Here is a 54987-nt window from a genome sequence, read left to right as displayed (position 1 = left end):
GCCCGGAAAACGAGCGCGGCTTCATCAACACCGACCGCCTGTTCGCCTGAGGATCGCTGCCATGTCACTTGCAATCGCTACCGCTGCCGTTATCACAAACAGGCTGCCCGAAACCGCGGTCTACCGCGCCACCATCCCGGCCGGCGAACCGTGGCTAATGGAGGTCAAGGCTGGCCAGACCTTGCGCATCCTCGACCTGGAAGGCAATCAGGCCGTCGACACGTTGTTCTACAGCGTTGCCAATCCCAAGGAACGTTACGACGTGCAGCGCACGTTGCGCCGGCAGAACAGCGTCTACCTGAGCACCGGCAGCGTGCTGTATTCCAACCTCGGCAAGCCGATGCTGACCATCGTCGCCGACACCTGCGGGCGTCACGACACTCTCGGCGGCGCCTGTGCGCAAGAGAGCAACACCGTGCGTTACGCGCTGGAAAAACGCTACATGCACAGCTGCCGCGACAACTACCTGCGCGCTTGCGTCCATGACGGACGACTGGGCAAGGGCGACATCGGGCCGAACATCAACTTCTTCATGAATGTGCCAGTGACTGCCGACGGCGGGCTGACTTTTGAAGACGGGATTTCGGCACCGGGCAAATACGTCGACCTGCGGGCCGAGATGGACGTGATCGTGCTGATCTCCAACTGCCCGCAACTGAACAACCCGTGCAACGCCTACAACCCGACCCCTGCGGAGCTATTGGTATGGAACTGAAATTAGCGCGGTTGCGACGGTGGTTGTTTGCCCTGTGCCAGGCCCGTTCCGGGCAGTGCCTCAAAACTCCGGAACACCACTAAACCCTGTGGCGAGGGAGCTTGCTCCCGCTGGGTCGCGAAGCGGCCCCCGCAATTGCGGCGGCTGATTTTCGACTGCTCCGCAGTCGAGCGGGAGCAAGCTCCCTCGCCACAAAAAAGCAGATTGTTATTTCGCCCGGGACGGCCCGGGTGCATTTCGAAAAACTGCGGGACGGCCCGCATCCCAGGTCGAGGCTGATGCGCTATCGCCTCCGGGGGTTATGCCATGTTCGAAAAGGTCCTGATTGCCAACCGTGGCGCCATTGCCTGCCGCATCCTGCGCACCCTGCGTGACGTACAGGTCAAAGGCGTTGCCGTTTACTCCGAAGCCGATGCCGCCAGTTTGCACATCCTGCAAGCCGATGAAGCCCACAGCCTCGGTGAAGGCGCAGCCGCCGGCACCTATCTGGCGGTCGACAAAATCCTCGCCATCGCCAAAGCCACTGGCGCCACGGCGATCCACCCCGGCTACGGTTTCCTCTCGGAAAACGCCGCGTTCGCCGAGGCCTGCGAAGCCGCCGACATCGCCTTCATCGGCCCGACGCCAGAGCAACTGCGCGTGTTCGGCCTCAAGCACACCGCGCGCGCCCTGGCCAAGCAACACGGCGTGCCGATGCTCGAAGGCACCGAGCTGCTCGACAGCCTCGACGCGGCGTTGATTGCCGGCGAACAGGTCGGCTATCCGGTCATGCTCAAAAGCACCGCTGGCGGTGGTGGCATCGGCATGCGCGTGTGCCGCAGCGCGGCCGAGTTGAGTGAATCTTTCGAAGCGGTCAAACGCCTCGGCCAGAACAACTTCAGCGACGCGGGGGTGTTCATCGAGAAGTACATCCAGCGCGCCCGTCATCTGGAAGTTCAGGTGTTTGGCGACGGCCGTGGCGACGTGATTGCCCTCGGCGTGCGCGACTGCTCGGTGCAGCGCCGCAACCAGAAAGTCCTCGAAGAAACCCCGGCACCGAACCTGCCCGAAGGCATGGCTGAAGCACTCTGCGCAGCGGCGATCAAACTGGCAAAAGCCGTGAATTACCGCAGCGCCGGTACGGTGGAATTCGTCTTCGACAGTGAGGCTCAGCGCTTCTACTTTCTCGAAGTGAACACCCGTTTGCAGGTGGAGCACGGCGTCACCGAGCAAGTGTGGGGCGTCGATCTGGTGCGCTGGATGGTGGAACTGGCGGCCGGTGATTTGCCGCCATTGAATGTGTTGAGCCAAGGCTTGAAAGCCGACGGCCATGCGATTCAGGCCAGGCTGTATGCCGAAGATCCGGGTCGTGATTTCCAGCCAAGCCCAGGCTTGCTGACCGCCGTGAACTTCCCTGTCGCCGATGGCAAAAACCTACGCATTGACACGTGGGTCGAGGCCGGTTGCGAGATCCCGCCGTACTTCGACCCGATGATCGCCAAGGTCATCAGCTGGGCGCCGACCCGTGAAGAGGCCGCTGCCGATCTGCATCAGGCGCTGGGTGACAGTCTGCTGTATGGCGTGGAAACCAACCGCGATTATCTGCGGCAAATTCTGCTCGATGCGCCGTTTGCCAGCGGCCAGCCGTGGACCCGTTGCCTGGAGGGCCTGGTGTATCAGGCCAACACATTTGAGGTGCTCAGCGCCGGCACCCAGACCAGCATTCAGGACTATCCCGGCCGGCTCGGTTACTGGGCGGTGGGCGTGCCGCCGTCGGGTCCGATGGACAGTCGCGCGTTGCGTTTGGGTAATCTTCTGCTGGGTAATGATGAAGGTGCCGCTGCGCTGGAAATCACCATGAGCGGGCCGTTGCTGCGCTTCAATTGTGATGCGGTGGTGGCGGTCACTGGCGCGGTGATTCCGCTGACGCTGAACGGTGAAACCGTAGCGATGAACACGGCGCTGCTGATTCCGGCCGGCGCCACGTTAAGCCTCGGCACGATTGCAGGGGCCGGCGCTCGCAGCTACCTGTGCCTGCGTGGCGGCTTGCAGGTGCCGGATTATCTGGGGAGCAAAAGTACCTTCACCCTTGGACAGTTTGGTGGGCATGGCGGTCGTGCGTTGCGTGCCGGGGACGTGTTGCATGTGCCTGCGTTGATAGACCGTGGCGTCGGTCAACAACTGGACCACGTCACCGAGTTACCCGCAGTGCGGAAGGTCCGGGTGATCTATGGTCCCCACGGTGCACCGGAATATTTCACTGAAAACTACATCGGCACCTTCTTTGCGACCCAGTGGGAAGTGCATTTCAACTCCAGCCGTACCGGCGTGCGATTGATCGGACCGAAGCCGGAATGGGTGCGGGCTGATGGGGGTGAAGCGGGGCTGCACCCGTCGAATATTCATGACAATCCATACGCCATTGGAGCGGTGGATTTCACCGGCGACATGCCAGTGATTCTGGGGCCGGATGGCCCGAGCCTGGGCGGGTTTGTTTGCCCGGTTACGGTGATCGAGGCAGATCTTTGGCAGCTTGGGCAGCTCAAGGCCGGGGATAAAGTCCAGTTCCTTCCAGTCGATCTCGAAACTGCCCGAAATCTCGCCTTGAAATGGAATTCCCCTTGTAGGAGCCGGCTTGCTGGCGATGGGGCCCTAACAGACACCGCGTCAACTTCATCGCTAGCAAGCCAGCTCCTACAGGGGATCGCGTCGCCTGTGGTATTGGATTTGGGTCAGGGGGATACGCGGCTGGTCGCGAGGTTGTCGGGGGACACTCATCTGCTGTTGGAAATCGGCGCACCGGAACTGGATCTGGTCCTGCGCTTCCGCGCCCACGCCCTGATGCAAGCCCTGGAAAGCAAAACCCTCCACGGCGTTATCGACCTCACCCCAGGCATCCGCTCGCTGCAAGTGCACTACCAGCCCGAGCAACTGCCCTTGACCGATCTGCTCGGCATCGTCGCCGGTGAATGGGACGCCGTGTGCGCCGCCAAAGACTTGCAAGTGCCCTCGCGCATCGTGCATTTGCCGCTGTCCTGGGACGACCCGGCCTGTCAGTTGGCAATCGAGAAATACATGACCACCGTGCGCAAGGACGCACCGTGGTGCCCGAGCAATCTGGAGTTCATCCGCCGCATCAACGACCTGCCGAACCTCGACGAAGTGCAGCGCACGGTGTTCGACGCCAGTTATCTGGTGATGGGCCTGGGTGATGTCTACCTCGGTGCACCGGTCGCCACCCCGCTCGATCCGCGTCATCGTCTGGTCACCACCAAGTACAACCCGGCCCGCACCTGGACCGCGGAAAACTCGGTGGGCATTGGTGGCGCCTACATGTGCGTGTACGGCATGGAAGGCCCCGGCGGTTATCAGTTTGTCGGTCGCACGCTGCAGATGTGGAATCGCTACCGCGAAGTCGCCGCATTCGATGGCAAACCATGGCTGCTACGCTTTTTCGACCAGATCCGTTTCTACCCCGTGAGCGCCGATGAACTGCTGCGCATTCGCCGGGACTTCCCGCTCGGGCGCTTTGATTTGAACATCGAGCACAGCCAGTTGAATCTGGCGGACTACCAGGCCTTCCTCACGAAAGAAGCCGAGACCATCGCTGCGTTTCGCGATCAGCAACAAGGCGCGTTCAACGCCGAGCGCGAACGCTGGATCGCCAGCGGCCAGGCGCATTTCGACAGCGAAGAACCGGCCCCGGAAGCGGCCGAAGACGCACCGCTGGCCAACGGTGAAATGAGCGTCGACAGCCACATCGCCGGCAACCTCTGGCAGGTTCAGGTGCAGACCGGCAGCCGCGTCGCCGCCGGTGATGTGCTGGTGATTCTGGAGTCGATGAAGATGGAAATTCCGCTGCTCGCGCCCATGGCCGGCGTGGTGCGCGAGATCCGCGTGCAACCGGGTTCGGCGGTGCGCGCCGGACAGCGCGTCGTGGTGCTGGAACTCGACTGAACCCATTTAGAAAAGGAATGACGCCATGAATATCAATCTGCAGCTCGACGCCCTGCGCAGCGCTTATCGCCTCGGTAACATCACGCCCCGTCAATTGCTGCTGGGTCTGCGCGACAAAGCCGCGGCGCTGAACCCGGATTATCACCTGTTCATCCACTTGCTCAGTGTTGAAGAACTGGAACCCTACCTCGCCGCGCTCGACGGCCGCGACCTCGACCTCGACAGCCTGCCGCTGTTTGGTGTGCCGTTTGCGATCAAGGACAACATCGACCTGGCGGGTATTCCCACCACCGCAGCGTGCCCGGCGTTTGCTTATGTGCCGGAACGGTCGGCGACCATCGTCGAGCAGTTGCTGGCGCTGGGCGCGATTCCCCTGGGCAAGACCAATCTCGACCAGTTCGCCACCGGCCTCAATGGCAGTCGCTCGCCTTATGGCGCATGCCCGAACAGCGTATTGCCGGAGTATCCGTCGGGCGGTTCCAGCGCCGGATCTTCGCTGGCGGTATCGCTGGGCGTGGCGAGTTTTTCGTTGGGCACCGACACGGCGGGATCGGGACGTGTGCCGGCGGCGCTGAACAATCTGGTCGGGTTGAAAGCCACCAAAGGGTTGATCTCCACGGCGGGTGTGGTGCCAGCCTGTCGCACGCTCGATTGCGTGACCACATTCACCGCGACGGCCCGGGAGGCCAGTCAGTTGCTGGCGCTCACCGCGCACCTCGACCCGCGAGATGAATACAGCCGCCGCAACCCGATGTGGAATGACGGCTCGGCCTTCGGCACGCCGCGTCCTTTCCGTTTCGGCGTACCGCGTGCACAGGACCTGGAATTTTTCGGCTGCCCTGAAGGCCCGTTGTTGTTCGGTGATGCCATCGACCAGCTCAAGGCGTTGGGGGGTGAAGCGGTGGAACTGGATTTGTCGCCGTTCCTTGAAGCGGCGCGGCTGCTGTATGAAGGGCCGTGGGTGGCGGAGCGCTACAGCGTGGCGGGCGAGTTGATGGAGCAGAATCCTGAAGCCGTATTGCCGGTGATTCGCGCGGTGCTGGCCAAGGCGCCGGCGGTGAATGGCGTACAGACGTTCCGTGCCCAGTACCGGCTGCAAGCCCTGAAGGCGCTGTGCGACCAAGCACTGGAAAATCTTGATTGCGTCGTCACGCCCACCATTGGACGCCCTGTTACGTTGGCAGAACTGGACGCCGAGCCGGTCCTGCGCAATTCGGAGCTGGGTTACTACACCAACTTCATGAACTTGCTCGATTACGCCGCCGTCTCCGTGCCCAGCGGTTTTATGGGGAACGGTTTGCCTTGGGGTGTGACCGTGTTCGGCCGGGCGTTTACCGATCAGTATTTGTTGGGTGTGGCGGATGCCCTGCAGCGCCGTTCGACTGAGCCTGCACCGACGACTGTCGCCCGCAATGATCGCGCTCGACTGGTGGTGTGCGGCGCGCATCTGGATGGGCTGGCGCTGAACTGGCAACTGAAGAAGCGCGGGGCTCGCTTGGTCGAGACGACGTTTAGCTCGCCTGACTATCAGCTGTATGCGTTGGCCGGTGGGCCGCCGTTTCGTCCGGGGATGGTGCGGGTGAAGGACGGTGGTGTGGCGATTGCCGTGGAGGTTTGGGAGTTGCCGAGCAGTGAGTTGGGCTCGTTTTTGACCGGGATTCCGGCGCCGCTGGGATTGGGCAAGGTGCAACTGGCGGACGGGCGTTGGGAGAGTGGGTTTATTTGTGAGGGGTATGGATTGGAGGGGGCGGCCAATATCAGTCATCTCGGCGGGTGGCGTGCTTATCTGCGATCCCGCACATAGTGCGAAATAATGACCCGGAACCTGTGGGAGCAAGCTCGCTCCCACAAGGTCCGGGTGGAACTGCAGCTGACAGTGAGCATCGGCCTTACCACGTTGCAGGTCGATGAAACCTTGCACACCCTGCTGTCTCGGGCCGATCATGCGATGTACCGGGCCAAGCAAGCCGGCCGTAACTGAACCTATGTGGAAATGCCTCACTCCCGTTATGAATAATCCTGCATGAACACGCCTGACCGATGCCCCGCCTGCGGCGCCTCCAACGCCTGCACCCTGGCCAACCCGCGAACCGTCGATCAGGCGTGCTGGTGCTTTGGTGTCAGTATCGACCCGGCGGTGCTCGAAGCGCTGCCGACCGAACTGCGCGACAAATCCTGCTTGTGCCCGCGCTGTGCCGAGGTCGAGGCGCAGTTGTAAGCAAGTAATCGGCCGATCACGTAAGATACGCGGCCCTTTTCCAACTGAACCCCAGCCATGCGCGTTGACCGTTTCCTCAGCAACCTGCCGCGCTTCAACCGTAAGCAGGTGCGTCTGTTGCTGGTGGAAAAGCGCGTTCGGGTTGACGGAAAAACCGTCACCGACCCGCATGCCGAGGTACTCGAGTTCAGCCGCGTCGAGGTCGATGAAGAAGTGCTGCAAGTCGGCAAACCCGCACGCTACTTCATGCTGCACAAACCGCCCGGCTGCGTCAGCGCGACCCGCGACCCGGAGCACCCGACCGTACTCGACCTGATCCATGAGCCGGACCGCGATGACCTGCACATCGCCGGTCGTCTGGATTTCAACACCACCGGCCTGATGCTGATCACCAACGACGGCAGCTGGTCGCGGCGCCTGACCCAACCGCAGACCAAACTGCCCAAGGTCTATTACGTCGAGACCGAGCAGGAGATTGGCCCGGAATACGCATTGAAATTCACTGAAGGGTTGTACTTCGCTTTCGAAGACCTCACCACGCAACCGGCCGAGCTGATCGTGCTCGGGCCGAAGTCGGCGCGTCTGAGCATCATCGAGGGCCGTTATCACCAGGTGAAGCGGATGTTCGGCCACTTCGACAACAAGGTGCTGCGCCTGCACCGCGAACGCATGGGCCCGCTGGTGCTCGACAGTGCGCTGAAACCGGGCGAGTACCGGGCATTACGCACCGAAGAGATCCATTTGATCTAAGCAGCCTACCGCTGAGCAGAAGTTGTCGAACAATTTACGAAAGGCACTTGCGCGATCACGTGACCCCTGCTTGAATCAGGACGTCGGCCGAAATGTGACCGACTAGTCACAACATACTTCTAAGAAACTTTTTGCCGGTTAGAGAACCCTCAGGTTCCGCCTCAGACCGGCAGACTGCCCGCCAATAACAATACCCGTCGACCTGCTGTACGGATCGACATGGGCCTCCAAATTTCAGGCGTATGCCTACCTGTCACAAAGTTCGTGCAATCTCATTTGCGCGCATACCCGCTTGCTTGGAGTCTGATGACATGAGGCCAGAAATCGCTGTGCTGGATATACAGGGTCAGTATCGGGTTTACACGGAGTTCTATCGCGCAGACGCCGCAGAGAAGACCATCATCCTGGTCAACGGCTCGATGGCCACGACTGCGTCGTTTGCACAAACTGTGAAAAACCTTCATCCACAATTCAATGTGGTCTGCTACGACCAGCCCTACGCGGGCAAGTCAAAAGCCCACAACCTGCATGAGAAATTGCTGACCAAGGAAGTCGAAGGGCAGATCCTCCTGGAGCTGATCGACCACTTTGGCGCAGAACACGTGCTGTCATTTTCCTGGGGTGGCGCCGCAACCCTGGTCGCCTTGGCCCAACAGCCACGGCGCATCGAAAAAGCTGTGATCAGTTCGTTCTCTCCGGAGATCAACGCGCACATGCTCGACTACCTCGAGCGCGGTGTTGACTACCTCGGCAGCCGTGACGGCGACCGGGTCGGCAACCTGGTCAACAGCACCATCGGCAAACACCTGCCGACGCTGTTCAAGCGCTTCAACTATCGCCACGTCAGCAGCCTGGCCGAGCATGAATACGGGCAGATGCACTTTCATATCAGCGATCTGCTTAACAGCGACCGCCAGTGCTTTCTCAAAGCCGCAGAGAAAATCAACGTACCGGTGCTGTTCATGAACGGCGAATGGGACGAATACACCGCCGCCGATGGCGCCCGGTTGTTCGCCAACCACGTGCAAAACGCCACCTTCAGCACCTTGCAGGCCACCGGCCACTTTCTCGACATGGAGCACAAAGCTGCCTGCCGAGACAGCCGCGACGCACTGCTTGGCTTCCTGAAACCGGCGCAACACGCCAGCCGACCGCGCTACCACTACGTCCAGGACCAACATGCATTGGCTATCTGAAACAGCGTCATCGCGAGCAAGCTTCGCCCTACAGTATTGAACGCATTCCTGTAGGCGCGAGGTTTGCCCGCGAACGACCGTTACGCGGTCTGATGTCTTGCTTCACCTGCGCTAAAGCTATCCAGCGCAAAGAAAAACTTCATTTCCACGCGCACATCTGGTACAAAGTCAGCCGCTCTGAGCGGGTGTCGTATAATGGCATTACTCCAGCTTCCCAAGCTGATAACGAGGGTTCGATTCCCTTCACCCGCTCCAATCGAATTTTTTCTCACGTTGTTTTTTGACGGGGGATGCAGGTAAAGAAAAAACCGGCCTTGATGGCCGGTTTTTTTGTGTCTGGGGTTTGTGTTTTCAAGGCGAAAATTAACGTTTTCGCGCAAAACCGGTGTTTTGTTAGCGTTTTTCTTAACTCATTAACAGATTTCATCATTGAAAGCCGGTTTCAAGCCTCTTGCGAACCATTGCGGCATTGCACAGTAACGTTGCATCTCTCCTGAGCGAAGACTACCATCTCCCAAAACGGGAGGATGTGTGGTGCGTGTGATTGCAAAAGGGACCTTGCGGGGATTCTGGGAAAGCAGTCCGGCTTACACTGACGCCGAAACACCGCTTGTTGAATGGTATCGACATATGGAAAAAGCCATTTATCGCACGCCACAAGAGGTCAAGGCGGAGCTGAGAACGGCGAGCATCCTCAAGGGCGGCAGGGTTGTATTCAACATCGGCGGCAACAAATATCGAGTGATTCTGGCAATCGACTATCTGCGACAGCTTGGTTTCATACGATTCGTCGGCACCCACGCCCAATATGATCAGATCAACGCGGAGACCGTGTAATGGACATTAAACCGATTCGCAGCCAGGAAGATCTGACCGCTGCATTTGCTCGTATAGAGCAACTGTGGGGGGCAGACATTGGTTCGCCTGAAGGTGATGAGCTGGAAATTCTGGCGCTGCTCATCGAAAAATACGAAGACGAGCACTATCCAATGCCGCCCTCCGATCCGATTGAGGCCATTAAATTTCGTATGGATCAACAAGGCCTGACCCCTCGCGACCTGGAACCCTTCATTGGGACGAGCGGGCGCGTATCCGAAGTGCTGAATCGCAAGCGCAAACTGAGCTTGTCGATGATCAAACGTCTGCACGACGGATTGAGGATTCCTTATGAGAGCTTGCTTGCGGGTGTTGCCTGACGGGTGGCCTCATCGCCAGTTCCGTTGGATTTGGGCTACATCTCAGGATGGTTCTGACGGGAAAGTTTGGAAGACAAAAAAACCGGTCCTTAGAGGCCGTTTTTTTTGTGGGTAAGATTTAGTGAAACGCTGGTTCTTCATCCAGAACGGTCAGTCAACGCCTGCCAATTAGCAGTCGACAAACCATTCACTAGTGGCACGAAAGTGGCCAATTATCGAAAAGGCAAGGTCCTACACTACGGTGGGAATTGTCCGTAGACTTGCGCATTGCTGTGCATTTGAATCGAGGCCTATAGTCGAGCCGGCGCCAAAATGGCGCTTCGGGTTTGGCGACTCGATCCAATGAACAAAAGCTTCCGATCAGTTTTCGGATCGCTTTAAAGCACTTAGCTGCCTGCTTTTGGTAGCTGTGCGCGGGAGACTTTCGGGTCTGCCGGGTTGTCCATTGTCCGGTTCGCCAACCTGCGTACAGCTGCCACCCTTTTCGTTTGGCGACGATTGAGTGGTAGACCTCTTAACCCAATGGAGCTTTACTCATGAACGAATACATGGCTTTAACCAGCAACGCCGACGACCTTCCCTCGCTCTACGTCAACACCACCCAACCGCTACACTCGCTGCTCAGCACTGCCAGTTACAGAATCCGAGCCGTGACGCAGCTTCTTGAAAACCTCGCAATGCGAGGAGACATCACGTCTGACTCGGTGATCCTCAGCGACTTTGCATTGCTGTGCTGTGTGCCCTTGCGCGACGGTTGCGATGTGCTGGATGTCATTGCTCGACGCATGGATGCGGAACCATCCTGACGTAAAACCGGGCGCCTTTCGGGGTGCCCTTTGCGTGTCATGGCCGGCCAACATTGGTCAGAAAGAGATCGCATGAGCGATGTGTCACTGTGGCGAGGGAGCTCGCTCCCGCTGGGTCGCGAAGCGGCCCCAAAAAGGACTGCGGCGCAGTCCGACGGGAGCAAGCTCCCTCGCCACAGGTTCGGTGTCACGCTTAACTGCCCGGCATTATTCTGGATGACGGTTTGCAACTGAATCGAGCTTACAAATCCCCAACGTACAACTCATTCCCCCTCCTGACCCGATAACATCTCCCCTATCTTCAATCGCCCTCTCCCCTGCGCGGCCATCGACGAACACGCGCCATCACTCTCCGAGGGACCCCAATCGGCCGCACATCAAGTGCCGCCCATGAACGATCTCAACAGAGCTTTCCAAACATGACTCAAAACATCTACGACGACCCGGAATTTTTTCAAGGCTACAGCCAAATGGCCCGTTCCATCGGCGGCCTCGACGCCGCTCCCGAATGGTCTGCGCTAAAAGCAATGCTGCCACCCATGAAAGGCCTGAAAGTCGTAGATCTCGGCTGCGGTTATGGCTGGTTCTGCCGCTGGGCCAGTGATCAAAGTGCCGATAGCGTGCTCGGCCTGGATGTCTCGGAAAAAATGCTGGAGCAGGCACGCACCACGACGTCGGCAACCAATATCCAATACGCCCGTGCCGATCTGGAACAACTCGATCTGCCCGCAGCCAGTTTTGATCTGGCATACAGCTCTCTGGCGCTGCACTACATCAAGGATCTTCCAGGTCTGTTCGCAGAAATTCACGCAGCCCTTAAACCCGGTTCACGCTTCGTATTTTCCATCGAACACCCAATCTTCATGGCCCCGCGTAATCCGGGCTGGCTGATTGATAGCGAAGGGAACAAGCGCTGGCCGGTGGACAGTTATCAACGGGAAGGCAAACGCGTAACCAACTGGCTGGCCGAAGGCGTGATCAAGCAGCACCGCACTATCGGCACGTTGCTCAATTCGCTGATTGGCGCAGGTTTCAGCATCCAGCAGGTCAACGAATGGGGCCCGACCGATGCACAGGTAGCGGCGCAACCGGCCCTGGCCGAAGAGCGGGAGCGGCCGATGATGATGCTGGTCGGCGTTCAGCGCTGAGCACCAGGCCGGGTATTCGTAATTTTCGCGTATGGATTCCCGGAAGCCAGTAAAAAAGCAGTAGCGCTGCGTCGGACCTGACCACAGAACCTTTATTGTGTCAGCTCACACATCGCCAAGAGATCAACATGGACCATTCAGAGTTGGGGATCATGATCATTACGATGATCGGGTTGTTCGGCTTTGCTTCGTTTATTTTTGAATATTTGAGTGCTCGGCGAAGGGACAGATAACGTTCGGCGTGATCCGTCCCTTATACGCACTAGCGAGTCGCGACGATGAACAACCGCGGGAATGGCAATAGCACCGAACCATCGCTCAGTGCCGGATAGGCCTGCTCGATCGCAGCTTGGTACTGCTTCAGGTATTGCGCTTTTTCCGCCTCATCCAGCGGTTCGAGAAACGGCCGCAAGCCGCTGCCCTTGAACCACTCAACCACGCCCGAGGCGCCGCCCGCGAGCGGGTGATGGTAGGTGGTGCGCCACACGTCGACTCGCGCACAGTGCGGTCGCAGCATCGAGTAGTACTCGCTGGCGCTCGCCATTTCCGTGCGTTGCCCGGCGGCGTCCGCCAACTTGCTGGCCCACGGCCCATCGGCAGCGACTTCGCGCATCAGGCGATGGGAAGACTCGTTGAGATTGTCAGGCATCTGAATAGCCAGGCTGCCGCCCTGGGTCAGTCGGGCGGCCAGCGAAGGCAGTAACGTCGCGTGATCGGGCACCCACTGCAACACCGCGTTGGCGAAAATCACATCGAAGGGGCCCGTTTCGTTCCAGGTATCGATGTCAGCCGTGTCGAATTGCAACTGCGGCAAACGCTTGCGGGCGGCCTCGATCATATCGGTCGAACTGTCCAGGCCACGCACCATGGCATCGGCGAAGCGCTCCACCAGCAACTCGGTCGAATTGCCGGGACCGCAACCGATGTCGATGGCCGAGCGCGCGTCCACCGGCGGGATCGCCGCGAGCAATTCACGGGCCGGGCGTGTGCGTTCATCTTCAAAAGCGACGTATTGTTTGGCGGACCAACTCATTGCGTTCTCCTGTCGGTGCGTTGTTGTGGCCAGCGGCGCACAAGCGGTTCGCTACGATACCCCGACCGGTGCGCCCTGCTCTATCCGACCTATGGCGAAAGGTGTCAGTTGACCCGCCTCATCGAGTGAATCAGCAAAACTTGCCCCCCTTTCCAGCCATGCTCCTGCCTGGCCACTTGTAACAGGTCATATCTGTCTATTGCCTGAAACTGGCATCACTTGGCCTCGGAGCAGCAAAGCGGTTTTGAAGGAGCTGTTTTTTATCGCTAAATCATCGGAGGTCATAACTATATCGACCGCTCGTCGAACATGCAGCCAATCAATTTTGACAGCCTTCGTTTCGCATCTATAGTCCTAATCGCGGCCGTCGGAAGGAACCCGACTTATCAGTTTGCACGCAGGGAGCAAGGCCAACTTTTCTCCCGTGATCGGTGGGTTCCGCCCGTAGTGTTTTCGCAACGGCCGCAAGGCAAACAAACGTTGTCATGCCTGGAAAGTAGCCTGGCATTCACTATGAAAATGGAGCTTTACTATGTCTCGAGTCACGGATGTACTTGTTTCCATCGACACCGAAACCATTCTGAAAAACTACCCGAACATCAGTAAAAACCCTGCTGCGCCGACGATGATCGACGTCAATCATGTGTACATGGTGACCAATCAGAACAACGTGGTAAGTGGCCAGGCCGGTGGCGAGCTCAACTTGAAAGCCCAGGTAGGCGATTTGATCCGCTGGCGTGAAGCCAGCCTGTCGCTGGGCTTCGAGCAAGCAGTGATTTTCTACAAGTTCGTCGGTAACGCAGGCAACGAGTTGATCTCTACGCCCACGCCACGCAAGGCTACCGCCTCCTTTGCAGTCCCGAACACCAGCAATCCGTCGGTGCCCAGCTGCCAGAAGGTCGATAACCATTACTGGTCTTCGGAAACCCTTGCCTGCGGCAGTGTGACCTATCACTTCCAGTTTCTGATCGTGAATCGCGACTGCCAGATCATCGGCTGCTGCACATGGGATCCGTTCATTACCATCCGTAACTGATGCTGGGCCGGGCCCCTTGGCAACGAGGGGCCTATCGAGCTCGTTGCCGCCTCGGCTGGAACAGGATGTCTCGCTTGAACCGAAGCGGTTACCGTTTTGCGTCAACATCATGAAAGGAATCCATGATGACTTCCGAACCGATCAAATCTCCTTCATCCAGTGTCGCGACTGCCAACAATGTTTTGCTGATTGTTGATGCCGAATCGCTGCTTTCGAATTATCCAACACCCAGTCTGGAAGCCGAAAACCCGACGACGATCACCAATGGTTTCATCTACGTCGTCAATTCAACGGACGTTGATAAAACAGGTAAAAATGACAGCAAACTAACATTGACAGTCAGCAATGGAAAAACCTTCCACATTCGCGCCAGAACCGTAAGTCTGATCGCCGAACGCAGCGTGGTTTTCTACGACATGGCCGTGGGCGATACCCAGGTGCTGTCGCTGCCGAAACTGCTGGTTAACGGCGACGTTACCGTGCCGGCTCCAGACCCGGATAACCCGACCCAACCTGGCAGCCACAAGGCCGATGATCACTACTGGGAATGCTCGCAACTGACCCCAGGCGTGGCAGCCTGCGAACTGGGCTTCATGCTGGTTGACCAGCGTTGCGAGGTGATGGGGTATTTCAGCTGGAAGGTCGAAGTGAAGCTTTCCGCTTGAACAGTTCCCACAAAAAACCGGCCTCAAGGGCCGGTTTTTCTTGCCTGCACTGCGCTAGTCGTAATATCCAACAGTCTTCTTCAAATGATCCGAGTACTCGTAGATATCGTCTATCGAGTTTATGGCGTGCCGGGTTTCGTTTTTCTCCTCATCAAAAATACCGATGTATTTTTGGGAACGATTAAAGTGCAGACGGCAGATCGGTTTGCGGTTGTTGTCGTCGAGCAGAATGCCGAAGTAACTTTGGGTATCGCGCTGAACAATCCGCTTTGCATCGACAACAGACCGAACCACGGCACGGACGATGTGATATCCCTCCAGTTCCTCCAAGGTTGTCAAAACCTTGTCCTCAGATTCGTCTCGCATATCCGGCTGCTCAGCTCCGCCGGAGGAAACCGGCAAAGAAGCCAAGGCTGGTTGAATAGCTCCACTCATGGCCGACTTGAGTCTGTCGTTGATTTGGTCGTTGAGAAACTGCACCACTGCCTTTCTCGTTAGCTCATGAAACTGCTCACGGACCTTCTGAGTAATCACTCCGTCGTATACACGCGAAGCGAACACTTTCACAAAGTCGTCATCGGGCTTGCTGACCTGTGAAGCAATGACCTTCTTGATCTGGCTGACGTACTTCAACTCACCTGCGGCGCTGATGATCGAATCCACATCGAAGGCTGACTTGGTGAGCTTGACCAACTCAGGAACGGAGTACTCGTCGATATCCAACAGGTCGAGTTCAAGAAACGGCTTCTCATCCATCTTGTTGGGCGCGTCCAGGTCGGTAAAAAACTTGTAGACCTGACCGTTGGTAAGAATGGAAATTCGGGCGCTGGTGACATGGAAGTAACGAAACAGTTGAGAGGCGTGATTGATGTGCAATGGCTCGCCAATTTTTTTGCACTCGATGAGGATCTGAACCTCGCCCCCCTTCATGATTGCGTAATCAATTTTTTCTCCCTTCTTTGTTCCAATATCGCAAACAAATTCGGGAGTCACTTCAGTCGGATCGAAGACATCGTAGCCCAGCACCGTGCTGATAAAGGGCATGACAAACGCGTTCTTGGTCGCTTCTTCCGTCTTGATTGCAGCGCCTTGCAAACGAACTTTGGCGGCTAGACATGTGAGCTTTTCGAAGAATTCCATGAGTGGCCTCTTAGCTGATTTCGATCCGTGTGTTTGCATGCTGGCAAATTGACTGCCCTTGATACTAGTCACAAACCGGCACAAAGAAAGATTCCGACCATGAATTGTGAAACACAGAGGATTCTTTCACCCAGGCCCGAGCCAACCTGCGTTTCCAATGAACACAGGAAAAGTCAGCAGAATTTTCATCCCGCCCGCGCTGTCACAAATTCAGGCGCATCCCTATAAGGAACACGGCAATGAAATTCGCAAAAATCTCGCAGAAACTCGCCCTCTGGGCCGGCAGTCCCAAGACGTTTATGGGGGCTCTGATTCTGATCGCTGTATGGGGAATGAGCGGGCCGATTTTTGATTACAACGACACCTGGCAACTGATCATCAACACCTCAACCACCATCATCACATTCCTGATGGTGTTCCTGATCCAGAACACGCAGAACCGCGACACCGACATCCTGCACTTGAAAATCGATGAGTTGCTGCGGGTGAACAAAGAGGCGCAGAACGCCATGCTCGGGCTGGAATCTTTGGACCTCAAGCAACTGGAGGCGCTGCGTAAACACTATCGCGCCATGGGCGAGAACGAGGTGCATGGCCTGGAGGGGCTGACCGCTTCGAACAAGCGTAAACAGGATTTGAATGAGTGCTGAGCACAAACAAAACGGCGCGTGATGTGAATCACGCGCCGTTTGCTTTGAACGTCGTAAAACGCGGTGTTATCGACCGGCTTGAAGCGCCCTGGCCATTTGCAGATGGTTTTGCAATTTAGGCAGTGTTTCTTCAGCGAAGGCTTTGATTTCCGGCACGTCGGTGGTCTGTGCGGTTTGCTGAAGTTGCTCGATGGCTTCCTGGGTGGTTTTCACCTGACTGGCGGCGTAAGCCTGGTCGAAGGTGGCGTCGTCCTTCACTTGCGGCATCAAGGCTTTGGCCTTGTCGACCACTTCTTCCCGTGGGGCAACCGGTAAATCCAGTTGTTTGGCGATCTTCGCCAGATGCTGGTTGGCGGTCGTCCGGTCGTTGATGACCACGATGGTGTAATCCTTGACCTCTTTGGATTCGGTTTTCTGGTGCGCCAGGCGACTGGCTTCAATGTCGGCCATGCCTTTGGCCGACGCATCGTTGATGAATTCGGCGGGCGATTGGGCGAAGGCACTGTTGGCAAACAGGCCCAGCAACGTGACAAAACTGGCAGTGCGTAATCGGGTGGCCATCCGGCTCATGGTCGCGCCCTCCTTCTGAAAAAATTCAAGCGGGAGCTTTCGCCCCCGCCTCTCGATCAAAACTACCTTGCGACTACTTCGACTTCTGACCACCTTTGCGGCCCGTATCGGGTTTCACAGGTTCTTTATCGACAGTCGTAGTGGTAGTTTTCCCACCTTTGCGACCGGCTTCAGACGCCTTGGTTCGATCGTTGGCGAAGTTTCCCGAGTTCGAGTTTCTTGAATTAGGCATGATTCTCTACCTCTTGGTAATGATCGCGGCGAGCAGGAGCCCGCATAGAATCTGAATTTCGATCACCACAAAGGTTTAGAAAAGTTGAAATCGCCGCGACGAACGGTGGGAAGTTTTTCAGGCCCCGAGGTGCTGGTGATGTTGGCGCTTGGCGGCGTACATGGCCTCATCGGCATGCCGGAACAGCTGCTTTTCCTCCGTGCCGTGCTCGGGGTAATGCGCGACGCCGATACTTGGCTGAATGTTGACGCTGTGCCCGTCCAGGCGCAGGGGTTGAGCCAGGACCTGACGGATTTTTCCCGCCACGCGCTCAGCGTCTTCCGACGCGTGGATGCTGTGCAACAGCACCACAAACTCATCCCCACCGATGCGCGCCACCGTGTCGGTCTCGCGCACGCAACCCTTGAGCCGATTGGCGACCGCTTGCAACAGCATGTCGCCGACCGCATGGCCGTGGGTGTCGTTGACTTCCTTGAAGCGGTCAAGGTCGACGTACAGCAGCGCCATTCGTCCGGAGTCTGCGCGGGCCAGCGCCAGCGAGTCTTTGAGCCGGTCGCGCAGCAACTCTCGGTTGGGCAGTTGAGTCAGTTGGTCGTATTGGGCCATGCGTTGCAATCGGGCATGCAATTGCTTGCGCTCGATCGCTGTCGCGACCTGGGCGCAGACGTATTGCAGCAATTCCTTGTCTTGCTCGGTGTAGCGCTCGCCACCCGGTACGCTTTTGACGATCAGCGCGCCGATGGTGCCGTTTTGCGAGTTCAACGGCACACCCAGCCAGCAAGGCGAATCCGGCCCGGCGACCAGCACCTCAAATCCCTCTGGCGGAGTGTCCTGGTCCGGGGTCAGCAAAATTGGCTGGCCGCTGCGAATCACTTCGGCGCAGAGGCGACCGGTCATGGTTCCGGGCTGTTCGGGTTGCAGTTCGTGGTCGTCGACGTGATAGGGGAAATTCAGTTGTGCGCAGTGTTCGTCATACAGCGCCACGGAGAAATTCAGCGCCGGCAGCCATTCGCCGATGATCAAATGAATACGCTTGAACAACGCCAGCAAATCTTCCGCTGCATGGGCCGCTTCGGAGATCGCATACAACGCCGCTTGCCGAGACTCGGCCTGCTTGCGCTCGGTGATGTCCCGGGCCACGGCGATGCGCAGCTGATCGACTTCAGACCAGCGCGCCGACCACAGGATATGCACCACCGCGCCGTCCTTGCGCAGGTAGCGGTTTTCGAAGTTGAGCTTGGGCTCGCCGCCCATGATCTCGCGTGCGGCGTCGAGGGTGCGCTGCCGATCGGCGGGATGCACCATGTCGATCATCGGCTGGCCGATCAGTTCGTCCGGGGTGTAGCCGAAAATACGCTCACAGGCCGCGCTGACAAATACGAAGCGACCTTGTTTATCCACCGCACAGACGGCGTCCAGCAAGAGATCAATGTAGCTCGCCAACGGCGCGGAGTTTCTGGTTGCCATGGCGATGAGGGTGTCCGGACAATGCAGCAAAAAAAACCCTCCCTGACCGATCAGTACAACTGACGCATCCGTGCGCTCAAGCCTTGTTCGTCACCAGCCCCGGCAGTGCATGAGCGAGGGCGTTAATGGCAAAACCGATAAACATCACTCCGCACAACCGGGTGATCGCCAGTTCATGGCGTTGATACAAGGTGCGAACCTGCCGCGCACCGACAATGCCAATGAGGATAGCGTAGGCCATGAGGCCACCGATAAAGCTCAGGACAATCAACCACGGCAGCATTGACCAGTGCAGCAATTCCGCGCGACTCGACAGCAGCGCCGTGAACGTCGCCACCGCCACGGGGTAAGCCTTTGGATTGGTCAGGCCGAACAGAATGCCATGCCAAAAGGGCTGGCGCGCCGGGCCTTGAGGCGCATCGGCGCTGCTGCGCTTCGCCCGTATGGCGCGCAAACCAAGCCAAAACAGGTACAGCCCGCTGAGCACGCCCAACACATCGAACGCCGTGCTACCGATTTCCCGTGCGCCGACAATCGCGATCAGCGCCGTGCTGCACCAGACCACGTCCCCCAGCAAGTGCCCACAGAGAAACCCCGCCCCGGCCCGTCGTCCACGCGCCGCACCGATGCCAAACACCGCCAACACACCCGGCCCCGGCGTGATGCCGTAGATAAAACCCGAGGCGAGAACGGCCATTAGCAGCGATGGGGTCATGGGACATCCTTTTAACTGTTTGGTGAATGGGCGCAAGTCTATATCAGGTCTCGAGAATATCGACTGACTGATCGTCGAAGAACTTCATTCCCGCATACGGGCGTTCACGGCAGGCTGCCAGTCGGGACGCCAGGTCCCCGACGTGGGCTTCAAGCTTGTGGCCGTCCGGGTCGAGAAAATAGAACGACGCGCCTTCGCTGCGGTTATCGCGCCATTCCTGCACGTTGGCGGATCGCAGGTGATCGACGAACACGGGGAAATTGGTTGCGCTTATGGTGAAGGCGTAATGGGTGTAATCGGCGGCGGGGTCAGACTTGCGCAGTGGATCGAGGGAAAGGCACAGCCACAGACCGGGCAGCGAGAGGTAAGCGCCGGTGTCCCAAGTGGCATCGACGCGAAGTTGCAGCAGATCTTGATAGAACGCCAAGCTGCGGTTCAGGTCGGAGACGGCGAGGGTCAGGTGGTTGAGGCCGGTGAGCATGGGCGATTAGCCTTTGAGTGCTTCTGGCACGACGTACTGTTTACCGTCGTAGTTCAGGGTAACTCGGGTTGTTTTCAACTTGCTGGACGTATCTTTGCACTCTTCGCCTACCAAGAAGTTTGTGGTCACCGTCACGGTGGAACTGACAACAAGATCTGCAAATCCGTTATGAGTTGTTTTGCCCATATCGACGGTTCTTTGTGTTCGTTCGCCCTCTCCTGCGCAGTTGCCGTCCCACTCGCCCCTGCTCGTAGAAATGACCAGCCCTTCCAATACCGGACGCAATGTATCGCCCTCCTTGAGATACAAGGCCAGCTCCGTCTTGTGGTAAGGATTGACGCTTGAGCTGTGTTCAAAACTCGAACGAATACCAAAAGCGCGACTGTCCGGCGTCAACTTGTAGCGTGCCGTATCAATGGACAACCCTGCATACGCCACGGCGTCCGAATAATAGGCGTCTTTTTTATGGTAAGTGGCCAGGCGTTTCGAGCTGGACGAGTGAATGAGCGACAGTTCCAGATCGACGTTTCCGCCATCGTTGTTGGCGTCGGCGGAATCCGGCTTGAATGTCGATGAGGCCACAATGGTCTGGTCGTCATACGCCGGCCAGACTTTGCAAATGGTGAACGTTCGCTCGCCGAAGGGCGCTTCTTCGCAGCCCGCTTGTACCTGGCTGACAGCCGTAATCAGGCCGAGTAACGCGAGTGGATTCAGTAGTTTCTTTACGGTTAGCATGTTCTTCCCTGATCGGTTCGCAGTAGTTACAAGCCCTTGAACCCTTGCGGCAGGACGTAGTTTTTACCGTCATATCGAAGTGTTGTCAGCACCGGTTTGGCTGTAATGGATTTGGATTCACATGCCTCCCCTTCGCCTTTCCCGACTTCGCTGGTGGACACTGTCTTGACGATCAAGTCGGCGTATCCATGTGAACTGGTTTTGCCGATTTCTAGCGTACGGGTGGTTTGATAAATCTCACCGGCGCAATTGCCATCCCATTCACCGCCATACTCATAGGTGATGAGCTTATCCAGGACGGGGCGCAACTTGTTGCCCTCCCTTACGTAGAGCGAGAGCAACTTTTCGCTCACAGGATTGAGCCGAGACGAGCCGTTGAACGTGACGCGCACGCCAAACGCTCTTATGTCAGGCGTGAGCTTGTAACGTGCGGTATCGATCTGCAGATTTTCAAAGGCTATGGCATCCGACTCAAAAGCCGATGCCTTGTGATATGTCGCCAGCGGCTTCGAATCGCCAGCCGACACAACAGCAAGATCGAGATCATATTTACCCTGAGGGCCATAATCACTTGCCGAATACCCCGATTCGAACTGCGACAACGCTGTAATCGTCAGCCCCGGATAGGCCGGCCAGTCTTTGCAAACCGAATAGCCGAAATCGCCTGCCAGAAACGGTGATTCACATTCAGCGAACGCCTGCGTCGTCATCACCAATCCGCACAGCGCCGCACAACTCATCCACCCAGACTTCAATGTCATTCCTTGTTCCTTGCGCGTTTCAAAAAAATAGATGATTTCAGGCGCGCACTATCCCCTCCCCAATCCGCCCATTCAACCAGTTCAACGCCTGATCCCCGCCCCGCCGCTTGTGCCAGACCAACACAAACGTAAACGACGGAATATGAAATGGCGGCGCAACCACAATCAACGAGCGCTCATCAATCTCGCGCAGCCCACGTAAAGCAACGGTAAGAATCAAATCCGTGCCGCTGATGAATTCCGGGGCAACGCTCCAGTGCGGCAGGCTGATCGCAACGCGACGGCGTTCACGCAGTGCAGTCAGGGCTCGCTCGATTTCCGGGGTGCCGCTGCCGCGCATTTCCAGCAGAACGTGTGGCCGCGCGAGGTAGGTCGGCAGGTCGAGTACGCCATTGGCAGGCAAGCTGTTGCGGTCCACGAGGCAGGCGTAGTGTTCTTCGAACAGCGGGGTGCTGCGCAGTTCGTTGGGCAGCTCCGGAAAGACCCCGGCCGCAACGTCGATGTCGCCGTTGAGTACTGCGTCGAGCATGCCTTCGCGGCTGGCGTGGCTGATTTGCAGGTCGATGCCCGGCGCTTCCCGGCGCAACGTCCGAACCAGCTCTGGCAGGACGATGGCGGCGCCGTAGTCGGACATCGCCAGACGAAACGTGCGCTTGGCCGTGGCCGGATCGAAGGCGTTCGGCGCCAGCAGGGATTGCACTTGCGCAAGTGCTTCGGCCAAGGGTGCGATCAACTCCAGAGCTCGCGGGGTGGGCACGAGCGTCGCACCCGCGCGTACCAGCAAAGGATCGCCCAGCAAGTCGCGCAATCGCCCCAGGGCGTGACTGACCGCGGGCTGACTCAGGTGCAGACGCTGCGCCGCCCGCGTGACGTGTTGCTCACTGAGCAACGCGTCGAGGATCACCAGCAAGTTGAGGTCGATACGCCGAAGATCATTCATCCGATGCATGTTCTGAATAGCAATTTGGAATTTAAATCTGCGCGACGAATACTCTAGAGTCCAGCAAAACCTGTTGGAGAATGATCATGAGTACGTTGCATTGGGCCGGGCTGTTGCTGCTGGCGGTGTTTGCCGGGGCGGTGGTGCCTTTTCAGAGTGCTATCAACGCCAATCTCACGCGTGGGTTGGGCCATCCGTTGTGGGCGACGCTCGCGTCGTTATTGGTGAGTATCGTGGTGTTGTTGCCGATTATGTTGGCGATGCGCTTGCCGCTGCCGTCACTGGCGTTCATCACGAGGGCGCCGCTGTGGATGTGGGCCGGCGGTGCATTCGGGGTGTGTTTTATTTCGTTGGCGCTGATGCTGCTGCCCAAGCTTGGGGCGTCGGGGTTTATTGCTTTGGCGCTGGCGGGACAGGTGGTGGCTTCGCTGGTACTGGATCACTTCGGGTTGTTTGGGTTGGTGGAACGGCAGATGACGTTGCCGCGGGTGTTTGGGGCGGTGTTGTTGATGGCGGGGGTGGCGTTGATTCAGTTCAGTGCTGCGCCGACCAGAGCGCTGATCGCGACATCCTGATCGTTCCCACGCTCTGCGTGGGAATGCAGCCGTGACGCTCCGCATCACTGGACGCGGAGCGTCCCTAGAGGCATTCCCACGCAGAGCATGGGAACGATCATCAACTTTGGATCGCAGCCTTCGCCGGCCTCTGCAAGGATGCGTGGTCGATGCAGGGACCGGCGTAGCCTGCGAAACGCTTAGAACTTGTCGAGCGTACGCAGTTTCTGCGGCAACCCCCACAGCAGCAGCGCAACAGCGATCAGCGCGCAGACGCCAATGACATACAACGCCGGGGTGGTGCTGCCGGTCAGGTCCTTGATTCGTCCGACCATGACCGGGCTGACGATGCCGCCGAACTGGCCGAGGGTATTGATCACCGCAATCCCGCCGGCAGCCCCTGCGCCGGCACCGGCCAGCAGTTTTGGCGGCAAGGTCCAGAAGCTTGGGATGGAGGCGATGATCCCGGCACCGAGCAGGCCCAGCGCGACAATCAGGAAGGTCGTGTGGTTGGCGAAGATCCCCGCACAGAAGAACCCCACCGCGCCCACTGCGACTAAACCTGCAACAAACTTGCGTCGTTCACCGGTCGAGTCGGACAACCGTCCGATCACCACCATGCTGATGGCGCCGCAGACGTACGGGATGGCGGTCAGCAAACCGATCATCACCGGGCTCTCGGTGCCAGCGCTGCGGATCAGTTGCGGCGCCCAGAAATTCAAGCCGTAGGACGCCACCTGAATCAGGAAGTAGATCAGTCCCAGGGTCAGGAAACCCGGGATCCGCAGCGCAGCGAGCAGCGAGCCGCCACTCTTGTGCGGTTCATGGTGAGCAATGCGGCTGGCCAGCAGGGTTTTCTCCGACGGCGTCAGCCAATGGGCGTCCTCGATGCGGTCCTTGAGCAAGGTCAGCACCAGCAAGCCAAGGCCGATGCAAGGCACACCGCCCAGCAAAAACAGCCAATGCCAGCCGCGCATATCCATAAAGCCGTCGAGGTGTTGCAGCACCAGCCCGGAGAACGGTGCACCGACCAGACCGGCAAATGCCGACGACAGGAACAGCATCGAGGTGATGCGCCCGCGATAGTGCTGCGGGAACCACAGCGTCAGGTAATACAGCACGCCCGGTGCAAAACCGGCCTCCATCGCGCCGATCACGAAGCGCAGCGCGTAGAACTGCCATTCGCTGTTGACGAAGACCATGGCGGCGGTGGCGAGGCCCCAGGACATCATGATCCGGGCGATCCAGCGTCGGGCGCCGACCTTGTACAGCATCATGTTGCTCGGCACTTCGAAGATCACGTATCCGACCACGAACAGCCCGGCGCCGAGGCCGTAAGCGGTGTCGCTCAGGCTCAGGTCGGTCTGCAGTTGGAATTTGGCAAAGCTGATGTTGATGCGGTCGAAAAAGGCGAACAGGTAGCAGACCATGATCAGCGGCATCAGGCGCCAGGCGACCTTGCTGACCAGGGCTTTTTCTTCGTCGTGGTTAACGGACGGGCTCGCGCCCGCCTCCAGTACATTGAGGCTCATGGTGCTTTCTCCAGGCGGACTTCCCTTGGGTGTCCGATTGTTTTTGTTGTCTGGTTTAGTAGGACTGTATGGACGCTTTTACTGTGGGAGTGAGCCTGCTCGCGATAGCGGTGGATCAGTCGACATCAATGTTGGATGTGACTCAGTCATCGCGAGCAGGCTCACTCCCACAGGGTTTTGTATGGGGTCAGGACGGGGTCGGGTGCAGGTCGCAATTACGCCCGGCCTTGGCCAGCTGACCGGGCACTTCGTGGCCCAGCAGCGCCGGTAATCCTCGGGACAACTTCAGTATCAGAGGCAGGTCGATGCCGGTATGAATGCCGATTTCATCGCACAGGTTGACCAGGTCTTCGGTGCAGATATTGCCCGAGGCACCCGGCGCGAACGGGCAACCGCCGAGGCCACCGAGGGCCGCGTCGAAGCGTCGGGCGCCGGCCTCGTAGGCGGCCAGCACGTTGCACAAACCGAGGCCGCGAGTGTTGTGGAAATGCAGGGTCAGATCCGCCGGCGAAACCCGCTGCAATACCCGCCGTACCAGCCGATCCACCTGCCGCGGATTGGCCATGCCAGTGGTGTCGGCCAGGGTGATGCCCTGGATGCCGAGCTCCTGATAGGCCTCGACGATTTGCAGCACGCGATCCTCATCGATCTTGCCTTCGAACGGGCAGCCGAAGGTGGTGGCGATGCTGCCGTTGAGCCGCACCTGCGTGCCACCGACGTATTGCACGATCTCGCCGAACGCCGCCAACGACGCTTCGCAACGCATGCGCATGTTGGCCAGGTTGTGGGTCTGGCTGGCGGACATCACCAGATTCAGCTCGTCGGCCCTGGTTGCCAGCGCCCGTTGCGCGCCCTTGAGATTGGGGATCAACGCGACGTAGATCACCCCAGGTTGACGCGCGATGCCCTTGAACACCAACTCGCCATCGCGCAGCGCCGGAATGGCCTTGGGCGACACGAACGAGCCGGCCTCGATGCGGCTGAAACCGGCCAACGACAGCTGATCGATCAGGGCAATTTTGTCGACGGTTTCGACCCAGGTCGGCTCGATCTGCAAACCGTCGCGAGGGGAGACTTCCTGAACGATCAGGGTCTCGGAAAAATCAGTGATCATTGCACCACCCCTTCAGCTTTCAGGCGTTCGATGTCCAGCTCCGTAAGGCCCAGTCCCGCGAGGATGCCGTCGGTGTGCTGGCCCAGACTCGGCCCGGACCAGTTCACGCCGCCGGGGGTTTCGGACATTTTCGGCACGATGCCGGGCATCTTCACCGTGGCGCCGCCGGGCAGGTCGGCGCTGAGCAGCATGTCCCGCGCCTGATAGTGCGGATCGGCGACGATGTCGGCGACTGAATAGATGCGCCCGGCCGGCACTTCAGCGGCTTCCAGCGCCGACAACACTTCATCGATCGGAAGGCTGCTGGTCCAGTGAGTAATCGCCGCATCGAGCACGTTACTTTTCAATGCGCGGCCATCGTTATGAGCAAACTCCGGCGCGTCGGCCAGGTCGCGACGACCGACCACTTCCATCAGACGCTTGTAGATCGGGTCGCTGTTGCCGGCGATCACCACGTAGGCGCCGTCGGCCGTCAGGTAAGTGTTGGACGGCGCGATGCCCGGCAGGGCACCGCCGCTGCGCTCACGCACATGGCCAAGCATGTCGTATTCCGGCACCAGGCTTTCCATGACGTTGAACACGCTTTCAGCCAGCGACACATCGACCACTTGCCCGCCGCCCTGCCCGGTCTTGACCCGCAGCAACGACATCAAGGCGCCGATCACCGCGTGCAAGGACGCCAGGGAATCGCCGAGGCTGACGCCGACCCGCGCAGGGGGTGAGTCGGGATTGCCGGTGGTGTAGCGGATGCCGCCCATGGCCTCGCCGATGGCGCCGAAACCCGGACGATCGCGGTAAGGGCCGGTCTGGCCATAACCGGAAATCCGTACCAGCGTCAGATTAGGGTTAAGGGCATGCAACAGGTCCCAGCCCAGGCCGAGTTTTTCCAGAGCTCCGGGGCGCAGGTTTTCGATCAGCACGTCGGCGCTGGTCGCTAATTGCTTGACCAGCTCGATGCCTTCGGCGGATTTGAGGTTGAGCGCCAAGGACTTCTTGTTTCGCGATTGCAGGTACCACCACAGCGAGGTGCCTTCGTGCAGCTTGCGCCACTTGCGCAACGGGTCGCCCTGGCCCATGGCTTCGATCTTGATCACTTCGGCGCCGAACTCGGCGAGCATGCGCGCAGCGAACGGCGCGGCGATCAGCGTGCCGATCTCAATCACTTTGATTGCACTCAAGGGGGCAGTCATCGCGGGGTACCTCTTGTTGTTCTTGGAATATGAGCCAAGGCTAGAGGACCTGGGGGCGATGAATCCAACCTTCAGTTGGCAACGTTCGTTCGCGAAACGCGAACGCTCTGGAAAATTACTGCGACCTTGAGGCCGTCATCGCGAGCAGGCTCGCTCCCACAGTTGATCTGCGGCGTACACAAAACCTGTGGGAGCGGGCTTGCTCGCGAAGGGGCCGGCCCAGCCAATCGAAGACCGTCAGGCCTGCCCACGTAGCTGCTCAAACAACATCCGACTCACCGGCGACAGCGCCGCTTCATCACGCACCACCAGAATGAGCGCCCGATCCGACCAGTCATCCGTCAACGGCACCGCATGCAAACCCAACGCCCGGCCAAACAATTCATAGGCCTTTTGCGGCAGGATGCCGAGGCCCATATTGGCCTGGACCATCCGGCACATCGCATCAAAACCCGGCACATGAATCCGCAACCGCAGCACCTTGCCCGCCTTGCGCGCAGCCGCTTGGGTGCGCATGTTGATCGAACTGGCGGAATGCAAACCGACATAATCGCTGCCCAGCGTATCGGCGAAGGCCAAACTGGAACGGTTTGCCAACGGATGATCGGGCAGCATCAACACCACCAGTTTGTCCTGGCGATAAAACACGCTGTGCAGACCTTTCACGTCGCTGTCACTGGAACAGATCCCAAGGTCCGCCACACCATCCAGCACACCCTGAATCACTCCACTGCTGGGACGTTCTTCAAGGTCGGTCTTGACCTGGGGATGACGCTCGGAAAAATCGCGCAGGTCTTCGGGAAGGAACTGAATGATCGCCGACAAGTTGGCGAGCATCCGCACATAACCGCGCACCCCGTGGCTGTGCTCGCCCAGCTCGAGGCCCATTTTCTCGACGTTGAACAGCATCTGCCGGGCATGGTGCAGCAGGGTTTCGCCGGCCGGGGTCAGGGTCATGCCTTTGGCCTGACGCACGAACAGGCTGATGCCCAGCGCCTCCTCCAATTCCATCAGCCGCTTGCTGGCCGCCGACACTGCGATCGCTTCGCGGGTCGCGGCACGGGTCAGGGTGCCTTCTTCGTGGACGGCGACAAACAGCTGGAGGGTGATCAGGTCGAGGCGGCGGATCAGGCTTTTTTGCAGCATGGAGGGCTCGATGACTTCAGTTCGGCTGAGTCGGCAGGATAGCCCGGTTTTGGCTCGCAACATCACACGCCATTGCCCTACACCCGAATTTCATTGGCCGATCACGACGGGAGATCGCTGAAAAAGTCGCGTGAATTCATGTAGCTTTACGCCCCCACGCCAGGGACGTTGTTTACCGAAACCCAAGGAAGACTCAATGAAGAGCAGCACCACCCTCCTCGTCACCTGCAGCACGGTGTTTCTCGCCCAACTGGGCATGAGCATCTACCTGCCGGCGCTGCCGGACATTGCCCGGGATCTGTCCGCCGATGCCTCGCAGGTGTCCTGGGGGTTGGCGGTGTACCTGATCGGCATGGCGCTGCCAATGCTGTTCTGGGGCAGCCTGGGTCAGCGCATTGGCCGAAAACCGGTGTTGCTCGCCGCACTCGGGATCTACGGGTTGGGTAACCTGGCCCTGCCCTTGAGCCAGACGCTTGAGTCGTTCCTATTGTGGCGACTGGTTCAGGGGATTGGTGCCAGCGGGATTTCGGTGATGGCGCGGGTACTGATCCGCGACAGTTTTCGCGGTGACCTGCTGGCAAAAGCGCTGTCCTGGATATCGATTTCCTTTGTGGTGGCGCTGGGCATCGGCCAATACCTGGGGTCGATCATTCAGGTGGCGCTGGGCTGGCCGGCGATTTTCTATCTGCTGGGTGGCGTGAGTCTGTTGATGGCGCTGGTCGTGGCGCGTGTCAACTTTCCAGTGCTGGCTGAGGACAATGTTCTATCGTCCGCCTGGCCCAGTTACTGGCGCATTCTGCGTGATCGGGCCTTCCTGCTGCCGGCCCTCGCCGGCGGCCTCGGTTATGGGGTGATCATCGCGTTCAACACCGCGGCGCCGCTGATTCTGCAAGGCCCCTTCAACTGGTCGGCCGTGGAATACGGGTTGTTGGGTTGGCCGATCAGCGCGGCGTATTTTCTGGGAGCATTGGGGGTCAATGCCTTCGTGCTGCGCACCGGTCAACGCCGGCTGATGACAGCGGGCGTGGGGCTGGTGCTGGCGGGCAGCGCGGTGATGTTGCTGGGGAGCATTGCGGGCACATCCGTTGCGCCGCTGTTCTGGTTGCCGTACTGCTTTGCGGTATTCGGGCAGTCTTTGAACTACCCGATCAGTCTGGCGCTGGCCAACGACGGCTCCCCGGTCGGCGGGGCTTATGCGATGGCGCTGAGCGGCTTCATTCACCAACTGATGGCCGCCGTCATCGGCGCGATTGCCAGCCTGATCGCAAGCCAACAGCCGTGGCCATTGTCCCTGTTTTGCACCTTTCTGGCCTTGGGCGCGATGCTGTGCGTGATGCTCGCGCCGGGCCGTCAGACCGATTAGAACGCGTTGCGGAAAATCTCCTCGATCTGGCGCTGATCCGCCACCCGTGGATTGGTCAGTCCGCAGGCGTCTTTCAGCGCATTGATGGCGAGCGTCGGGATGTCGTTGAGCTTGGCGCCGAGCTCACGCAAACCGGCGGGAATTTCCACATCTCTGGACAAGCTGCGGATCGCGACGATGGCTGCCTGGGCACCCTCTTCCGGGCTGATACCACGGGTGTCGGCGCCCATCGCGTGGGCCACATCCGTCAGGCGCGAGGCGCACACCTGCGCATTGAAACTTTGTACGTGGGGCAGCAAAACCGCGTTGCACACACCATGAGGCAGGTCGTAGAACCCGCCCAACTGGTGAGCCATGGCGTGAACATAACCCAGAGAGGCGTTGTTGAACGCCATGCCGGCGAGGAACTGCGCGTAAGCCATGTTTTCCCGTGCGGCCATGTCGCTGCCGTCGCGCACGGCCAGGCGCAGGTTGTTGCTGATCAACGTGATCGCCTTCAGTGCGCAGGCATCGGTGATCGGGTTGGCGGCGGTGGACACGTAGGCTTCGATGGCGTGAGTCAGCGCGTCCATGCCGGTGGCAGCGGTCAGGCCCTTTGGCATGGCGACCATCAGTGCCGGGTCGTTGACCGACAGCAGCGGCGTGACGTTACGGTCGACGATGGCCATTTTCACATGGCGCGATTCGTCGGTGATGATGCAAAAACGGGTCATCTCGCTGGCCGTGCCGGCGGTGGTGTTGATCGCGATCAGTGGCAGTTGTGGTTGCGTGGATCGGTCGACGCCTTCGTAGTCGCGGATCTGCCCGCCGTTGGTCGCACATAACGCGATGCCCTTGGCGCAGTCATGGGGCGAACCACCGCCGAGGGACACCACGAAATCACAGCGACTTTCCTTGAGCAGGCCCAGGCCACTCTCGACGTTGGCCATGCTCGGGTTCGGTTTGGCGCCGTCGAAGATCACCGAGTCGATGTCCTGCATCGCCAGTTTCTCGGCAATCATCTTCGCCACGCCAGCCTTGGCCAGCCCGGCGTCCGTGACGATCAGTGCCTTGCGAAAGCCGTACTTGCCAATGGCGTCCATGGCTTCGTCCAGGCAATCGTTGCCCATGATGTTCACGGCGGGAATGAAAAACGTGCTGCTCATGAGCGTATCTCCTGGCGGGGCCGAACCGGCAATGCCGATCTAGCGGGTACGCACAGGATCGACCTATCGGTTACGCAGTAACTTGATCTGGCTCAAGTCCCGGTCGTGATAAAGTCGCCGCCCATCAGACCCTTTGCTTTGAGACTTTGAACCGCAATGACCGATTTCCAGGATGTTGATGCCCAACTTGAAGACTGGAACGCCTTGCGCGCCACCGCCTCGTTCAGCGGCTTGCTGGTGGGCAACGGCGCCAGCCGCGCGGTGTGGGACGACTTCGGCTACGACTCGCTGTTCGAAAACGCCCGCACCGTTGAAGAAAAGCCCCTGAGCCAGTCCGAGCTGAGCGTGTTCGACGCCATGCAAACCCGCAGTTTCGAGCAGGTGCTGAGCGCGCTGAAAACCACCAGCCGGGTCAACAAGGCCCTGGCCGTCAGCTCCGCCGCGCCGCGCAATCGTTACTACGCGATCAAGGAAGCGCTGATCAACACGGTTCACGCGGTCCACATCCCATGGCGACTGGTGGTACCTGCGACCCTGGCGACCATCAGTCAGGAACTGGGCAGTTATCGGACGGTGTTCACCACCAATTACGACTTGCTCAATTACTGGGCGATTCAGCATCAGCCGGATGCGATCACCGACCTGTTCCAGGGTGCCGAACCGGGTTTTGATTTGAGCGCCACGGCGACCGATAAAACCCGTTTGCTGTACCTGCACGGTGGCCTGCACCTGGTGCGTAATCAGGACGGCACGGCGCGCAAACTGATGTCGACCGAGGGCACGTTGCTGGGCAGTTTTGCGATCAACAATACGATCAAGACACTGGATGACGTGCCGCTGTTTGTGAATGAAGGGCCGAGCACGGACAAGCTCAAGACCATTCGCAGCTCGGATTATCTGTCGTTTTGCTACGACCAGTTATTGAGCCATGGCGACGGGTTGTGCCTGTTTGGTCATGCCCTGGGGGAGCAGGACAGCCACATCATTCATGCGTTGCGCCAGGCGAAACCGAAGGTGGTGGCGATCTCTATTTACCCGCGCAGTAAGGCGTTTATTCAGCATCAGAAGCGGCATTACGCGAAGGTGTTTGAGGGGACGGGGTCAGAGCTGCGGTTTTTTGATTCGAAAACGCATGGATTGGGTAGTCCGAAGCTCACAGTGCCGGTTGAGGTCTGAAGCGAACACATACTTGTGGCGAGGGAGCTTGCTCCCGTTGGGCTGCGAAGCGGCCCCCTGCATTCCTCAGAGAATGCACATTGTCAGGTTTACGACTGCTTCGCAGCCGAGCGGGAGCAAGCTCCCTCGCCACAAAAAACCAGGCAACTCATTCTTCGGCGCTATGCACCACCACCAGCAACTGCGCCTGCACCTCCCCCACTGACCGGATCCGGTGCGGCTTCTGCGCATTGAAGTGCAGCGCATCCCCCCGATTGAGCAGCACGCGCTCGTTCATGAAGTCCACTTCCACCTGCCCTTCGTGGACGAACAGAAACTCTTCCCCCAGGTGTTCCTTGAAGGTTTTGTCGGCGAATTCGTTCGGCGGATAAATCATGAAGGGCAGCAGGCTGCGCTCGCTGACCTGATGGGCCAGCACCGCGTAGCCTGGGCTTTCATCGTTGGCCGCCAGGGACTGGCGTTCGTCGCTGCGCACCAGGCTGTAGCTGTCGAGGCTGATGTTGTCTTCGGAGAACAACTCTTCGACCTTCACGTTCAGCGCCTTGGCCAGTTTCAGGGCGGCAGCGATTGATGGGGTATTCAGCCCACGCTCGACTTTCGACAAGTAGCTCTTGGTCATGCCGGATTTTTCGGCCAAGGCCTCCAGCGTCACACCAAGTTTTTTTCTCAGTAATTTCAAACGGATAGACATTAAGAACGATTAATCCATCAAGGAGGCGACGATTTGTCCTTGCCAATGACACAATGTGTCATATAGCCTTTGTTGTGTCATTTACATGAAACCACCCAAGGACACCGATATGGCCAAGACCTTAGCACTACCCAAAGAGCAACTGGTCAAGCAAGCGTTGACCCAGATGCAAAATACCCTGGCGGATAATACGTGGACCGACCGGCAAAAGCTGGCCCTGACCTGCCGGATTCTGTTCGAGAATGGTCACGACTCCGGACTGGCCGGGCAAATCACCGCCCGAGGCCCTCAACCGGGTACTTACTACACTCAACAACTGGGCCTGGGTTTCGACGAGATCACCGCGAGCAATCTGCTGCTGGTCAACGAAGACCTGGAAGTGCTCGAAGGCCACGGCATGCCCAACCCAGCCAACCGTTTCCACAGTTGGGTATACCGTGCCCGGCCCGACGTGAACTGCATCATCCACACGCACCCGACCCACGTCGCGGCGCTGTCGATGCTCGAAGTGCCGCTGCAGATTTCCCACATGGACCTCTGCCCGCTCTACGACGATTGCGCGTTCCTCGAAGGCTGGCCGGGTGTGCCGGTGGGCAACGAAGAAGGTGATTTGATCGCCGGCGCATTGGGCGACAAACGGGCCATCCTGCTGTCGCACCACGGCCAGCTGTCCACCGGCACGACCATCGAAGAAGCCTGTGTCATCGCTCAATTGATCGAGCGCGCCGCGAAGCTGCAACTGCTGGCGATGAGTGCCGGGACGATCAAGCCAATCCTGCCGGAACTGGGCCGCGAAGCCCACGACTGGATTTCGAAACCCAAGCGCCACGGCGCTGCGTTCAACTACTACGCCCGGCAGAACCTGCGTCAACACGCCGATTGCCTGAACTGAACCCGATCATTTTCTGAAGGAGACACAGCATGTCGACCCCAACCATTCACGGCATCATCGGCTACACCATCACCCCGTTCACCGCCAATGGCGAAGGCGTCGATCTCGACACGCTCGGGCGTTCCATCGACCGTTTGATCGACGGCGGCGTCCACGCCATCGCTCCGCTGGGCAGCACCGGTGAAGGCGCTTACCTGAGCGACGCCGAGTGGGATCAGGTCAGCGAATTCAGCATCAAGCATGTGGCCAAACGCGTGCCGACCATCGTCAGCGTGTCCGACCTGACCACCGCCAAAGCCGTGCGCCGCGCGCGTTTCGCCGAAGCCCATGGCGCCGATGTGGTGATGGTGCTGCCGACGTCCTACTGGAAACTCAGCGAAGCGGAAATCCTCGCCCACTACCGCGCCATCGGCGAGAGCATCGGCGTGCCGATCATGCTCTACAACAACCCGGCCACCAGTGGCACCGACATGTCGGTGGACCTGATCCTGCGGATCGTCAATACCGTGGAGAACGTAACCATGGTCAAGGAAAGCACCGGCGACATCCAGCGCATGCACAAACTGCAACTGCTGGGCGAAGGCCAGGTGCCGTTCTACAACGGCTGCAACCCGTTGGCACTGGAAGCCTTTGCCGCCGGTGCGAAAGGCTGGTGCACGGCGGCGCCGAACCTGATCCCGCAGCTCAATCTCGATTTGTATGAAGCGGTATTGGCCAACGACCTGGGCAAGGCGCGGGAGTTGTTCTATCGCCAGTTGCCGGTGCTGGACTTCATCCTCAAGGGTGGCTTGCCGGCGACGATCAAGGCCGGTTTGCGCGCGACCGGGCTGGAAGTGGGCGATCCGCGGTTGCCGGTGTCTCCACTCGGTGAGGCTGGGATCAGCCAGTTGCAAGACTTGCTGAAAGCATTGCGCTGATCTCAAGCCACACACAAAACCAGCTGTGGGAGCTAGCCTGCTAGCGATAGCGGCCTAACATTCAACATCTTCGTCGAATGTTAAGCAGCCATCGCTAGCAGGCTAGCTCCCACAGTGGATTTGTTTTGAGTTTGAAAGGTGTGGTCAGAGCACCGGCAAAGTCTTGTCCTTGATCACGGTGGTTGGCCCATTGACCTTGACGCTGGCGATGCCTTTTTCCATTGCGCCAGCGGACGCGTAAGCCTCGCTGCTGCCAATGACCTCGTGATTGCCGGCCTTGAGATTGAAGTAAGGATGGCCATCCTTGGTGGTTTTCTTTTCGTAGCGCTCATCCAGCGGGCTGTTCTTCTGCACCGAAGCAATACCGTTGTCGGCAGCGCCGCGAGTGGTGTACAGCTCGCTGGTCAGAATGGTTTCGGCGTTGGCGGCCTTCAGTACAAACTTGAACTGACCGTTGCTGCTTTTGCTTACTTCGTACCATCCGGACATGCTCTTACTCCTTGGCAATTGAGAGGTTTTGCGCTTCAGAGTAAAGACCAGCCTGAGATATCTGTCGCCTGTCCGGGCCCCATCGCGAGCAGGCTCGCTCCCACAATGGATCGATGTACACATTTCCCCTGTGGGAGCGAGCCTGCTCGCGATTGGGTCGACGCGGTATTCGCTACTTAGCCGCCACCGCCCGCACCACCGACAACTCCGGCGCCTGCACCCGTCGCTGACTCAGATACCGCGTACAACTCACCCGCAAAAACGAGGCGAAATTCACCACTTCCCCACGGTAATCCATCACCTCTTCATACAGCTTGGCGATCAACTGGTTGGTGGTCATGCCGTCGACCCCGGCGATTTCGCTGAGGATGTCCCAGAACTGATTCTCCAGCCGCAGGGTGGTGACCACCCCGCAGATGCGCAGCGAGCGGGAGCGCGATTCGTAGAGAATCGGATCGGCTTTGACGTAGAGCTCGCACATGAAAAGTCCCTCGTTACAGCGTGATTTTGGTGCCCAGCAACCCGAGGAAACCGGCGAGCCAGTTCGGGTGCGCCGGCCAGGCGGGCGCAGTGGCCAGATTGCCTTGTACGTGACCTTCCGTCACCGGGATATCGATGAACGTACCGCCTGCCAGGCGTACTTCCGGGGCACAGGCCGGGTAGGCGCTGCACTCGCGACCTTCGAGAATCCCCGCTACGGCAAGCAATTGCGCACCGTGACACACGGCAGCGATCGGCTTGCCAGCCTTGTCGAAGGCGCGCACCAGCTCCAGGACTTTTTCGTTCAGGCGCAGGTATTCCGGCGCACGACCGCCGGGGATCAGCAGCGCGTCGTAGTCGGCTTCAGCGACTTTGGCGAAATCAAAGTTCAGGGCGAACAAGTGGCCGGGTTTTTCGCTGTAGGTCTGGTCGCCTTCGAAGTCGTGAATGGCCGTGCGCACGGTCTGGCCGGCGGATTTGTCGGGGCAAACGGCATGCACCGTGTGACCGACCATCAGCAGCGCCTGAAACGGCACCATCACTTCGTAGTCTTCGACGTAATCGCCGACCAGCATCAGGATTTTCTTGGCAGCCATGGGGAGGACTCCTCTGGGAAATACGTAGGAGTATTCAAGGTAGTCCTTATCCGCGGGGTCGGGTAATAACCAGCTACTACTGACAATGCAGATTTGAATTTGGCCCTTGTGGCGAGGGAGCTTGCTCCCGCTGGGCTGCGAAGCGGCCCCAAACAATGGGACTGCTACGCAGTCCAGCGGGAGCAAGCTCCCTCGCCACAGGGACCGCGCTCAACTGTACGGATAACTCTGCGCCTAGCTGTAACAGCGGCATCGGCAAGTTTATGGCTATATAAGGACTCTTCCTGCCAACCTGAATTCTGGTCCCCCATCATGTCCTCGCGCGAAAACACCGGCATGGCCCTCGGCCTGCTCGGCGTTGTGATCTTCAGCCTCACCCTGCCCTTCACTCGGATCGTCGTGCAGGAACTCCATCCGCTGCTCAACGGCTTGGGCCGGGCGCTGTTTGCGGCGGTGCCGGCGGCGATGCTGTTGCTGTGGCGCCGGGAAAAGTGGCCGACCTGGAAACAGGTCAAAGGCCTGACGCTGGTGATCGCGGGCGTGATCCTCGGCTTCCCGGTGCTGTCGGCCTGGGCGATGCAAACCTTGCCAGCCTCCCACGGGGCGTTGGTCAACGGTTTGCAACCGCTGTGCGTCGCGCTGTACGCCGCGTGGCTTTCCCATGAACGACCGTCAAAAGCCTTCTGGGCCTGCGCCGCTTTGGGCAGTGCGCTGGTATTGGGTTACGCGCTGATCAGCGGTGCCGGCAGTATTCAGTCCGGTGATTTGCTGATGCTCGGGGCGATTGCCGTGGGTGGTCTGGGTTATGCCGAGGGAGGCCGATTGGCCAAGGAGATGGGCGGCTGGCAGGTGATCTGCTGGGCGCTGGTGTTGTCGACGCCGCTGCTGATCGGGCCGGTGGTGTATTTGGCGTTGCAACACCAGGGCGAGATCTCGGCCAAGACTTGGTGGGCGTTTGGTTATGTTTCGCTGTTTTCGCAATTCATCGGGTTCTTTGCCTGGTACGCCGGGTTGGCGATGGGCGGCATTGCCCGGGTCAGTCAGATCCAGCTGTTGCAGATTTTCTTCACCATCGCGTTTTCGGCGTTGTTCTTTGGTGAACACATCGAACCGATCACCTGGCTGTTTGCTGCCGGGGTGATCGTGACGGTGATGCTCGGACGTAAGACTGCGGTGAAGCCCGCACGCATTGCCACCGCATGATCCTGGCCAAACACGAACGCATTGCCACCGCATGATTCTGTAGGAGCCGGCTTGCTGGCGATGGCATCACCGCGGTCAGTCAGATGCACCGCGGTGATGCCATCGCCAGCAAGCCGGCTCCTACAGGTAATTGTCAGCTCGGAGCAGGGTTTCGAGGCAATGTTCGGTGATCTGGTAGAAATCCTTCAGCTCCTGAATCTTCACCAACAGCTGGGCCGGGTCCACCGGCTCGGCGCGTTTGACCGCCAGAATCATTTTGTTCTTGTTGGTGTGGTCCAGTGAGATGAACTCGAAGACCTTGGTCTCGTAACCACAAGCCTCAAGGAACAACGCACGCAAACTGTCAGTGACCATTTCCGCTTGCTGGCCCAGATGCAGACCGTATTGCAGCATCGGCTTGAGCAGCGCCGGGCTCTGGATTTGCAGGCGGATCTGTTTGTGGCAGCACGGCGAGCACATGATGATCGAGGCGCCGGAACGGATGCCGGTGTGAATCGCATAGTCGGTGGCGATGTCGCAGGCGTGCAGCGCGATCATCACGTCCAGCTCGCTCGGCGCGACGCTGCGCACGTCACCGCACTTGAACACCAGCCCCGGATGTTCAAGCTTGGCGGCGGCGGCATTGCACAGGTTGACCATTTCTTCGCGCAGCTCGACGCCGGTCACCACGCCTTCGGCCTTCAAGGTGTTGCGCAGGTAGTCGTGGATCGCGAAGGTCAGGTATCCCTTGCCCGACCCGAAATCCGCCACCTGCACCGGCTTGTCCAAAGCCAGGGGCGAGGTGGTCAGCGCATGGCTGAAGACTTCGATGAACTTGTTGATCTGCTTCCACTTGCGCGACATCGCCGGGATCAGCTCGTGCTTGCTGTTCGTCACACCCAGGTCGGCAAGGAACGGCCGGCTCAGGTCGAGAAAGCGGTTTTTCTCGCGGTTGTGCTCGGCGGACGGCACTTCACGCAATTGCTGGGGTTTGCTCATGAACAGCGATGACTTGCCCTTTTTGCTGTATTCGAGCTGGGCTTCGTCAGTCAACGACAGCAAATGCGCATTTTTGAACGAAGCCGGCAATAGCGCGGCGAGGGTCGCCACGCCTTCGGTAATTGGCAGGTTTTTGGTGATGTCGCGGGTCTTGTAGCGGTAGACGAAGGACAGGCAGGGCTGATCCTTGACCGTCAGCTGCTTGATGATCAGCCGCTGCAGATCGGCTTCGGTGCCGACGTACTTGGCCAGTACCAGTTTGATGAAGGCATTCTGGTCGAGGCTGGTTTGCAGCAGGTCGATGAACTGGGCGTGGTGATCCGGCGCGAGGCTGGCGGGAGTGGCGGTGACAGACATGGAAAAAACGGCCTCGGGCGGAGCGAATCGGGGAATGGCTGGTATTTTAGGGGGGATGGCCGTTCGGGACACGCAGTTATTTACCGAACGGTGCGAATCCTCAGGCGAGTCGAGTTCCCTGTGGCGAGGGAGCTTGCTCCCGCTCGGCTGCGAAGCAGCCGCAAAGCAAGCAACCGTGTTTATCTGAATGACCGCATTGGCTGGTTTTGGGGCCGCTTCGCGACCCAGCGGGAGCAAGCTCCCTCGCCACAAAAGCCCCTCTCAGCCCATAGGTGTGCCAGTCTGGAAGGGAAAATCAGCCCAGAACCACCAACCGGTTCGGCAACTCATTCCTCACATGCGTCACCGGCACATGCACCCTGAGCAACTCGCCACAGGCTTCCACACACGTCACAAATCCCTGCAACGTCTGCCCCTGTTTCACCTGTTGAGTAAACGCCGCAACAATCGCATCCCAGTTCTTGTTGTCCAGCCGTTTGGAAATCCCTTCATCCACCAGAATCTCCACATACCGCTCGGCTTCGCAGACGAAAATCAGCATCCCGGTGCTGCCCACCGTGTGGTGCAGGTTCTGCTCCAGAAACTGCCGACGCGCCAGGTTGGAGGCGCGCCAATGGCGTACCGAGCGCGGGATCAGGTGGGTGGTGACTTTGGGAATGCGGAACACCAGGCACAGCACGATGAAACTGATCCATTGCACCAGCAGCAGGCTGTGCATGGTCAGCCAGCCGGTCAGGTAATGCACGACACCCGGCACCACCAGCGCCAGCAGGCTGGCCCAGAGCAGCGGGATGTACGCATAGTCGTCGGCGCGGGCCGCGAGCACGGTCACCAGTTCGGCGTCGGTGTCGCGCTCGACCCGGGCAATCGCCTCGGCGACTTTGCGTTGTTCGTGTTCAGTCAGTAATGCCATGTTTAACAGTGCTCGCTCATTATTGTTATCACCAGCCGCCCGACGAGCCGCCGCCCCCGAAACTGCCGCCGCCACCGCTGAAGCCCCCGCCTCCACCGCCGCCGCCAAAACCTCCACCGCCGAATCCGCCACCCGAGCTACCTCGGCCACCGCCGCCGCTCGGCATGATCCCGAGCATCTGGCAGACGAAAATCGTCAGGATGAACAGCATCACCAGAAACACGAACACGCCCGGATGACGCGAAAGGAAATCGTCGCCCTCATCCCCGCGCGGTTCATAGACCGTCGACGGCTCATCCAGCGGGTTACCCCCCAACACCACCAGCATCGCGGCGACCCCGTCGCTGATGCCTTTGCTGAAGTTGCCGGTCTTGAACGCGGGCGTGATCACCTGGTTGATGATCACCGAACTTTGCGCATCGGTCAGGCGATCTTCCAGGCCGTAACCGACTTCGATGCGTAATTTACGATCATCGCGCGCGACAATCAGCAGCGCGCCGTTGTTCTTGTCCTTCTGACCGATGCCCCAGTAGCGTCCAAGCTGATAACCGAAGTCTGCGATATCGGTGCCCTGCAAGTCCGGCACCGTCACCACGACCAATTGCTCGCCGGTGGCTTTTTCATGGGCCTGGAGTTGTTGCGTCAGCTGCTCGCGCACAGACGGTTCGATCATCTGGGCGTTATCGACCACCCGCCCGGTCAGTTGCGGAAACTTCAACTCGGCCTGCGCCGCCAGGGCAAACACCCACAGCAACAGCACCAGGCCCACTTTCAACACGCGCATTGGCAACCTCATCCGTGGTGATGCGTCAAACCGGTCAGAACTTCACTTCAGGCGCTTTTTCAGCATTGGGGCTGGTGGCCTCGAAGGTTTCACGGATCGGCAAATCGCTGTACATCACGGTGTGCCAAAGGCGACCCGGGAAGGTGCGGATTTCGGTGTTGTACTTCTGCACCGCGAGGATAAAGTCGCGACGCGCCACGGCGATGCGGTTCTCGGTGCCTTCGAGCTGCGATTGCAACGCGAGGAAATTCTGGTTGGCCTTGAGGTCCGGGTAACGCTCGGACACCACCATCAAGCGGCTCAAGGCACCGGTCAACTGATCCTGCGCCTGCTGGAACTGCTTGAGTTTTTCCGGGTTGTCCAGGGTGCTGGCATCCACCTGAATCGACGTCGCCTTGGCCCGGGCTTCGATCACCGCGGTCAGGGTTTCCTGCTCATGCTGCGCGTAGCCCTTGACGGTTTCCACCAGGTTGGGGATCAGGTCGGCGCGGCGCTGGTACTGGTTCTGCACCTGACCCCAGGCGGACTTGGCCTGTTCGTCGAGGGTCGGAATGTTGTTGATGCCGCAGCCGGCCAGCAGCGTGGTCAGCAACATCAAGGCTGCAACCTGCAGGCTCGACCGATAGTGGTGTCGTACATTCATCTGGTTGACGCTCCCTTGCACATTCCGTTGAAAAACAACCCGCAACCTTCTGAGCGGTCTGTTGGGGCATAATCTGCCGCCACCACTGGATTGCATCGAGCCAATGGGCTAAAAGATGCCCCAGCGCTAAAACACTACAGAAGTGTGCTGCATTTACCTGAACAACAATAGTCGCTCCCTAAATTTTGGCTGACCGGCGCGTATTCACTGCCGTTTAGGCCTTTGAGAAAACTATTCATGAAGAAGCTGTGTTTGCTGGGCCTGTTCGTCAGCCTGGCCAGTCATACCGTATTGGCCGCCACGACGCCCGCACCTCTAGAGAACAAGGACGCTTTCATCACTGACCTGATGAAGCAGATGACCCTCGATGAAAAGATCGGCCAGTTGCGCCTGATCAGCATCGGCCCGGAAATGCCTCGCGAGCTGATCCGCAAGGAAATCGCCGCCGGCAACATCGGCGGTACGTTCAACTCGATCACGCGCCCGGAAAACCGTCCAATGCAGGACGCGGCCATGCGCAGCCGGTTGAAGATCCCGATGTTCTTCGCCTATGACGTGATCCACGGTCACCGCACCATTTTCCCGATCCCGATCGCCCTGGCTTCTAGCTGGGACATGGACGCCATCGGCCTGTCCGGGCGCATCGCCGCCAAGGAAGCTGCGTCGGACGGCATCGACCTCACCTTCGCGCCGATGGTCGACATCTCCCGCGACCCGCGCTGGGGCCGCACCTCCGAAGGCTTCGGCGAAGACACGTACCTGGTGTCGCGCATTGCCGGGGTCATGGTCCGGGCCTTCCAGGGCACCGGCGCGAACGCGGCCGACAGCATTATGGCCAGCGTCAAGCACTTTGCCTTGTACGGCGCGGTCGAGGGCGGTCGCGACTACAACGTCGTCGACATGAGCCCGGTCAAGATGTACCAGGATTACCTGCCGCCGTACCGCGCCGCGATTGACGCGGGTGCTGGCAGCGTCATGGTTGCGCTGAACTCGATCAACGGCGTGCCGGCCACCGCCAACACCTGGCTGATGAACGACCTGTTGCGCAAGGACTGGGGCTTCAAAGGCCTGGCTGTCAGCGACCATGGTGCGATTTTCGAACTGATCAAGCATGGCGTTGCCGCTGACGGTCGCGAAGCTGCGAAGCTGGCGATCAAGGCCGGCATCCACATGAGCATGAACGACACGCTGTACGGCAAGGAACTGCCAGGGCTGCTGAAGGCCGGCGAGATCCAGCAGAGCGACATCGACAACGCTGTGCGAGCGGTGCTCGACGCCAAGTACGACATGGGCCTGTTCAAAGACCCGTATCTGCGCATCGGCAAGGCTGAAGATGATCCGGCCGACACCAACGCCGACAGCCGCCTGCATCGTGCCGAAGCTCGCGATGTTGCGCGCCGCAGCCTGGTGTTGCTGAAGAATCAGGGCGAAACCCTGCCGCTGAAGAAAACCGCGAAAATCATGCTGGTCGGCCCGTTGGCCAAGGCGCCGATCGACATGATGGGCAGTTGGGCCGCCAACGGTCGCCCTGCCCAATCGGTGACGCTGTTCGACGGCATGACCGCTGCGCTGGGTACGCAATCGACGCTGATCTACGCCCGTGGCGCCAACATCACCAGCGACAAGAAAGCCGTCGATTACCTGAACTTCCTCAACTTCGATGCCCCGGAAGTGGTGGATGATCCGCGCTCGGCGCAAGTGCTGATCGACGAAGCGGTGAAAGCCGCCAAGGATGCCGATGTGGTCGTCGCCGCCGTCGGTGAGTCCCGTGGCATGTCCCACGAATCGTCGAGCCGCACCGATCTGAATATTCCGGAAAGTCAGCGCGAGCTGATTCGCGCCTTGAAGGCCACCGGCAAACCGCTGGTGCTGGTGTTGATGAACGGACGTCCGCTGTCGATTCTCCAGGAGAAGGAACAGGCCGACGCTATCCTGGAAACCTGGTTCAGCGGCACCGAAGGTGGCAACGCTATTGCTGACGTGCTGTTCGGCGACTACAACCCGTCGGGCAAATTGCCGATCACCATTCCGCGTTCGGTGGGCCAGATTCCGACCTACTACAACCACCTGAGCATTGGCCGGCCGTTCACGCCGGGCAAACCGGGCAACTACACCTCGCAGTATTTCGATGACACCACTGGCCCGCTGTTCCCGTTTGGTTTCGGTCTGAGCTATACCGATTTCAGCCTGAGCGACATGGCTTTGTCGTCGACCACACTGAACAAGACCGGCAAGCTCGACGCCAGCGTAATGGTGAAAAACACCGGCAAGCGTGATGGCGAAACCGTGGTGCAGCTGTACATCCAGGACGTGACCGGTTCGATGATCCGCCCGGTCAAGGAACTGAAGAACTTCCAGAAAGTGATGCTCAAGGCCGGCGAACAGAAAGTCGTGCACTTCACCATCACCGAGGATGACTTGAAGTTCTTCAATGCACAGCTCAAGTACGCGGCGGAGCCAGGCAAGTTCAACGTGCAGATCGGCCTGGATTCCCAGGACGTGACGCAGCAGAGCTTTGAACTGCTGTAACCCCTGACACACCGCAATAAAACTGTGGGAGCGAGCCTGCTCCGGGCGGCGTTCCGACGATGAGGCCATAACATTCAGCATCTCTATTGAATGTTGTGCCGCCATCGCGAGCAGGCTCGCTCCCACAGTGGTTCTGGGGTGTTGCTGAAAGAGTATTCAGCCCCGGCGATCCAGCAGGTTCACCACCAACCGATCCACCCATCCCCAAACCCTTTGCTTCACCCGACGCCACAGCGGCCGGCGCTGCCATTCCTCCAGGCTGACCTCCAGGCTCTGCCCGAAGTCCTTCTCGAAACTCGCCACCACTGCACTCGTCAGCCCCGGGTCCAGCGCTTCAAGGTTGGCTTCCAGATTGAAACGCAGATTCCAGTGGTCGAAATTGCATGAACCGATGCTCACCCAGTCATCGATCAGCACCATTTTCAGGTGCAGAAAACACGGCTGGTATTCGAAGATCTTCACCCCGGCCTTGAGCAGTCGCGGGTAGTAGCGGTGGCCGGCGTAGCGTACCGACGGGTGATCGGTGCGCGGTCCGGTCAGTAGCAGGCGCACGTCGACGCCTCGGCTGGCGGCCCTGCGCAACGAGCGGCGGACTTTCCAGGTCGGCAGGAAATACGGTGTGGCCAGCCAGATACGGCGCTGGCCGCTGTTCAGCGCACGGATCAGTGATTGCAGGATGTCGCGGTGCTGGCGGGCATCGGCATAGGCCACCCGGCCCATGCCCTCACCCGTGGACGGCACGCGTGGCAGACGCGGCAGGCCGAAGTGCGATGCAGGTTTCCAGGCGCGGCGATGGCGGTTGGCGATCCATTGCCGATCGAACAGCAGCTGCCAGTCGACGACCAGGGGGCCGGTGATTTCCACCATCACCTCGTGCCATTCGCTGGTGTCTTCGCCCGGTGTCCAGAACTCATCGGTAACACCGGTGCCGCCGACCACGGCCAGGCTTTGATCGACCAGCAACAGCTTGCGATGATCGCGGTAGAAGTTACCGACCCAGCGCCGCCAGCTCAGGCGATTGTAGAGGCGCAGCTCCACACCCGCTGCCGTCAGACGCTGACGTAACGTCAGGGTGAACGCGAGGCTGCCGTAGTCATCGAACAGGCAGCGAACCCGCACACCGCGTTCGGCGGCCTGGACCAACGCCTGCACCATGGCCTCGGCGCAGGCCCCCGCCTCGACCAGGTACAGTTCCAGCTCGACCTGTTCTTCGGCACGGGCAATCGCGACCAGCATGCGCGGGAAAAACTCCGGGCCGTCGATCAGCAGTTCGAAATGGTTACCTTCACGCCAGGGGAAAATTGCACCGGCCATCTCAGCGCGCCGTGAAAATCAGTACCGCACCCACCGGCACCGACAGACTGATGGCCGACAAACCGGCGACCTTGCGCAAACTTTCCAGCCCCGGTGCCAGATCGAAGTCTTCGGCATTGATGATCAGTGGCTCGAGGGTGACCACCTGGAAGCGTCGGTCATCGAGACGGGTCGCCAGCAGTTCGGCGATGTATTCGTGGGTTTTACCGTGAAGGTTGACGGTCAGCGGCAAGCGCAGCTCCAGCTGGGCACCGGGCGCGAGGTCGTTGATCGGGCGCAGATCAATCTGCGTGGTGATCAGCGCTTCGGGATAGGTCTGGATCTCGAACAGCTCCTTGCGCATGCGCTCGTCACGCAGCGGGATGCCGCTGTTGACCGAGTCCATCTCGACTTCCACCTCGGCCAGGCCTTTGGGACTGACCTTGCCGTGCAACACCAGAAAGCGCTGCACTTCGGAGATGTTGGCGTTTTTGGTGCTGATGAACGACAGCCGCGAGGACTCGCCGTCAAGGTACCAATTGGCCTGGGCCGACAGCGAGGCGCCGGCCAGCAGCAGGAAGGCGAGGGTTTTGGAAAGGGACCGCTGGAACATAAAGACTCGTGCTGAAAATAAACGTGCATGAACCTTAACCGCCCGTGAGCCAGATGCAAACTGTCCATCACGGACGCCGAGGTCATTGTGGCGAGGGAGCTTGCTCCCGCTGGACCGGGCTGGCGCTCCAGTGCGAAGCGCTCCCAATGTCCAGCAATGAGTTTTATCAGACGAACCGCGATTGCTGGTTTTACGACTGCTGCGCAGCCGAGCGGGAGCAAGCTCCCTCGCCACAAGAGCCCACCCGCCATGAAGTGCTTCAGCGTGTTCAAGGAGTCAGGCGGCAACCTTGGCGTTCGCCGATCCATTGCGCGCTGTTGCTGCGGCCCATGCCGCTGACGGTCACGCGCTTGCTGGCGGGGTCATCGGTGAAGCCGCTGGTGGGCAGCCACTGTTTCACATAGCTGTGGCAGTACTCGGCCTGGTTGTTCATCACGTATCGGCACGAGCAATACTCCTTGGCGGTGTAGGCGCTGATGATGTCCGGGAACGCCCACAGCGCCACCCGTTCCTGCCAGATCCATCCAAGCAAGGCGACCAGCAAAACCAGCAACAGCGTGAGGAAGGGCCGGCGACGCACAAAACGGCGGCGGTTCATGGCTGCACCTTCCCGGCAAATGCCTTGAGCGCGAGCTTGAGCAATTCGTTGTGCTGGTAGCGCTCATCGCGGTCATCGCCGTAGCGCACGATCACCAGGTTTTCGCTGGGAATCACGTACATCGCCTGGCCCCAATGGCCCAGTGCGGCAAAGGTATCGGCGGGCGCATCGGCCCAGGGTCGCGCGGTGCTGTCCACCGCGCGGTTGAGCCACCAATGACCGCCGGGAACCGCATCGTCCTGATTGGCTTGATAGTGAGCGAAGGGTTCGCGGCTGAAGGCGACCCAGTCTTTGGGCAGCAGTTGTCGATCACCCCAGCGACCATCGCGCGCCATCAGCAGACCGACTCGCGCCAGGTCACGGGCGGTGAGGTAGGCATAAGAGGAAGCGACGAAAGTGCCCGCGGCATCGGTTTCCCATACGGCGTGGCGAATCCCTAACGGCTCGAACAGCGCCGTCCATGGATAGTCGGGATAACGTGTCGGGCCGACGATGTTTTTCAGCGCCGCCGACAGCAGGTTGCTGTCACCGCTGGAATAGCGAAAGGCCTGACCGGGCCGCGCGTACTCGTCGTGGTCGGCGGTGAATGCCGCCATGTCGTGATGACCACGGGTGTAAAGCATCGCCACCACTGAGGATTTCAACGGGGCATATTCGTAGTCCTCCTGCCAGTCCAGGCCTGAAGCCCAATGCAGCAGGTCGGCCAGGGTGATCGCCGGGTGTTTTTCCAGCGGCGGATAAAACTTCAGCGCTGGATCCTGAAGTTTGAACAGGCCTTCGCCGTAGGCGACACCGAGGACCGCGGCCATCAGGCTTTTACTGATTGACCAAGTCAGGTGCGGCGTGTCGGCCGTGGTCGGGCCGGCGTAGCGTTCGTAAATCAGTTGCCCGTCGCGGATCACCAGCAAGGCATCGGTGCGGATGCCTTGTCGGGTCGTGTCGTCGCGGGGCGGGAAGGCGTAAGTCTCCAAGGCTTGAAGCGCTGGGCCGGTGACTTTCGGGCCCGTGGACCATTGCTCGGCGGGCCAGTTTTCGGCGTGGGCCGGGAGACTGAGCAGCAGTATGAAAATCAGGGACAAGCCTTTGAACATGGCGGGGGCTCGGAGGGATTGGCTTGGTGAGCCTAGTAGAGGTTGATGACAGTTCTGAAATTTGTGTCGCCCATCAGTCCGTCATCGCGAGCAGGCTCGCTCCCACAGGGGAACGCATTTCAAAATGTGGGAGCGAGCCTGCTCGCGATGAGGCCAGTCAACTCAACGAAGATCCCGCGAGTGCTTTAGCCAATCGCTTACCTCTAGCCCCCGCCGCCAAATCCATCACCGCCTGATCACGCTGCCACATCGCCGCCCAATGCTGCGGGCCATCGACAAGTGCCTGATCGATCTCAGCCTTGAGCCCGTCGAACTGCGCAAACAATCCCCCCAGCACCACATGCCCGGCCAGATTGTTCGGCGCTTGCCGGCTGACTTCCGCGCACCCGGCCAGCAGCGCCAGCAAACGCAATTGCAGGGCCTGGGGCCAGTCACTGTCCTGACCGACGCCATACAGCCACGCCGACATCGCGCTCAGTACATAAATGTCTTCCAGCGTGCGGAATGGTTTGACGTAGGCATCCCAGCCATCCCCCGCCAGCAATTCGCACTGGGCGTTGTCCAGAAACAACCGACCGTGGCTGATGTCCGGCATCAGCGCGATTGCCGGAAGTTTTTCCAGGCGCACGCCCGGTTCATCGGGATAGACCACCGCCAGACTCAAGCGCGGACTTTCGCCGGGCGCCTCACTGCGCGCGGCGATCAGCAGCCAATCAGCCGCATCGCCAGCGGTGACGAAATCCTTGCGCCCGCTCACGCGTAAATCGCTCAGGCGAGTCTGCATGTCCGCCACCCGCAGGCTGCGCTGTTCAGTGGCACACAACGCACCGAGGCTCAGCGGCGCGCTCGGCCAGAGCATGCGCAGCGCCGCCTGATACCCCACCAGAAACGCCAGCCCCGGCGTCGCCATCAACCGCCCGCCGACCACCGCCAATTCGAATGGCGTGACCGTGCCCAACGTGTGCAACAAGGCTGCGAAACCCTCCGCCAGGTCCGGGTTGGCGGGCAGGCGATCGCGGCGATTCAGCAGGTTTTGCCAGGGCATAAAAGGCTCCTTGTGGGCTGTCATATAAGCATCACCAAAGCTTCATGGCGATGACACCGGGGCTACATAGCCTGACTTTGCACAACACGGCTGCATAAAGAAAGTCGATCGGCTGCAACCCAAGACGGGTGAACAGCCCGCACGGAGATTCCCAATGACTCAGATCGCCCGCATCAGCGACACCGGCAATGAACGCCGCCTGCAAGCCGAACGCCTGGTGGGCGCCGAGGCATTGCAGGAAGCCCAGGCCTTGCGCTTCAACGTCTTCAGCGGCGAGTTCAACGCCAAGCTCAAAGGCGCGGAACTGGGTCTGGACATGGACGACTATGATGTTCACTGCGCCCACATCGGCGTGCGTGACTTGAACACCGGGCGCCTGGTGGCGACCACCCGTTTGCTCGATCACACGGCGGCCAGCAGCCTGGGCAAGTTCTACAGCGAAGAAGAATTCAGCTTGCATGGCCTGGTCCATTTGAAGGGGCCGATCCTGGAAATCGGTCGCACCTGCGTCGACCCGGCCTATCGCAACGGCGGCACCATCGCGGTGCTCTGGGGTGAACTGGCCGAAGTTCTGAACCAGGGCGGTTACAGCTATTTGATGGGTTGCGCGAGCATTCCGATGCAGGACGGCGGGGTTCAGGCCCACGCGATCATGCAGCGCCTGCGCGAACGCTACCTGTGCACCGAACACCTGCGGGCCGAACCGAAAAAACCGCTGCCGGTGTTGGACATCCCGTCCAACGTGATCGCCGAAATGCCGCCGCTGCTCAAAGCCTATATGCGTCTTGGTGCGAAGATCTGCGGCGAGCCGTGCTGGGACGAAGATTTCCAGGTCGCCGACGTGTTTATCCTGCTCAAGCGCGACGAGCTCTGCCCGCGTTATGCCAAGCACTTCAAGGCGGCGGTCTGATGAGCCGGTTGCGGGTGTACGCGCGGATTGCGCGAGTGCTAGTGGTGGTCGCGCTGGGCTTGAGCATGGCCAGTGTGTTCGGGCTGTTCGAGCGCTTGGGGATTGCTCATTCGATGGTTCGCCGCCAGCGTTGGTCGCGATTTTTCATGGCGCGGTTGAGCAATGCCCTGCCCTTTCGCGTGACGGTTCACGGTGAACTGCCGAAAGAGCCGATGCTGTGGGTCAGCAATCATGTGTCATGGACTGACATTCCGTTGCTGGGCATGCTCACGCCGATGTCGTTCCTGTCCAAGGCCGAAGTGCGCACCTGGCCGGTGGCCGGCTGGTTGGCGGCCAAGGCCGGCAGCCTGTTTATCCGTCGCGGGTCGGGTGATAGCCAGCTGATTCGCAAACAGATGACGCGCCACCTGGCGCAGGAGCATCCGCTGCTGATGTTCCCGGAAGGCACCACCACCAATGGACGTTCGTTGCGTACGTTTCATGGCCGCTTGTTGTCAGCGGCGATTGACTCTGAAGTGAAGCTGCAGCCGGTGGCGATACGGTATCTGCGAGACGGCGAACTGGACTCGCTGGCGCCGTTCATTGGCGATGATGATTTGCTGTCGCACCTGATGCGTCTGTTCGCCAATGATCGTGGAGAAGTGGAAATTCAAGTGCTCAAGCCGATCGCTTGCGAAGGCCGTGAGCGTGCGGCGCTGGCGTTCGAGGCACAGCAGGCGGTGCAGAAGGCGTTGTTTGGGGCGATTCCGCAGGCGCAACCGGAACCGCTGCGCCCCGCAATCGCGGCCTGACACGCATTCCCTGAAGAAACACAAATCCCTGTGGGAGCGAGCCTGCTCGCGATAGCGGTATTACATTCAACAATGATGCTGAATGACACACCGTAATCGCGAGCAGGCTCGCTCCCACAGGGAATTATGATGTTGGATAGTTCCGGGCAAAATCCTGAAGCTGCGGATAGAACAACCGGAAATCCTCACTGAGCGGTTCGTACAGCCGACGCAACTCCTGCATCGCCCCCGCCAGCTCTTCAGGCCGGGTCAACCGCCGGGAAATCCCCCGCAGCACCTGCTCCAGCACCTCGAACTCCTGATAAGAACCCAGCCAGTCATGCGCCACCATGTGCGGCGCGATCCTCGCCAATCGTTCCGGCAATTGCGGTTCCGCCGACAGCACCCGGTACACATCCGAGGTGAACAGCGCCAGCGGCTGATTCGAATAAAGCGTCCAGTCTCGCGCCAGGCAATGGTCGAAAAACACGTCGAGCACAATTCCCGCGTATCGCCGACGCGTGATGGAAAACCGCGACAACGAGGTATCCACCAACGGATGGCGGTCGGTAAACACGTCGATGCTGCGATGCAGCTGGATGGCCGCTTCGATCTCCGGGTCGAACTGCCCTTGCAGCCGTCCTTTGACGAAATCCCCATACAGACTGCCGAGCAATTGACCGGGGCGCTGGCCACCGAGGTGAAGATGTGCGAGATAATTCATGGGCGCAGCTTAGCACTGCGCCTTTATATCTTTACACCCAGCGTATCGTTATAACCCGATATACCGATTTATGCGGTCGTCAGACCAAAATCATATTGGTATATCGCGAAGTACCGATTTAAAGTTCGCCTCATCGCGATATAGCGTTTTACTCATCACGAGCCCAAACCCATGACCATCGACCTCGACGAAATAATAAAAGCCCTGGCACACCCAGTACGCCGAGACATCCTCACCTGGCTGAAAGATCCCAAATCCCAGTTCCCGGAACAGATCCACAACCACGAGTACGGCATTTGCGCCGGACAGATCGATCAACGCTGCGGCCTGTCGCAGTCGACCGTGTCCGCCCATTTGGCGACCTTGCAACGTGCGGGACTGATCAGCAGCCAGAAAGCCGGTCAATGGCACTTTTTCAAACGCAACGAGGACGTGATCCAGGCGTTCCTCGCCGCCATCGTCAAGGAGCTCAGCGCTCCGACAAGGAATTAAACAATGCCCCTCTCGCTCCTCATTCTGGCCTTGAGCGCCTTCGCCATCGGCACCACCGAGTTCGTCATCATGGGCCTGCTGCCCGATGTGGCGGCGGACCTCGGTGTTTCGATCCCTGGCGCTGGCTGGCTGGTGACCGGTTACGCCCTGGGCGTGGCCATCGGTGCGCCGTTCATGGCACTGGCCACTGCCAAATTACCGCGCAAGGCTGCACTGGTAGCGTTGATGGGCATTTTCATCATCGGCAACCTGCTCTGTGCCATGGCGACCGATTACGACGTGCTGATGTTTGCCCGTGTGGTCACGGCCCTCTGCCACGGTGCGTTCTTCGGTATCGGTTCAGTGGTCGCGGCAGGTCTCGTTCCGCCGAACAAGCGCGCTTCGGCTGTGGCCTTGATGTTCACCGGCCTGACCCTGGCCAACGTACTCGGCGTCCCGCTGGGCACCGCGCTCGGTCAGGAAGCCGGCTGGCGTTCGACCTTCTGGGCGGTGACGGTCATCGGTGTGATCGCGTTGATCGGCCTGATCCGCTTCCTCCCGGCCAAGCGCGATGAAGAGAAACTCGACATGCGCGCCGAACTGCGTGCCCTCAAAGGCGCCGGGATCTGGTTGTCGTTGAGCATGACTGCGTTGTTCGCGGCATCGGTATTCACCCTGTTCACCTATGTCGCCCCGCTGCTCGGCGATGTCACCGGCGTCTCGCCCAAAGGCGTGACCTGGACCCTGATGCTCATCGGCCTGGGCCTGACGGTCGGCAACATCATCGGCGGCAAGCTGGCCGACAAAAGCCTGGCCGCGACACTGATCGGCGTCTTCATCTCGATGGCAGCGATCTCGACCGTACTGACCTGGACCAGCGTCGCGCTGATTCCTGCCGAAATCACCCTGTTCCTCTGGGCCACCGCGTGCTTCGCCGCCGTACCCGCCCTGCAAGTGAACGTGGTGACCTACGGCAAGGCCGCACCGAACCTGGTGTCGACCCTGAACATCGGCGCTTTCAACATCGGCAACGCCTTGGGTGCCTGGGTCGGCGGCAGCGTCATCGCCCACGGCTTCGGCCTGACCAGCGTGCCTCTCGCGGCAGCAGCACTGGCGGTACTCGCCCTGCTGGTGACCCTGATTACTTTCCGTCAGAGCGGTAATCCCGAACTGGCTCCTGCGACTAACTGATACCTCACGAGGGTTGTATTAAATGACGACTATTTTTGATCCGATCAAACTGGGCGACATCGAGCTGGCCAACCGCATCATCATGGCGCCACTGACCCGCTGCCGCGCCGACGAAGGCCGTGTGCCGAACGCGCTGATGGCCGAATACTACGTACAACGTGCCTCGGCCGGCCTGATCCTCAGCGAAGCCACGTCGGTCACGCCGATGGGCGTCGGCTACCCGGACACCCCCGGCATCTGGTCCAACGACCAGGTGCGTGGCTGGGCCAACGTGACCAAAGCGATCCACGGTGCCGGCGGCAAGATCTTCCTGCAACTGTGGCACGTAGGCCGGGTTTCCCACGAGTCGTACCTGAACGGTGAAGCGCCGGTCGCACCGAGTGCCATCCAGCCTAAGGGTCACGTCAGCCTGGTTCGTCCATTGGCCGACTACCCAACGCCGCGCGCTCTGGAAACGGCTGAAATCGCCGACATCGTCGACGCCTACCGCACCGGTGCCGAGAACGCCAAGGCCGCCGGTTTTGACGGCGTGGAAATCCACGGTGCCAACGGTTACCTGCTGGATCAGTTCCTGCAAAGCAGCACCAACCAGCGCACCGACAACTACGGCGGTTCTCTGGAAAACCGTGCGCGCCTGTTGCTGGAAGTAACCGACGCCGCGATCGAAGTCTGGGGCGCTGGCCGCGTCGGTGTGCACTTGTCTCCGCGTGCCGATTCCCATGACATGGGCGACGACAACCTGGCCGAGACATTCACCTACGTCGCTCGCGAACTGGGCAAACGTGGTATCGCGTTCATTTGCTCCCGCGAGAAAGAAGCCGGCGACAGCCTTGGCCCACAACTCAAGGAAGCCTTCGGCGGCCCATACATCGTCAACGAACGCTTCACCAAGGACAGCGCCAACGCCTGGCTGGCCAGCGGCAAGGCTGATGCGGTCGCCTTCGGCGTGCCGTTCATTGCCAACCCGGACCTGCCCGCGCGCCTGAAGGCCGATGCACCGCTTAACGAAGCGCGTCCCGAGCTGTTCTACGCCAAGGGCCCGGTCGGCTACATCGACTATCCAGTGATGTAAGCCCCCCCTGAAATGCAAAAGCCCCGACTCGAAAGAGCCGGGGCTTTTTTATTACTTTGCAGTTGTTCACATGGATTCACACGCGCGACACAAAATCCCTACAAAATACGTAGTTCGCTACCTTTCAACCTGGCGAGCGTGCGTATATAAAAGCACCCCATTGCAACAAGGCGAGCATTGCAGGGATCAACGCCCGCCTTAATGGTTGACATAACCGGATCCAATTAAGCATTTTGATTTATTTGCGCAGGCTGGGGCTCATGCGCAACATGTCCAACCCTGTATTGACCCAACGCTCGGCTTCGGTGTGCAGTTGAAAACTGTCGGGGGCCAATAGCCACTGATACAGCATGCCATCGATGTAGGCGTGCAGGCTGATAGCCGCGCGGGCCGTGTCGAGGTCCTCGGGCATTTGGCCCCGATTCACCGCATTACTCAGGGCAAGGGCGATTCGCACATTGCAATCGAGGCTGACCTCACGGCGCTGCTGGCGCAGGTCGCACATTTCATCGGTGAATTCGCACTTATGAAACAAAATCTCATTGATGCGTCGGGTTTTCGGGTCCAGGGCAACTTGATGAAACAAATGAATCAGCAGATTGCGCATGCAGCCCAGCGGATCGAGCTCATCTTCGCTTTCGCTGGCCCTGGCCATTTCATCCAGCGGCTCTTGCAAGGTATCCAGCATGGCCTGCACCAGATCCGCCTTGTTGCTGAAATGCCAGTAGATGGCTCCGCGAGTCACGCCGGCCAAGGTGGCGATATCCGCCAGCGTCGTACGCGCCACGCCTCTTTCATAAAAGGCTTTCTCTGCCGCTTCCAGTATCTGGCTGCGGGTTTCTTGAGCTTCCTCTTTGGTACGACGGACCATGGCAGTAAAACCTCAATCAGGATGCTTCAGCGATGTCTGAACAACCGCTGAACAAAAGTGGGGCGAGCGCTCTCGGGTCTCGTCCCCGGCTTACAATTCGAACCTTTGACGGGCGTTGGTAACAGGGTGGATACGCAGTCAAGGTGTTTACAAACAACCATGAACGTAAGTATATTCCTTAGCAAGCTACTTATCCACCCGGCACTCATTTTTTACCCTTTCACATTTCTAGTGCGTTTCTTGCGCGCCTGACCCGAGGATTTTCATGCAATTCAAGCCAGCTGTTACCGCTCTGGTCGCCGCCGTCGCCCTCGCATCACTGCTCAGCGGATGCAAAAAGGAAGAAGCGGCACCCGCCGCACCGCCTCCTCAGGTCGGCGTGGTTACCCTGCAACCTCAAGCCTTCACCCTGACGTCCGAACTCCCGGGTCGCACCAGCGCATTCCGCATCGCCGAAGTTCGCCCACAGGTCAACGGCATCATTCTCAAGCGTCTGTTCAAGGAAGGCGGCGACGTCAAGGCCGGTCAGCAGCTGTATCAGATCGATCCGTCGGTCTATGACGCTACGCTGAAAAGCGCCGAAGCCAACCTGCAACAGACGAAGTCGATCTCTGATCGCTACAAGCAACTGGTCAACGAACAGGCTGTCAGCCGTCAGGAATACGACACGGCCGTGGCCAACCGCATGCAATCTGAAGCCGCGCTGCAAACCGCCCAGATCAATGTGCGCTACACCAAGGTCTACGCGCCGATTTCCGGCCGCATCGGTCGCTCGAACGTGACCGAGGGCGCGCTGGTCAGCAACGGCCAGGTCGATGCCATGGCGGTGATCCAGCAACTCGACCCGATTTACGTCGACGTCACCCAGTCTTCGGTCGAGCTGCTTGAACTGCGTCGCGAACTGGAAAGCGGTCGCCTGCAAAAGGCTGGCGATACGGCAGCGGCGGTCAAGCTGACCCTCGAAGACGGCAGCCAGTACAAACAGGAAGGCAAGCTCGAGTTCTCCGAAGTCTCGGTTGACCAGACCACGGGCTCCGTGACCTTGCGTGCAGTGTTCCCGAACCCGGATCACACGCTGCTCCCGGGCATGTTCGTGCACGCTCAGCTTAAGTCCGGTGTAAACGCCGCCGCGATTCTGGCGCCGCAACAAGGCGTGACCCGCGACCTCAAGGGCACACCGACCGCACTGGTCGTGGGTGCCGACAACAAGGTTGAACTGCGTCAGCTCAAGGCCAGCCGCACCGTCGGCAGCCAAT

At 59.5% G+C, this 54987-nt stretch carries 57 protein-coding genes, 1 tRNA gene and 1 pseudogene (2 of these 59 cut by a window edge); 29 read left to right on the top strand and 30 right to left on the bottom strand.

Features of this window, described 5'->3' with window-relative positions:
* The 13 genes and pseudogenes from ACA070_RS06685 to ACA070_RS06625 form a co-directional block, all read left to right on the top strand.
* Window positions 1–50 carry the 3' portion of an urea amidolyase associated protein UAAP1 gene (locus ACA070_RS06685; RefSeq protein WP_497450518.1) on the top strand. The gene continues 676 nt to the left of window position 1, outside the view, so the window shows 50 of its 726 coding nt (coding positions 677–726); its start codon lies off the left edge, out of view; the stop codon is at window positions 48–50.
* Between the two features lie 11 nt (window positions 51–61).
* Window positions 62–715: an urea amidolyase associated protein UAAP2 gene (locus tag ACA070_RS06680; RefSeq protein ID WP_497450517.1), complete on the top strand. Its 654-nt coding sequence runs from the start codon at window positions 62–64 to the stop codon at window positions 713–715.
* Between the two features lie 306 nt (window positions 716–1021).
* A complete protein-coding gene (uca, locus tag ACA070_RS06675) occupies window positions 1022–4651 on the top strand; it encodes an urea carboxylase (RefSeq protein ID WP_497450516.1) in 3630 nt (1209 codons plus the stop codon).
* 25 nt (window positions 4652–4676) lie between these two features.
* Window positions 4677–6455 (top strand): allophanate hydrolase, encoded by a 1779-nt coding sequence (gene atzF / locus ACA070_RS06670; protein ID WP_497450515.1) that lies wholly within the window; start codon window positions 4677–4679, stop codon window positions 6453–6455.
* Between the two features lie 60 nt (window positions 6456–6515).
* Window positions 6516–6632, top strand: a pseudogene (locus ACA070_RS06665) (diguanylate cyclase domain-containing protein); the annotation flags it as partial.
* Between the two features lie 42 nt (window positions 6633–6674).
* On the top strand, window positions 6675–6869 hold the full coding sequence (locus tag ACA070_RS06660; RefSeq protein WP_497450514.1) for a cysteine-rich CWC family protein: 195 nt from the start codon (window positions 6675–6677) through the stop codon (window positions 6867–6869).
* Between the two features lie 57 nt (window positions 6870–6926).
* Entirely contained in the window at window positions 6927–7619 is a 693-nt protein-coding gene (locus ACA070_RS06655; protein ID WP_497450513.1) for a pseudouridine synthase, read from the top strand.
* 311 nt (window positions 7620–7930) lie between these two features.
* Window positions 7931–8815 carry an alpha/beta fold hydrolase gene (locus ACA070_RS06650; RefSeq protein ID WP_131063203.1) on the top strand — a complete coding sequence of 295 codons (885 nt, stop codon included), beginning with the start codon at window positions 7931–7933 and terminating at the stop codon, window positions 8813–8815.
* A 181-nt stretch (window positions 8816–8996) separates the two neighbouring features.
* Window positions 8997–9070, top strand: a tRNA-Gly gene (locus tag ACA070_RS06645).
* Window positions 9071–9349: 279 nt separating this feature from the next.
* Window positions 9350–9652 (top strand): type II toxin-antitoxin system HigB family toxin, encoded by a 303-nt coding sequence (locus tag ACA070_RS06640; RefSeq protein WP_497450512.1) that lies wholly within the window; start codon window positions 9350–9352, stop codon window positions 9650–9652.
* Window positions 9652–10011 (top strand): helix-turn-helix domain-containing protein, encoded by a 360-nt coding sequence (locus ACA070_RS06635; RefSeq protein ID WP_403098909.1) that lies wholly within the window; start codon window positions 9652–9654, stop codon window positions 10009–10011. Before ACA070_RS06640 ends, ACA070_RS06635 begins: the two co-directional genes overlap by 1 nt.
* A 536-nt stretch (window positions 10012–10547) precedes the next feature.
* Window positions 10548–10817 (top strand): short-chain dehydrogenase, encoded by a 270-nt coding sequence (locus tag ACA070_RS06630; protein ID WP_497450511.1) that lies wholly within the window; start codon window positions 10548–10550, stop codon window positions 10815–10817.
* 419 nt (window positions 10818–11236) lie between these two features.
* On the top strand, window positions 11237–11965 hold the full coding sequence (locus ACA070_RS06625; protein WP_497450510.1) for a class I SAM-dependent methyltransferase: 729 nt from the start codon (window positions 11237–11239) through the stop codon (window positions 11963–11965).
* A gap of 262 nt (window positions 11966–12227) precedes the next feature.
* Here ACA070_RS06625 and tam read toward each other — a convergent pair whose 3' ends face one another.
* Window positions 12228–12998, bottom strand: coding sequence for a trans-aconitate 2-methyltransferase (gene tam / locus ACA070_RS06620; protein WP_497450509.1), 771 nt, complete (start codon window positions 12996–12998; stop codon window positions 12228–12230).
* 532 nt (window positions 12999–13530) lie between these two features.
* Here tam and ACA070_RS06615 point away from each other — a divergent pair.
* Both ACA070_RS06615 and ACA070_RS06610 read left to right on the top strand, forming a co-directional pair.
* Window positions 13531–14034 (top strand): inclusion body family protein, encoded by a 504-nt coding sequence (locus tag ACA070_RS06615; RefSeq protein ID WP_007903283.1) that lies wholly within the window; start codon window positions 13531–13533, stop codon window positions 14032–14034.
* Window positions 14035–14159: 125 nt separating this feature from the next.
* Complete coding sequence (locus tag ACA070_RS06610) at window positions 14160–14699, top strand: AidA/PixA family protein (RefSeq protein WP_497450508.1); 540 nt, start codon at window positions 14160–14162, stop codon at window positions 14697–14699.
* A 54-nt stretch (window positions 14700–14753) separates the two neighbouring features.
* Here the strand turns inward: ACA070_RS06610 and ACA070_RS06605 are convergent, their stop codons facing one another.
* Complete coding sequence (locus ACA070_RS06605; RefSeq protein WP_497450507.1) at window positions 14754–15839, bottom strand: type I restriction endonuclease; 1086 nt, start codon at window positions 15837–15839, stop codon at window positions 14754–14756.
* Window positions 15840–16078: 239 nt separating this feature from the next.
* Between ACA070_RS06605 and ACA070_RS06600 the strand changes: the two genes are divergently transcribed.
* Entirely contained in the window at window positions 16079–16489 is a 411-nt protein-coding gene (locus ACA070_RS06600; protein ID WP_497450506.1) for a low affinity iron permease family protein, read from the top strand.
* A 66-nt stretch (window positions 16490–16555) separates the two neighbouring features.
* Here ACA070_RS06600 and ACA070_RS06595 read toward each other — a convergent pair whose 3' ends face one another.
* From ACA070_RS06595 to ACA070_RS06560, 8 genes are all read right to left on the bottom strand, one after another.
* Window positions 16556–17059, bottom strand: a complete 504-nt coding sequence (locus ACA070_RS06595; protein ID WP_497450505.1) for a DUF4142 domain-containing protein — start codon at window positions 17057–17059, stop codon at window positions 16556–16558.
* A 73-nt stretch (window positions 17060–17132) separates the two neighbouring features.
* Window positions 17133–17291: a KGG domain-containing protein gene (locus ACA070_RS06590; RefSeq protein ID WP_497450504.1), complete on the bottom strand. Its 159-nt coding sequence runs from the start codon at window positions 17289–17291 to the stop codon at window positions 17133–17135.
* 117 nt (window positions 17292–17408) lie between these two features.
* Complete coding sequence (locus tag ACA070_RS06585; RefSeq protein ID WP_497450503.1) at window positions 17409–18758, bottom strand: sensor domain-containing protein; 1350 nt, start codon at window positions 18756–18758, stop codon at window positions 17409–17411.
* Window positions 18759–18834: 76 nt separating this feature from the next.
* Window positions 18835–19473, bottom strand: a complete 639-nt coding sequence (locus ACA070_RS06580; protein ID WP_438660521.1) for a LysE family translocator — start codon at window positions 19471–19473, stop codon at window positions 18835–18837.
* 43 nt (window positions 19474–19516) lie between these two features.
* On the bottom strand, window positions 19517–19954 hold the full coding sequence (gene fos, locus ACA070_RS06575) for a fosfomycin resistance glutathione transferase (RefSeq protein WP_497450502.1): 438 nt from the start codon (window positions 19952–19954) through the stop codon (window positions 19517–19519).
* 6 nt (window positions 19955–19960) lie between these two features.
* On the bottom strand, window positions 19961–20689 hold the full coding sequence (locus ACA070_RS06570) for a PA3715 family protein (RefSeq protein WP_403098875.1): 729 nt from the start codon (window positions 20687–20689) through the stop codon (window positions 19961–19963).
* A gap of 26 nt (window positions 20690–20715) precedes the next feature.
* On the bottom strand, window positions 20716–21450 hold the full coding sequence (locus ACA070_RS06565; RefSeq protein WP_403098873.1) for a PA3715 family protein: 735 nt from the start codon (window positions 21448–21450) through the stop codon (window positions 20716–20718).
* Window positions 21451–21487: 37 nt separating this feature from the next.
* Window positions 21488–22399 (bottom strand): LysR substrate-binding domain-containing protein, encoded by a 912-nt coding sequence (locus ACA070_RS06560; RefSeq protein WP_497450501.1) that lies wholly within the window; start codon window positions 22397–22399, stop codon window positions 21488–21490.
* Between the two features lie 77 nt (window positions 22400–22476).
* Between ACA070_RS06560 and ACA070_RS06555 the strand changes: the two genes are divergently transcribed.
* A complete protein-coding gene (locus ACA070_RS06555) occupies window positions 22477–22965 on the top strand; it encodes a DMT family transporter (RefSeq protein WP_497450500.1) in 489 nt (162 codons plus the stop codon).
* Window positions 22966–23144: 179 nt separating this feature from the next.
* Here ACA070_RS06555 and ACA070_RS06550 read toward each other — a convergent pair whose 3' ends face one another.
* From ACA070_RS06550 to ACA070_RS06535, 4 genes are all read right to left on the bottom strand, one after another.
* Window positions 23145–24476, bottom strand: coding sequence for an MFS transporter (locus ACA070_RS06550; RefSeq protein ID WP_497450499.1), 1332 nt, complete (start codon window positions 24474–24476; stop codon window positions 23145–23147).
* Between the two features lie 187 nt (window positions 24477–24663).
* Entirely contained in the window at window positions 24664–25590 is a 927-nt protein-coding gene (locus tag ACA070_RS06545) for a hydroxymethylglutaryl-CoA lyase (protein WP_462025961.1), read from the bottom strand.
* Window positions 25587–26780, bottom strand: a complete 1194-nt coding sequence (locus ACA070_RS06540) for a CaiB/BaiF CoA transferase family protein (protein ID WP_497450498.1) — start codon at window positions 26778–26780, stop codon at window positions 25587–25589. Before ACA070_RS06540 ends, ACA070_RS06545 begins: the two co-directional genes overlap by 4 nt.
* A gap of 237 nt (window positions 26781–27017) precedes the next feature.
* Entirely contained in the window at window positions 27018–27926 is a 909-nt protein-coding gene (locus ACA070_RS06535) for a LysR family transcriptional regulator (RefSeq protein WP_497450497.1), read from the bottom strand.
* 196 nt (window positions 27927–28122) lie between these two features.
* On the opposite strand from ACA070_RS06535, the gene ACA070_RS06530 reads away from it, so the two are divergent.
* Window positions 28123–29289, top strand: coding sequence for a multidrug effflux MFS transporter (locus ACA070_RS06530; protein WP_497450496.1), 1167 nt, complete (start codon window positions 28123–28125; stop codon window positions 29287–29289).
* On the opposite strand, the gene yiaY is transcribed toward ACA070_RS06530, so the two are convergent.
* The gene (yiaY, locus tag ACA070_RS06525) at window positions 29286–30434 is read right to left on the bottom strand and encodes an L-threonine dehydrogenase (RefSeq protein ID WP_497450495.1); all 1149 of its coding nucleotides are present in this window, start codon (window positions 30432–30434) and stop codon (window positions 29286–29288) included. The genes ACA070_RS06530 and yiaY overlap by 4 nt on opposite strands.
* Before the next feature lie 156 nt (window positions 30435–30590).
* On the opposite strand from yiaY, the gene ACA070_RS06520 reads away from it, so the two are divergent.
* Complete coding sequence (locus ACA070_RS06520; RefSeq protein ID WP_497450494.1) at window positions 30591–31610, top strand: DUF4917 family protein; 1020 nt, start codon at window positions 30591–30593, stop codon at window positions 31608–31610.
* A gap of 148 nt (window positions 31611–31758) precedes the next feature.
* On the opposite strand, the gene ACA070_RS06515 is transcribed toward ACA070_RS06520, so the two are convergent.
* The gene (locus ACA070_RS06515) at window positions 31759–32301 is read right to left on the bottom strand and encodes a helix-turn-helix domain-containing protein (RefSeq protein WP_462025956.1); all 543 of its coding nucleotides are present in this window, start codon (window positions 32299–32301) and stop codon (window positions 31759–31761) included.
* 109 nt (window positions 32302–32410) lie between these two features.
* Here ACA070_RS06515 and ACA070_RS06510 point away from each other — a divergent pair, with 109 nt between their 5' ends.
* Complete coding sequence (locus ACA070_RS06510; RefSeq protein WP_109628350.1) at window positions 32411–33193, top strand: aldolase; 783 nt, start codon at window positions 32411–32413, stop codon at window positions 33191–33193.
* A 29-nt stretch (window positions 33194–33222) separates the two neighbouring features.
* Entirely contained in the window at window positions 33223–34110 is an 888-nt protein-coding gene (locus ACA070_RS06505) for a dihydrodipicolinate synthase family protein (protein WP_497450493.1), read from the top strand.
* A gap of 144 nt (window positions 34111–34254) precedes the next feature.
* Here the strand turns inward: ACA070_RS06505 and ACA070_RS06500 are convergent, their stop codons facing one another.
* From ACA070_RS06500 to ACA070_RS06490, 3 genes are all read right to left on the bottom strand, one after another.
* The gene (locus ACA070_RS06500; protein ID WP_497450492.1) at window positions 34255–34599 is read right to left on the bottom strand and encodes a YegP family protein; all 345 of its coding nucleotides are present in this window, start codon (window positions 34597–34599) and stop codon (window positions 34255–34257) included.
* A 172-nt stretch (window positions 34600–34771) separates the two neighbouring features.
* Window positions 34772–35080 (bottom strand): ribbon-helix-helix domain-containing protein, encoded by a 309-nt coding sequence (locus ACA070_RS06495; RefSeq protein WP_497450491.1) that lies wholly within the window; start codon window positions 35078–35080, stop codon window positions 34772–34774.
* 13 nt (window positions 35081–35093) lie between these two features.
* Window positions 35094–35675 carry a DJ-1/PfpI family protein gene (locus ACA070_RS06490; protein WP_497450490.1) on the bottom strand — a complete coding sequence of 194 codons (582 nt, stop codon included), beginning with the start codon at window positions 35673–35675 and terminating at the stop codon, window positions 35094–35096.
* 312 nt (window positions 35676–35987) lie between these two features.
* Between ACA070_RS06490 and ACA070_RS06485 the strand changes: the two genes are divergently transcribed.
* On the top strand, window positions 35988–36878 hold the full coding sequence (locus tag ACA070_RS06485) for a DMT family transporter (protein WP_497450489.1): 891 nt from the start codon (window positions 35988–35990) through the stop codon (window positions 36876–36878).
* 120 nt (window positions 36879–36998) lie between these two features.
* Here ACA070_RS06485 and ACA070_RS06480 read toward each other — a convergent pair whose 3' ends face one another.
* The 4 genes from ACA070_RS06480 to ACA070_RS06465 all read right to left on the bottom strand — a co-directional run bounded on the left by ACA070_RS06480 (window position 36999) and on the right by ACA070_RS06465 (window position 40553).
* Entirely contained in the window at window positions 36999–38213 is a 1215-nt protein-coding gene (locus ACA070_RS06480) for a class I SAM-dependent methyltransferase (protein WP_497450488.1), read from the bottom strand.
* Between the two features lie 295 nt (window positions 38214–38508).
* Window positions 38509–39126, bottom strand: coding sequence for a TPM domain-containing protein (locus tag ACA070_RS06475; RefSeq protein ID WP_497450487.1), 618 nt, complete (start codon window positions 39124–39126; stop codon window positions 38509–38511).
* Between the two features lie 28 nt (window positions 39127–39154).
* Window positions 39155–39910, bottom strand: a complete 756-nt coding sequence (locus ACA070_RS06470; protein ID WP_497450486.1) for a TPM domain-containing protein — start codon at window positions 39908–39910, stop codon at window positions 39155–39157.
* A gap of 34 nt (window positions 39911–39944) precedes the next feature.
* Entirely contained in the window at window positions 39945–40553 is a 609-nt protein-coding gene (locus ACA070_RS06465; RefSeq protein WP_497450485.1) for a LemA family protein, read from the bottom strand.
* Between the two features lie 237 nt (window positions 40554–40790).
* On the opposite strand from ACA070_RS06465, the gene bglX reads away from it, so the two are divergent.
* On the top strand, window positions 40791–43082 hold the full coding sequence (gene bglX / locus ACA070_RS06460) for a beta-glucosidase BglX (RefSeq protein WP_497450484.1): 2292 nt from the start codon (window positions 40791–40793) through the stop codon (window positions 43080–43082).
* Between the two features lie 156 nt (window positions 43083–43238).
* Here the strand turns inward: bglX and ACA070_RS06455 are convergent, their stop codons facing one another.
* From ACA070_RS06455 to ACA070_RS06435, 5 genes are all read right to left on the bottom strand, one after another.
* Window positions 43239–44396, bottom strand: coding sequence for a phospholipase D-like domain-containing protein (locus ACA070_RS06455; protein WP_497450483.1), 1158 nt, complete (start codon window positions 44394–44396; stop codon window positions 43239–43241).
* Between the two features lies 1 nt (window position 44397).
* The gene (locus tag ACA070_RS06450) at window positions 44398–44988 is read right to left on the bottom strand and encodes a YceI family protein (protein WP_497450482.1); all 591 of its coding nucleotides are present in this window, start codon (window positions 44986–44988) and stop codon (window positions 44398–44400) included.
* Between the two features lie 268 nt (window positions 44989–45256).
* A complete protein-coding gene (locus ACA070_RS06445) occupies window positions 45257–45586 on the bottom strand; it encodes an amidase (protein ID WP_497450481.1) in 330 nt (109 codons plus the stop codon).
* A complete protein-coding gene (locus ACA070_RS06440) occupies window positions 45583–46677 on the bottom strand; it encodes a serine hydrolase domain-containing protein (protein WP_497450480.1) in 1095 nt (364 codons plus the stop codon). The genes ACA070_RS06445 and ACA070_RS06440 overlap by 4 nt, the downstream gene beginning before the upstream one ends.
* Window positions 46678–46834: 157 nt before the next feature.
* The gene (locus tag ACA070_RS06435) at window positions 46835–47722 is read right to left on the bottom strand and encodes an acyl-CoA dehydrogenase middle domain-containing protein (RefSeq protein WP_497450479.1); all 888 of its coding nucleotides are present in this window, start codon (window positions 47720–47722) and stop codon (window positions 46835–46837) included.
* 154 nt (window positions 47723–47876) lie between these two features.
* Here ACA070_RS06435 and olsB point away from each other — a divergent pair, with 154 nt between their 5' ends.
* Together olsB and ACA070_RS06425 are read left to right on the top strand one after the other, a co-directional pair.
* A complete protein-coding gene (gene olsB / locus ACA070_RS06430) occupies window positions 47877–48632 on the top strand; it encodes an L-ornithine N(alpha)-acyltransferase (RefSeq protein WP_497450478.1) in 756 nt (251 codons plus the stop codon).
* The gene (locus ACA070_RS06425; RefSeq protein ID WP_497450477.1) at window positions 48632–49423 is read left to right on the top strand and encodes a lysophospholipid acyltransferase family protein; all 792 of its coding nucleotides are present in this window, start codon (window positions 48632–48634) and stop codon (window positions 49421–49423) included. The genes olsB and ACA070_RS06425 overlap by 1 nt, the downstream gene beginning before the upstream one ends.
* A gap of 124 nt (window positions 49424–49547) precedes the next feature.
* On the opposite strand, the gene ACA070_RS06420 is transcribed toward ACA070_RS06425, so the two are convergent.
* Window positions 49548–50126 (bottom strand): acyl carrier protein phosphodiesterase, encoded by a 579-nt coding sequence (locus tag ACA070_RS06420; RefSeq protein WP_497450476.1) that lies wholly within the window; start codon window positions 50124–50126, stop codon window positions 49548–49550.
* Window positions 50127–50297: 171 nt separating this feature from the next.
* Here ACA070_RS06420 and ACA070_RS06415 point away from each other — a divergent pair, with 171 nt between their 5' ends.
* Genes ACA070_RS06415 through ACA070_RS06405 form a run of 3 tightly spaced genes read left to right on the top strand, consistent with a single transcriptional unit; the run spans window position 50298 to window position 52860 of the window.
* Complete coding sequence (locus ACA070_RS06415; protein WP_497450475.1) at window positions 50298–50618, top strand: ArsR/SmtB family transcription factor; 321 nt, start codon at window positions 50298–50300, stop codon at window positions 50616–50618.
* Window positions 50619–50621: 3 nt separating this feature from the next.
* A complete protein-coding gene (locus tag ACA070_RS06410; RefSeq protein ID WP_497450474.1) occupies window positions 50622–51788 on the top strand; it encodes an MFS transporter in 1167 nt (388 codons plus the stop codon).
* A gap of 22 nt (window positions 51789–51810) precedes the next feature.
* Window positions 51811–52860 (top strand): alkene reductase, encoded by a 1050-nt coding sequence (locus tag ACA070_RS06405; protein ID WP_497450473.1) that lies wholly within the window; start codon window positions 51811–51813, stop codon window positions 52858–52860.
* A 238-nt stretch (window positions 52861–53098) separates the two neighbouring features.
* Here ACA070_RS06405 and emhR read toward each other — a convergent pair whose 3' ends face one another.
* Window positions 53099–53731: an efflux system transcriptional repressor EmhR gene (emhR, locus tag ACA070_RS06400; RefSeq protein ID WP_497450472.1), complete on the bottom strand. Its 633-nt coding sequence runs from the start codon at window positions 53729–53731 to the stop codon at window positions 53099–53101.
* Between the two features lie 265 nt (window positions 53732–53996).
* On the opposite strand from emhR, the gene emhA reads away from it, so the two are divergent.
* A protein-coding gene (gene emhA, locus ACA070_RS06395; protein ID WP_497450471.1) for an efflux RND transporter periplasmic adaptor subunit EmhA crosses the window boundary here: on the top strand, window positions 53997–54987 show its 5' portion. The gene runs 167 nt beyond the window's last position; the window shows 991 of its 1158 coding nt (coding positions 1–991); its start codon is at window positions 53997–53999; the stop codon falls past the right edge of the window.

It is taken from the genome of Pseudomonas sp. LBUM1678, assembly GCF_059695575.1.
The sequence above is the reverse complement of the archived record's forward strand: the minus strand, read 5'-3'. Positions and strand labels throughout refer to the sequence as shown.

Excerpts from the sequence above, each read along its gene's own strand:
- ACA070_RS06680 (WP_497450517.1), top strand. The coding sequence starts at position 62 with ATGTCACTTGCAATCGCTACCGCTGCCGTTATCACAAACAGGCTGCCC.
- uca (WP_497450516.1), top strand. The coding sequence starts at position 1,022 with ATGTTCGAAAAGGTCCTGATTGCCAACCGTGGCGCCATTGCCTGCCGC.
- atzF (WP_497450515.1), top strand. The coding sequence starts at position 4,677 with ATGAATATCAATCTGCAGCTCGACGCCCTGCGCAGCGCTTATCGCCTC.
- ACA070_RS06660 (WP_497450514.1), top strand. The coding sequence starts at position 6,675 with ATGAACACGCCTGACCGATGCCCCGCCTGCGGCGCCTCCAACGCCTGC.
- ACA070_RS06655 (WP_497450513.1), top strand. The coding sequence starts at position 6,927 with ATGCGCGTTGACCGTTTCCTCAGCAACCTGCCGCGCTTCAACCGTAAG.
- ACA070_RS06650 (WP_131063203.1), top strand. The coding sequence starts at position 7,931 with ATGAGGCCAGAAATCGCTGTGCTGGATATACAGGGTCAGTATCGGGTT.
- ACA070_RS06635 (WP_403098909.1), top strand. The coding sequence starts at position 9,652 with ATGGACATTAAACCGATTCGCAGCCAGGAAGATCTGACCGCTGCATTT.
- ACA070_RS06630 (WP_497450511.1), top strand. The coding sequence starts at position 10,548 with ATGAACGAATACATGGCTTTAACCAGCAACGCCGACGACCTTCCCTCG.
- ACA070_RS06625 (WP_497450510.1), top strand. The coding sequence starts at position 11,237 with ATGACTCAAAACATCTACGACGACCCGGAATTTTTTCAAGGCTACAGC.
- tam (WP_497450509.1), bottom strand. The coding sequence starts at position 12,998 with ATGAGTTGGTCCGCCAAACAATACGTCGCTTTTGAAGATGAACGCACA.
- ACA070_RS06615 (WP_007903283.1), top strand. The coding sequence starts at position 13,531 with ATGTCTCGAGTCACGGATGTACTTGTTTCCATCGACACCGAAACCATT.
- ACA070_RS06610 (WP_497450508.1), top strand. The coding sequence starts at position 14,160 with ATGACTTCCGAACCGATCAAATCTCCTTCATCCAGTGTCGCGACTGCC.
- ACA070_RS06605 (WP_497450507.1), bottom strand. The coding sequence starts at position 15,839 with ATGGAATTCTTCGAAAAGCTCACATGTCTAGCCGCCAAAGTTCGTTTG.
- ACA070_RS06600 (WP_497450506.1), top strand. The coding sequence starts at position 16,079 with ATGAAATTCGCAAAAATCTCGCAGAAACTCGCCCTCTGGGCCGGCAGT.
- ACA070_RS06595 (WP_497450505.1), bottom strand. The coding sequence starts at position 17,059 with ATGAGCCGGATGGCCACCCGATTACGCACTGCCAGTTTTGTCACGTTG.
- ACA070_RS06590 (WP_497450504.1), bottom strand. The coding sequence starts at position 17,291 with ATGCCTAATTCAAGAAACTCGAACTCGGGAAACTTCGCCAACGATCGA.
- ACA070_RS06585 (WP_497450503.1), bottom strand. The coding sequence starts at position 18,758 with ATGGCAACCAGAAACTCCGCGCCGTTGGCGAGCTACATTGATCTCTTG.
- ACA070_RS06580 (WP_438660521.1), bottom strand. The coding sequence starts at position 19,473 with ATGACCCCATCGCTGCTAATGGCCGTTCTCGCCTCGGGTTTTATCTAC.
- fos (WP_497450502.1), bottom strand. The coding sequence starts at position 19,954 with ATGCTCACCGGCCTCAACCACCTGACCCTCGCCGTCTCCGACCTGAAC.
- ACA070_RS06570 (WP_403098875.1), bottom strand. The coding sequence starts at position 20,689 with ATGCTAACCGTAAAGAAACTACTGAATCCACTCGCGTTACTCGGCCTG.
- ACA070_RS06565 (WP_403098873.1), bottom strand. The coding sequence starts at position 21,450 with ATGACATTGAAGTCTGGGTGGATGAGTTGTGCGGCGCTGTGCGGATTG.
- ACA070_RS06560 (WP_497450501.1), bottom strand. The coding sequence starts at position 22,399 with ATGCATCGGATGAATGATCTTCGGCGTATCGACCTCAACTTGCTGGTG.
- ACA070_RS06555 (WP_497450500.1), top strand. The coding sequence starts at position 22,477 with ATGAGTACGTTGCATTGGGCCGGGCTGTTGCTGCTGGCGGTGTTTGCC.
- ACA070_RS06550 (WP_497450499.1), bottom strand. The coding sequence starts at position 24,476 with ATGAGCCTCAATGTACTGGAGGCGGGCGCGAGCCCGTCCGTTAACCAC.
- ACA070_RS06545 (WP_462025961.1), bottom strand. The coding sequence starts at position 25,590 with ATGATCACTGATTTTTCCGAGACCCTGATCGTTCAGGAAGTCTCCCCT.
- ACA070_RS06540 (WP_497450498.1), bottom strand. The coding sequence starts at position 26,780 with ATGACTGCCCCCTTGAGTGCAATCAAAGTGATTGAGATCGGCACGCTG.
- ACA070_RS06535 (WP_497450497.1), bottom strand. The coding sequence starts at position 27,926 with ATGCTGCAAAAAAGCCTGATCCGCCGCCTCGACCTGATCACCCTCCAG.
- ACA070_RS06530 (WP_497450496.1), top strand. The coding sequence starts at position 28,123 with ATGAAGAGCAGCACCACCCTCCTCGTCACCTGCAGCACGGTGTTTCTC.
- yiaY (WP_497450495.1), bottom strand. The coding sequence starts at position 30,434 with ATGAGCAGCACGTTTTTCATTCCCGCCGTGAACATCATGGGCAACGAT.
- ACA070_RS06520 (WP_497450494.1), top strand. The coding sequence starts at position 30,591 with ATGACCGATTTCCAGGATGTTGATGCCCAACTTGAAGACTGGAACGCC.
- ACA070_RS06515 (WP_462025956.1), bottom strand. The coding sequence starts at position 32,301 with ATGTCTATCCGTTTGAAATTACTGAGAAAAAAACTTGGTGTGACGCTG.
- ACA070_RS06510 (WP_109628350.1), top strand. The coding sequence starts at position 32,411 with ATGGCCAAGACCTTAGCACTACCCAAAGAGCAACTGGTCAAGCAAGCG.
- ACA070_RS06505 (WP_497450493.1), top strand. The coding sequence starts at position 33,223 with ATGTCGACCCCAACCATTCACGGCATCATCGGCTACACCATCACCCCG.
- ACA070_RS06500 (WP_497450492.1), bottom strand. The coding sequence starts at position 34,599 with ATGTCCGGATGGTACGAAGTAAGCAAAAGCAGCAACGGTCAGTTCAAG.
- ACA070_RS06495 (WP_497450491.1), bottom strand. The coding sequence starts at position 35,080 with ATGTGCGAGCTCTACGTCAAAGCCGATCCGATTCTCTACGAATCGCGC.
- ACA070_RS06490 (WP_497450490.1), bottom strand. The coding sequence starts at position 35,675 with ATGGCTGCCAAGAAAATCCTGATGCTGGTCGGCGATTACGTCGAAGAC.
- ACA070_RS06485 (WP_497450489.1), top strand. The coding sequence starts at position 35,988 with ATGTCCTCGCGCGAAAACACCGGCATGGCCCTCGGCCTGCTCGGCGTT.
- ACA070_RS06480 (WP_497450488.1), bottom strand. The coding sequence starts at position 38,213 with ATGTCTGTCACCGCCACTCCCGCCAGCCTCGCGCCGGATCACCACGCC.
- ACA070_RS06475 (WP_497450487.1), bottom strand. The coding sequence starts at position 39,126 with ATGGCATTACTGACTGAACACGAACAACGCAAAGTCGCCGAGGCGATT.
- ACA070_RS06470 (WP_497450486.1), bottom strand. The coding sequence starts at position 39,910 with ATGCGCGTGTTGAAAGTGGGCCTGGTGCTGTTGCTGTGGGTGTTTGCC.
- ACA070_RS06465 (WP_497450485.1), bottom strand. The coding sequence starts at position 40,553 with ATGAATGTACGACACCACTATCGGTCGAGCCTGCAGGTTGCAGCCTTG.
- bglX (WP_497450484.1), top strand. The coding sequence starts at position 40,791 with ATGAAGAAGCTGTGTTTGCTGGGCCTGTTCGTCAGCCTGGCCAGTCAT.
- ACA070_RS06455 (WP_497450483.1), bottom strand. The coding sequence starts at position 44,396 with ATGGCCGGTGCAATTTTCCCCTGGCGTGAAGGTAACCATTTCGAACTG.
- ACA070_RS06450 (WP_497450482.1), bottom strand. The coding sequence starts at position 44,988 with ATGTTCCAGCGGTCCCTTTCCAAAACCCTCGCCTTCCTGCTGCTGGCC.
- ACA070_RS06445 (WP_497450481.1), bottom strand. The coding sequence starts at position 45,586 with ATGAACCGCCGCCGTTTTGTGCGTCGCCGGCCCTTCCTCACGCTGTTG.
- ACA070_RS06440 (WP_497450480.1), bottom strand. The coding sequence starts at position 46,677 with ATGTTCAAAGGCTTGTCCCTGATTTTCATACTGCTGCTCAGTCTCCCG.
- ACA070_RS06435 (WP_497450479.1), bottom strand. The coding sequence starts at position 47,722 with ATGCCCTGGCAAAACCTGCTGAATCGCCGCGATCGCCTGCCCGCCAAC.
- olsB (WP_497450478.1), top strand. The coding sequence starts at position 47,877 with ATGACTCAGATCGCCCGCATCAGCGACACCGGCAATGAACGCCGCCTG.
- ACA070_RS06425 (WP_497450477.1), top strand. The coding sequence starts at position 48,632 with ATGAGCCGGTTGCGGGTGTACGCGCGGATTGCGCGAGTGCTAGTGGTG.
- ACA070_RS06420 (WP_497450476.1), bottom strand. The coding sequence starts at position 50,126 with ATGAATTATCTCGCACATCTTCACCTCGGTGGCCAGCGCCCCGGTCAA.
- ACA070_RS06415 (WP_497450475.1), top strand. The coding sequence starts at position 50,298 with ATGACCATCGACCTCGACGAAATAATAAAAGCCCTGGCACACCCAGTA.
- ACA070_RS06410 (WP_497450474.1), top strand. The coding sequence starts at position 50,622 with ATGCCCCTCTCGCTCCTCATTCTGGCCTTGAGCGCCTTCGCCATCGGC.
- ACA070_RS06405 (WP_497450473.1), top strand. The coding sequence starts at position 51,811 with ATGACGACTATTTTTGATCCGATCAAACTGGGCGACATCGAGCTGGCC.
- emhR (WP_497450472.1), bottom strand. The coding sequence starts at position 53,731 with ATGGTCCGTCGTACCAAAGAGGAAGCTCAAGAAACCCGCAGCCAGATA.